Consider the following 56,578-nt stretch of genomic DNA (forward strand, 5'->3'; position numbering starts at 1 on the left):
ACCGCACCACCGGAGGTCGCGCCCTGCCGCGGACCCACCGGCGAACGCGCCCACTGGTGGTGGTACGAACCGTTCGACCCCCAGCGCCCACCCTCGATCAACTAGGTCGAAAAAGGCTGGACGCCTGCTGATCCGGCTAGACCGCGACGAGGTCGTCCGCATGCACCGCGGGCCGGCGCATCTCGGCGGGCAGGTCCGATGTCGACCGGCCCAGCATCGTCGCCAGTTCCGCGGCGTCGTAGGCGACCACGCCGCGGGCGACCATGGTCGAATCCTGGGTTCGCAATTCGACGACGTCGCCGCCGTAGAACCGGCCCGACACCGCCGTGATACCTGCCGGCAGCAGTGAACGCCGTTGCTTGACAACCGCTTTCACCGCACCATCGTCCAGGGTCAACGCTCCGACCGCTTCGGCGGCGTAGCGCACCCAGAACCGGCGCGCCGACATCCGCTCGGCACGCGGCGCGAACACGGTACCCACCGACGCGCCGTCCAGCGCCGCGGCAGCGTCGGAGGCCGCGGCCAGCAGCACCGGCACCCCCGCGTCGGCGGCCAGCAGCGCCGAGGACAGTTTGGAGACCATGCCGCCGGTGCCCAGGTGACTACCCCGGCCCGCGGTCACCCCCTCCAGATCGTCTGGCCCGGCGACCTCGGAGATGTAGCGTGCGTTGCCTTTTCGTGGATCGCTGTCGTAGAGACCGTCCACGTCGGAGAGCAGGATCAGCGCATCGGCGCCGACGAGGTGCGCGACCAGCGCCGAAAGCCGGTCGTTGTCACCGAAGCGGATCTCGTTGGTGGCCACCGTGTCGTTCTCGTTGACGATCGCCACCGCGTGCAGCGCCCGCAGCCGGTCGAGGGTGCGCTGGGCATTGGTGTGCTGCACGCGCATCGAGATGTCGTGCGCGGTCAGCAGCACCTGCCCGACGGTGCGCTCATAACGTCCGAACGCCGCACTCCACGAGTTCACCAGCGCCACCTGCCCCACGCTGGCGGCGGCCTGCTTGGTCGCCAGATCGGTGGGCCGGCGGGTCAGCCGCAGCGGTTCGATTCCTGCGGCGATCGCTCCGGATGACACGATCACCACATCCGAGCCCGACTTCATCCGCGCTTCGATCGCGTCGGCGAGGTGTTCCAGACGGCTGCGGTCGAATTCGCCTGTCGGAGTGGTCAGTGCGGTGGTACCGATCTTGACGACCACGGAGCGCGCGGTACGGATCGCGTCCCGGTGCCGGCTCATTCGTCGTGACTTTCCCGGCGCGCCTTCCGTGCCGCCTTACGCTCGTCGGCCGACACCCGTTCGCTCTGCTCGAGGCGGATGTCGGTGCCGCGGCCCGACAGGTGAACGTCGACCCCGGCCGGAGTCTGCGGCTCCCAATCGAATGTCATGTCGCCGATCGTCACCGCGCACCCGGGCTTCGCGCCGAGCTTGAGCAGTTCGTCCTCGACGCCGAGCCGGGCCAACCGGTCACCGAGATATCCGACCGCTTCGTCGTTGTCGAAGTTCGTCTGCGCGACCCAGCGCTGCGGGCGGGTACCGCGCACGACGAAGCCGCCCTCGCCGTCGGGCTCCACGGAGAACGCCGTCTCGTCGACGGGCACGGGCCGGATGACCGGCCGGCGCGGCACCACCTCGGGTTGCGCGGCACGGTAGGCCGCCACCATGTCCCAGAGCGCGAACGTCAACGGCCGCAGCCCTTCTCGGGTGACCGTGGAGACCTCGAACACGGGCCAGCCGAACCGGCGATCGATCTCCTCGCGGACGAATTCCGCCAGTTCCCGGGCGTCGGGCACGTCGATCTTGTTGAGCACCACCGCGCGCGGACGCTCCGCGAGGTCACCGAGCGTGGTGTCGCCCTGCAGGGTCGGGGTGTAGGCCGCGATCTCGGCCTCCAGCGCCTCGATGTCGGAGACCGGGTCGCGGCCGGGTTCGAGGGTGGCGCAGTCGACGACGTGCACAAGCACCGCGCAGCGCTCGATGTGGCGCAGGAAGTCCAGGCCCAGGCCACGGCCCTCCGAGGCGCCGGGAATGAGACCGGGCACGTCGGCGACGGTGAACGTGTGATCGCCGGCCGAGACCACGCCGAGGTTCGGAGCCAGCGTCGTGAACGGGTAGTCCGCGATCTTCGGCTTGGCCGCCGAGATCGCCGACACCAACGACGACTTGCCCGCCGACGGGAAGCCGACCAGGCCCACGTCGGCGACCGTCTTCAGTTCGAGCGTGAGATCGCGGACCTCGCCCTTCTCGCCGAGCAGCGCGAAGCCTGGGGCCTTGCGCGCGCGGGAGGCCAGCGCGGCGTTGCCGAGGCCGCCGCGACCGCCGGCGGCGGCTTCGAAGCGGGTGCCCGCCCCCACCAGATCGGCCAGCAGACGGCCCTGTTCGTCGAGCACCACGGTGCCGTCGGGAACCTTGACCTCGAGATCGACGCCCGCAGCGCCGTCCCGGTTGCTGCCGGCACCCTGCTTGCCCGAGGGCGCCACCACGTGCGGGTGGAAGTGGAAGTCGAGGAGCGTGTGCACCTGCGGGTCGACGACGAAGACGATGCTGCCGCCGCGACCGCCGTTGCCGCCGTCGGGACCACCGAGAGGCTTGAACTTCTCGCGGTGCACCGAAGCGCAGCCGTTGCCGCCGTTACCCGCGCGCGCGTGGATGACGACGCGGTCGATGAACCGGGTCATCGGAATCCTCCTCTCTCAGCCGAAACCGACGTGTGGGCGCGATCGTGCGAGTGCACGGCACCGGAACGTCGATCTCGACGATGGAGAAAGAAGTCAGGCGTCGGTGCGGACGACGCGCACGACGTTGACGAACTTGCGGCCACGCTTGGTGCCGAATTCGACAGCGCCGGGGGCGGTCGCGAACAGCGTGTCGTCGCCGCCACGGCCGACGTTCACACCGGGATGGAAGTGGGTGCCGCGCTGCCGCACCAGGATCTCGCCGGCCTTGACGACCTGACCGCCGAATCGCTTCACGCCGAGCCGCTGGGCTGCGGAGTCGCGCCCGTTGCGTGAGCTGGAAGCGCCCTTCTTGTGTGCCATGTCTGTCGCTCCCGTCCCTACTTGATGCCGGTGACCTTGAGAACCGTCAGCTGCTGACGGTGCCCCTGGCGCTTGTGATAGCCGGTCTTGTTCTTGAACTTGTGGATGCGGATCTTCGGGCCCTTGGTGTGCTCGAGCACCTCACCGGTGACCGCGACCTTCTCCAACGCCTTGGCGTCGGTGGTCACGTTGGCGCCGTCGACGACCAGTGCGACGGGCAGCGACACGGTGCCGCCGGGCTCGACGTCGAGCTTCTCCACCTTGACGATGTCACCGGCGGCGACCTTGTACTGCTTGCCACCGGTCTTGACGATCGCGTACGTGGCTGTTTGCGCTGCCATCGTTGGTCATCCTCTACTTCGCGTGCGGGCGCGCATCACCCGAGGGTGTGCGTGCGGTTCTGGGTGCGGGATCTGCCGTCCCTGCCCCGGGCCCGCCGTGGGCAGGCCCTGGAGACAACTGGTCAAGGGTACGTGACCAGCGGGGAGAGGGTCAAACCGCTCAGTCCTGGCTGGGTGGACCGGCAGGTCGTGCCGCGGCCCGCCGGCGCTGGCGGACCGGAGCGGCGACGACGGGCGCAGGCTCGTCGTCCGAGTCGTCCTCGTCGGAGTCGTCCTCGTCGTCGTCCTCATCCTCGTCATCGTCGTCCTCGTCCGAGTCGTCGTCCTCGTCCGAATCGTCGTCGTCCGCGTCCTCGGAGTCGTCGATGACCTCGATGTCGTCGTCGATGTCGTCGTCCTCGTCGTCGGAGTCGAGATCGATCTCCTCAGAGTCCTCGTCGTCCTCGTCCTCGTCGTCCGAGTCGTCGTCGTCCTCCGAGTCGTCGAACTCGTCGTCGGCGTCCTCGTCGTCGTCGGCGATTCCCCGGCGCACGGTACTCGGCTCCAGCTCGACGGTCTCGTCGACGACGTCGGTCGACTCCTCGTCGTGCTCGTCGCCATCGTCCTCGTGCTTGCCGTTGGCCGCGGCCATCGCCTTGAACATCGGATGCTCGCCGGGCAGGTGCGCCGGCACCTTGGCCACCTGCACCTCCTGCTCGCGTGCGCCGCCGCGCTTGCCACGCTTGCCGCGGCGGCCACCGCCACCGCCGCCGCCGCCGTTGCTGCCCGGCTCGGACTTGCGCCCGTTGCCGGATGCGGAGTCCACCGGGTCACCGTGCAGGACGATGCCGCGGCCCCCGCAGTGCGTGCACGACGTCGAGAATGCCTCGATGAGCCCGGTGCCCAACTTCTTGCGCGTCAACTGCACCAGACCCAGCGACGTCACCTCGGAGACCTGGTGGCGGGTGCGGTCCCGGGCCAGCGCCTCGGTCAGCCGGCGCAGCACCAGGTCGCGGTTGGACTCCAGCACCATGTCGATGAAGTCGATCACCACGATGCCGCCGATGTCGCGCAGCCGCAGTTGGCGCACGATCTCCTCGGCGGCCTCGAGGTTGTTGCGGGTGACCGTCTGTTCGAGGTTGCCGCCCGAGCCGGTGAACTTGCCGGTGTTGACGTCGACGACGGTCATGGCCTCGGTGCGGTCGATCACCAGGGTGCCGCCCGACGGCAGCCACACCTTGCGGTCCAGCGCCTTGGCCAGTTGCTCGTCGATGCGGTGCACGGCGAACACATCGGGCCCGTCGGAGCCGGAGGGCTCGTATTTCGTCATCCGCGGCAGCAGTTCGGGCGCCACCGCGGTCACGTAGTCGTTGATGGTGTTCCACGCGTCGTCGCCCGACACGATGAGGCCGGAGAAGTCCTCGTTGAACAGGTCGCGGATCACCTTGACCAGCACATCGGGCTCTTCGTAGAGGGCCACCGCGGCGCCGGCCTTCTTGGCGGTGATCTCGGCGGCCTTGGCCTCGATCTCGTTCCACCGACCCTGGAGGCGCTCGACGTCGCTGCGGATGTCGTCTTCCTTGACGCCCTCGGACGCCGTGCGGATGATCACGCCCGCGTCGGAGGGAACGACCTCGCGCAGGATCTCCTTCAGGCGCTGCCGCTCGGTGTCGGGCAGCTTGCGGCTGATGCCCGTCGACGACGCGCCGGGCACGTACACCAGGTAGCGGCCCGCCAGCGACACCTGGGTGGTGAGGCGGGCGCCCTTGTGTCCGACCGGGTCCTTGCTGACCTGCACGACGACGTAGTCGCCGGGCTTGAGGGCCTGCTCGATCTTGCGCTGGGCGCCGCCGAGGCCGGCGGCCTCCCAGTTCACCTCACCGGCGTAGAGCACACCGTTGCGGCCGCGGCCGATGTCGACGAACGCGGCCTCCATCGAGGGCAGCACGTTCTGCACGATGCCGAGATAGATGTTGCCCACCAGCGAAGCCGACGCTGCCGACGTCACGAAGTGTTCGACGACCACACCGTCCTCGAGCACCGCGATCTGCGTGTAGCGGGCGCCTTCGTGCGGGGGCTCGGTGCGGACCTTGTCGCGAACCACCATGGTGCGTTCGACGGCCTCGCGCCGGGCGAGGAACTCGGCCTCGCTGAGGATCGGCGGCCGGCGACGGCCGGCGTCGCGACCGTCCCTACGGCGCTGGCGCTTGGCCTCGAGCCGGGTCGAGCCGCTGATGCCCTGGATCTCGGAGTCGCTGGAGCCCTTGTTGCCCTTGCCCGACTGCCGGGGTTCACGTTCGTGCACGACGGTGTTGGGCGGATCGTCGGGCGACGCGTCGCCGTCGTCGCCCGAGCCGGACTTGCGGCGCCGCCGCCGGCGCCGGCGGCGGTTGCCGCCCTCCCCGCCGTTGCCGTCGTCCTCGGCATTGTCCTCGTCGGACTCCTCACCGTTCTCGGAGGTCTCGCCCGCCTCGGCGGACTGGTCCTCGTCGTCGGCGTTGGCGTCGTCGCCGTTCTGCTCGCCCCGCCCGCGACCGCGGCCGCGACGGCCACGACGACGGCGCTTGGCCGACGGACGTTCGGACTGCTCCTCGTCGGAGTCCGTCTCGGTGTCGTCCTCGTCGTCGTCGGTGTCGTCATCGCTGTCGTCGCCGGCGTCGGTGTCCTGGTCGAGACGCACCGGTTGCGGCGCGACGAACAGCGGCAGATAGTCGGCGGGCTCGGCCTCTGCAGCGGCGGGTGTCTCCAGGATCAACCGCGACTCGGGCTCTACTTCCGGCGCGGCTTCGGGCTCAGGGGCCTCGGCGACGTCGGCGCCGTCAGCCGCGGGAACAGCGACCTCGGGTTCGGGGGCTGCAGCCTCGGGGGCCTCGGGGGCCTCGGCGGCCTCCGGCGCCGGTTCGGCCAGCGCCTCGCGCACCCGGTCGGCCTCTTCGCGGCCGATGGTGGAGTGCGCGCTGCGGGTGCGGCCGTCGAGTTCGACCAGCGCGTCGATGATGCGCCTGCTGGTGGTGCCGAGCACCCGCGCCAGGGAGTGGACCCTCAGCCGTTCGGGCGGTGCGGCCGCCGCCTCACCGGTCGAGCCAGCGGTCTGCTGCGCCTCTTCCGGGAGAGCGTGGGCGGGATCGTGCAGATTCTCATTGTCGGCCACGTATTCTCCTCAAGCCCCCGGGCGCGTCGTTGCTGACGCGGCCACGCGAGGGCTTTTGACTATTGCGCCCGGGCCAGTCACTCCCGAACTGTTGTTGGTCTCGCTCCGAGTGATCCCGGAGGATCGGTCTCGGTGCCGGTCTGAATGATGGCTGGACGGTCGGCGCCACACCGTGGGTAACGATGGTCGCAGTCGTCGAAGTCTTCATCCGGATGACCAACCCGGGTTGTCAGGCCGGTCACCCGGCCCCAGTATCCCACATCACTGCGGGTGGACCCGAAACGCGGCGTCAGCGGGTCGGCGCGCCGCTCAGCGGCCGGGGAACCAGAGCTCGATCTCGCGCGCTGCCGACTCGGCCGAGTCGGATCCGTGAACCAGGTTGTACTGCGTCTCCAGGCCGAGGTCACCGCGGATCGTGCCGGGGACGGCCTTCTCCACGGGATCGGTGCCACCGGCCAGCTGGCGGAACGCCGCCACCGCCCGCGGGCCCTCGAGGATGGCCGCGACCACGGGCCCGGACGTGATGAATTCCAGCAGCGACCCGAAGAACGGTTTGCCGTCGTGCTCGGCGTAGTGGGCGCGCGCCAGCTCGTCGTCGACGTTCTTCAGTTCCAGCGCGGCGACGGTCAGCCCCTTGGCTTCGATCCGGCTGATGATCTCCCCGACGAGGCGGCGCTGCACGCCGTCGGGCTTGACGAGGACGAGGGTTCGCTCAGACACGGCCGACAGCCTACAGTCGGGCGACGATCAAGCGGCGAGGGACGAGCCGCGTTGAGGAGCCCGACCACTTGGCACAGTCGGGCAACGATCAAGCGGCGAGGGACGAGCCGCGTTGAGGAGCCCGACCTCTTGGCACAGTCGGGCGACTACTCGGGATCGGGCTGCTGGCCCGGGAGAAGGCCGCGCTTCTGCCGGCGGAGCACCTCGGCGCGCAGGTACGCGATGAGCAGCCACACGACGAGGAACAGCAGACCGATGAACCCGACTCCCGGGTAGATGAGCCAGCCGGCGACCAGCAGCAGCTGCACGCCCACGTTCGCCCAGATCGCCCAGGGTCGGCGCTGCACGCCCGCCATCAGGATCAGCACCACCGCCACCCCGACCACATACGCCGTGGACGCCGCCGTCAGGCCTCCGCCGACCGAGCCGATGACCGGGAGCGCGAGCAGCACGACGATGGCTTCGAGGATCAGCGTGCCGGCCATGACACCCCGAAAGCTCTTCCACGGATCGGGCGGTGCGGCGGGCGTGCTCATGCCGGGTCCTTGCCGAACAGGGTGCGCGCGACGCCGGCGGTGACGACCGAGCCGGTGATGACGATGCCGGCACCGCTCATGCCGCCGGCGCCGTCGACGTCACCGCCCGACTCCTCCACCAGCGCGGTGGCCGTCTCGATCGCGTCGGGCAGCGTGGCCGCGGCGACAACGCGCTCGGGACCGAAGATCTCCTCCGCCTTGACCGTCAGCGCCTCGACCTCCAGCGCCCGAGGGGAGCCGTTGGTGGTCACCACGATCTGATCGAACACCGGCTCCAGCGCGGCGAGGATGCCGTCGGTGTCCTTGTCCGCCATCACCGAGACGACGCCGACCAGGAAGCGGAAGTCGAACTCGTCGGTCAACGCCGACGCCAGTGCCGCGGCGCCGGCCGGGTTGTGCGCGGCGTCGATGAACACCGTCGGCGCGTTGCGCATCCGCTCCAGCCGGCCCGGCGAGGTGACAGCCGCGAAGCCGGCCCGCACGGCGTCGACGTCGAGTTGGCGCTGCGCCCCGGCGCCGAAGAACGCCTCGACGGCGGCCAGCGCCAGCACGGCGTTGTGGGCCTGATGCTCGCCGTGCAGCGGAAGGAAGATGTCGGAGTACACCCCACCGAGGCCCTGCAGCTCGAGCATCTGCCCGCCGATCGCGACCTGGCGGCCCAGCACCGTGAACTCGGAGTCCTCACGGGCGACCGCCGCGTCGGCGCGCACCGCGGCCGCGAGCAGCACCTCCATGGCCTCGGGAGCCTGGCGGGCGATCACCGCGACGGTGTCGGTGGGCACCAGGTCGTCGGCCTGCCGGGTGATGATCCCGGCTTTCTCGCCGGCGATCTCGGCGATCGTGTCGCCGAGGTAGTCGGTGTGGTCCATGCCGATCGGGGTGATCACGGCGACGGGTGCGTTGACCACGTTCGTGGCGTCCCACCGTCCGCCGAGGCCGACCTCGACGACGGCGACGTCGATCGGTGCGTCGGCGAAGGCGGCGAACGCCATCGCTGTCACCACCTCGAACTTGCTGCAGCGCGGGCCTCCGGCGGCCTCGGACTGCCGGTCGACCAGCTCGACGAAGGGTTCGACCTCCCGGTAGGTGTTCACGTAGGTGGCCGGGCTGACGGGTCTGCCGTCGATCGAGATGCGTTCGACCGCGGACTGCAGGTGCGGGCTGGTGGTGCGGCCGGTGCGGCGGTGCAGCGCGGTCAGCAGCGCATCGACCATGCGCGCCACCGAGGTCTTGCCGTTGGTGCCGGCGATGTGGATCGACGGGTAGCCCCGCTGCGGGGAGCCCAGCAGTTCCAGCAGCGCCGCGATGCGGGCCGTGCTGGGCTCGATCTTGGTCTCCGGCCAGCGCTGGTCGAGCAGGTGCTCGACCTGCAGAAGCGCTGCGACCTCGTCGGGTGCCGGTTCGGGGGAACTCACTTGAGGGCAGCCAGCCGTGCCGTGATCCGCTCCACTTCCTCTGCGGCGAGATCGCGCCGCGCCCGGATCTTGTCGACGACCTCGGCGGGGGCCTTGGCCAGGAAGGCATCGTTGCCCAGCTTGGCCGAGGTGCCCGACAACTCCTTCTGCGCGGCGGCCAGATCCTTCTCCAGCCGGCGCCGCTCGGCCGCGACGTCCACGGTGCCCGACGTGTCGACCTCGACCAGCACGGTGCCGCCGGAGAGCCGGACCTCCACCGACGCCGAGGCCGCGAAGCCCTCGGCCGGCGGGGTGAGCCAGGCCAGCGCGGTCACCGCGGGCACGTGGGCGTCCAGGTCCGCGGCGTCGATACCCGACAGCCGCGCCGGCACCTTCTGCCGATCGGCCAGCCCCTGGTCGCTGCGGAACCGGCGCACCTCGGTGATCAGCTTCTGCATGTCGGCGATCCGTTGCGCCGCGGCCGTGTCGACGGGAATGCCGCTGGCGGTGGGCCATTCGGCGATCACCAGCGACTCCCCGCCGGTGAGCGTCTTCCAGAGCACCTCGGTGACGAACGGCATCACCGGGTGCAGCAGCTTGAGCAAGGTGTCGAGCACCAAGGCCATGACCGCAGATGTGTGAGCGGTGTGCTCCTCTTGTCCGAGTTGCACTTTGGCGAGTTCGACGTACCAGTCACAGAACTCGTCCCAGGCGAAGTGGTAAAGCGCCTCGCAGGCCCGGTTGAACTCGTAGCCGTCCAATGCCGAATCCACTTCGGCGCGAACCTCTTCGAGGCGGCCGAGGATCCACCGGTCGGCGTCGGTCAGCGCCTGCGCCGGCGGCAGCGGCGCGGGGCTGGCGCCGTTGAGCAACGCGAACCGGGTGGCGTTGAACAGTTTCGTGGCGAAGTTGCGCGAGGCGCGGGCGTGGTCCTCGCCGATCGCCAGGTCGCCGCCCGGGCTGGCGCCGCGGGCGAGGGTGAACCGCAGTGCATCGGCGCCGAACGTCTCCACCCAGTCCAGCGGATCGATGCCGTTGCCCCGCGACTTGCTCATCTTGCGGCCGAACTCGTCGCGGATCAGGCCGTGCAGGAACACATTCCGGAACGGGACCTGCGGCCCACGGGCTCCGTTGCCGGTGATCGCGGCGTCGTCGGCGACGAAGGTGCCGAACATCATCATCCGGGCCACCCAGAAGAACAGGATGTCGTAACCGGTCACCAGCACGGTGGTCGGATAGAACTTCTCCAACTCGGGGGTGTGGTCGGGCCAGCCCATCGTGGAGAACGGCCACAGCGCCGAGCTGAACCACGTGTCGAGGACGTCGCTGTCCTGTTCCCAACCCTCCGGCGGCGTCTCGTCGGGCCCGACGCAGACGGTCTGACCGTCGGGGCCGTGCCAGATCGGGATGCGGTGGCCCCACCACAGCTGCCGGGAGATGCACCAGTCGTGCATGTTGTCGACCCAGGCGAACCACCGCGGCTCCAGGCTGGCCGGATGGATGACGGTGTCGCCGTTGCGGACCGCGTCGCCGGCGGCCTTGGCCAGCGACTCGACCTTCACCCACCACTGCAGACTCAGCCGCGGCTCGATCGGTTCGCCACTGCGCTCTGAGTGCCCGACGCTGTGCAGATAGGGACGCTTCTCGGCGACGATGCGGCCCTGCTCGGCCAGCGCCTCACGCACCGCGACGCGGGCTTCGAAACGGTCCATGCCGTCGAAACGCGTTCCCGTGTCGGCGATCCGGCCCTTGGTGTCGAGCATCGACGGCATCGGCAGCTGGTGACGCAGCCCGATCTCGAAGTCGTTCGGGTCGTGCGCCGGGGTGACTTTGACTGCGCCCGTGCCGAATTCGGGGTCGACGTGGTGGTCGGCGACCACGATGATCTGACGGTCCAGGAACGGGTGGGGCAGTGTCGTGCCCACGAGGTCGCGGTAGCGGTCGTCGTCGGGGTGCACGGCGATCGCGGTGTCGCCCAGCATCGTCTCCAGACGCGTGGTGGCCACCACCAGGTGCGGCTCGTCGTCGGACATCGACCCGTACCGGAACGAGACCAGTTCGCCTTCGATGTCTTCGTACTTGACCTCCAGGTCGGAGATCGCGGTCTCGAGCACCGGGGACCAGTTCACCAGTCGCTCGGCCTGATAGATCAGCCCGGCGTCGAACAGCCGCTTGAAGATGGTGCGGACCGCACGCGAGAGCCCCTCGTCCATCGTGAACCGGTCGCGGCTCCAGTCGACGCCGTCACCGAGGCGGCGCATCTGGCCGCCGATGGTGCCGCCGGATTCGCGCTTCCAGTCCCACACCTTCTCGACGAACAACTCGCGGCCGAAGTCCTCTTTGGTCTTGCCGTCGACGGCGAGCTGCTTCTCCACCACCGTCTGGGTGGCGATACCCGCGTGGTCCATACCGGGCAGCCACAGCACCTCGTAGCCCTGCATCCGCTTGCGGCGGGTCAGCGCGTCCATCAGCGTGTGGTCCAGCGCGTGACCCATGTGCAGGCTGCCGGTCACGTTCGGCGGGGGCAGCACGATCGAGTAGGGCGGCTTCCCGCTGGCCGGGTCGGCGGTGAAATAGCCGGCCTTCACCCAGCCTTCGTAGAGATCACTCTCGACCGCCCCGGGGTCCCACGACTTGGGCAGGGCATCGAGCCCGGAGGGTCCGGTGGGGGCGAGCGGCTGGGAGGTCACCGAGCCATTCTAGGAAGACGCTGCGAGCTACTTCTTCCCGCCCAGAAGCCCGCCGAGGATGTCACCCAGCCCGCCGGCCTTATCGCCGCCCAACACGGAGCCCAGGATGCTCCCGAGCGGGTTGTTGCCACCGGGTGCGGTGCCCCCACCGAGGATGCTGCCCAGGACGTCGCCGATGCCGCCGCTGCCGGTCTGCCCGGGGACCTGCTGGGCCTGACCACCGGTGAGCCTCTTGCCGATGTAGGCGAGCACGATCGGCGCCAGGATCGGCAGCAGTTTCTGAATCAGGTCGCTGTTGCCGGCTCCGCCGCCGGACAGCGCGGAGGCCACCTGTCCGGTGTCGTTGCCGCCGAAGATCTTCGCGACCGCGCGGGAGCCGTCGGCTTCGTCGACCTGATCGACGCTGACTCCCCCGTCGAGCAGGCCGCTGCTGGCATGCGAACTGGCCGCCGAGGCGATGCTGTCGGCGGCGCCGGGGTCTTCGGCGTTGTGCCGCAGGCCGCCGACGAGGACCGGAACCAGCGTCTTGACGGCGCTGTCGACCTCGCTCTCGTCGACACCCAGTCTGCCGGCGATCTGCTGGACCGGGATCTGGCTGTACAGGTCATCGAGGCTGCTCATGAGCGTCACAGTAGACCCGGCCCGGGCCAATCGACCCGCGTTCGGTCAGGCCAGTTTGGTGACGTCCAGCGAGACCCCGGCGGCCGGGAAGCGGGCCAGCAGCGCATCGCCCATCGCGGCCGCGGGTGTCAGCACGCCGTGCAGGTCGGGCAGCGCGTCGCGGTCGAGGGCCAGCGCCAGGCCGCTCTCCCCCAGCAGGACCGAGGTGGCCTTGTATCCGGGGTCGCCCTTCTGCGACATCCGGGCGACGTAGCGCGCCCCGGTCGTCGTCGTGGTGTACGTCTCGACGGTGTAGTGCCCGTTCTCGCGGGTCTGCTCACTCGGACCGGTGCCCGGCTTGGGCAGGATCCGCTCGAGGGCCCCGCGGGGCACCCGGTTGAGGAACCGGCCGCCGAGCTCGACGGCCGCCACGTTGCCGCCGGTGGCCATCGCCGCGGCCACCGGCGCGAGCACCGACTTGCCCAGGCTCATCTGCTCGGCGTAGCAGAACCGCCGGCCGTAGGCGTAGTCCAGCAGCGCGTTGCTGCGCCGGACGATGCGCGAGTTCGGGATCGCCATCGCGAACGCGCCCACCCAGTAGCCGTCGAGTTCCGGGGCGATCTCGCGCCCGCGGCGCCAACGGGCGTCGGACTGGCCGCCGAGTTCGGGCTCGGCGCCCCGGTCCGGGGACAGCGTGTAGGGATCGTTGAGCAGCCGGCGCGCCTCGGGATCGGTGGCCGCCTCCCTCGCCAGCTCGGTCATCGAGGCGATGGTGCCGCCCGACATCCCGCCGGCGAAGCTGCGCACGACGTAGTTGGTGTCGCCCAGCGCGCCGGCGCCGTCCCGTTCGGCCTGCCGGTACAGCGCGAACACCGTCATGTCCGACGGGATGGAGTCGAATCCGCAGGCGTGCACGATGCGGGCCCCGGTGTCGACGGCCTGCTTGTGGTGCAGGTCGATCGCCTTGCGGACGAACAGCGGCTCACCGGTCAGGTCGGCGTAGTCGGTGCCGGCGGCGGCGCAGGCCGCGACCAGCGGAAGCCCGTACCGCAGGTACGGCCCGACGGTCGTGATGACGACTCGGGTGCTGGCCGCCATGGCGGCCAGCGACGAGGGTTCGGAGGCGTCCGCGGTGATCAGGTCCCAGGACTGTGCGGCAGCGGGCAGAGTCTCGCGCACCGCGAGCAACCGCTCCGTGGACCGGCCTGCCAGGGCGATCCGCGCGTCCCCTGCCGCGGTGGCGAGGTACTGGGCGGTCAGCGCGCCGACGAACCCGGTTGCGCCGTACAGGACGATGTCGTACTCGCGATCGCTCATGAAATCCGACGCTACCCGAGCGTCTCCGGCGCCTCGATGTCCTGCCCGAGCACGTGGCGGGCCAGGAACGCGGTCACCACCTGGTACCAGATCTTGGCGTGCGACGGGCTGAGCACCCAGTGGTTCTCCGTCGGGAAGTAGAGGAAGCGGTGTTCGGTGCTGCCGTCTGCGGCGGCGGGCAGCGCCGAGGCGCTGAGCAGTTCGTACCACAGCCGCAGCGCCTCGCCGATCGGCACGCGATAGTCCTTGTCGCCGTGGATCACCAGCATCGGGGTGGCGATCTCGGCGACGAAGCGGTGCGGCGAGTTGGCCGCCGTCATCTCCGGTGTCATCTCCCTGGCCCACCAGTAGCCGCCGTCGGTGGTGGATCCGAACTGGTCGAGCGCCCACAGGCTGGCGTGGGTGACGATCGCGGCGAAGCGGTCGGTGTGCCCGGCAATCCAGTTGGCCATGTAGCCGCCGAATGAGCCGCCCATCGCCGCGGTGCGGGTCTCGTCGATCCGCGGGTGTGCACACGCCGCGTCGGTCGCCGCCATCAGATCGGTGTACGGCGCGAATCCCCATGCGCCCCAGCCACGTTGGATGAACTCCTGGCCGTAGCCGGTGGACAGAGCAGGGTCGGGCAACAGCACCGCGTACCCGTGCGCGACCATCAGCCATGGATTCCAGCGCCAGTGCCAGGCGTTCCAGCTCGCCAGCGGGCCACCGTGGATCCACAGCAGCAGGGGCGCGCGGTGCTCCCCGTGGGGCAGCGCCAGCCAAGATCGCACCGGCACCCCGTCGTCGGCGACGGCGGTCAGTTCGGTCAGCGTTCCGGGCAGCTCGGGCAGCGGCACGCAGGGCAGCACCGTCACCGCGCCGTCGGCGTCGATCCGCACCGGGTGCGCCGGAGTGCGGTAGGAGCTACGCAGCGCGAACAGGGTTCCGTCGGCACCGGGATGTACGTCGGAGTAGGTGAAGTCGTCGTCGACGAGGGTGCCCACGTGAGACGACGCCGGGTCGACGAGGAAGATCGGACCGCGACCGGACTGGTCGGCCGTCACGATCAGCGACGCGCCGTCGGGCGTCCACGTCACCGAGGTCGGCCAGCGGTCCCAGTCACCGGTCAGTTCGATCGGTGATTCGCCGAACCGCGCCAGCCACACGGTGATTCGCGGCGCCTGCGTCGGGGTGGAGAACGTCTCACGGGTGAAGGCCACCGCTGTGCCGTCCGGCGAGATCGCCGGGGAGTCGAGATCGGCGCCGGGATCGTCGACGATGGTCGTCCGCTGTCCCGTCGCGACGTCGACCCGGACCAGGGTGGAGCGCACGGCGGCCCCCGGCGCCGGCACCTGCCACGTCGTCACCACGAACGTTCCATCGGGACTGACGTCGAGGTGGGCGTCGCGCAGCGCCCCACCGGGATCCGGGGTGAGATCGCGGGGCCCGTCGACGGTGAACAGGTGCGTCTGAGCGGGACCGAGGTCGTGGTCCCAGTGGCGCACCGGGTATCCCGTGTGCAGCACGGCGGAGATCTTGCCCTGCTTGCGGATCTCGCGCAGCCGCCGGTCCTCGTCGATCCCAGTGGCCGACGGCAGCAGTGACGAGGCGACGACTGTGACCGTGCCGGCGCGCGCCGGCACGACCCCGACGACGCCGCCGGGGAACGCGGCGACCTCGACGGCTTCTCCCCCGGCGCCGGGCAGCAGCCACAGCGACGGCGGCGGGTCGTCGTCACCGCCGGGCCGGGCCGCGCGGAACAGCAGATCGCCGTCCGCGGTGAACGCCGGTGACGATTCCCCCTTGGCGCCGTGGGTGATCCGGCGTGCCGGCGCCTGGCCGGCAGGGTCGAGTTCCCAGAGCGCGCTGACGAATTCGGCGCGCTTGTCGTCGAGTTCGGAGACCGTGGTGACCACCCGCGACCCGTCGGGCGCGACGGCCAGCCCCGACACCCGCGGCAGCGCCAGGAAGCTGTCGAGATCGGCGAAGGGCGTGTCGGGTGACGGGTCGGGGGCCATGCCCACTTCGTAACACAGCCACCCGTTATGGTCAGCCCATGCCAGCGCAGATCATCGTCGTCGGCGCCGGCATCGCGGGTCTGGCGGCCGCCGTGGCGCTGCGCGCTGCCGACCGCGAGGTGACCGTTCTGGAGCAGCGCACCGACCTGAGCTCGGGCATGGGGATCAGCATCTGGCCGAACGCGCTGGCCGCTCTGGACGAGATCGGCCTGGGTGACGCGGTGCGGGAGGCGGGCGGCAGGGTGACCGCAGGCGCGATCCGCTGGCGCAGCGGCAGGTGGCTGCGGCGGCCGTCGCCGCAGCGCATCGTGACCGCGTTGGGCGAACCGTTGGTGGTGGTGCGCCGCTCGGTGTTGACCGACATCCTGCGCGGCGCGCTCCCGCCGGGCGCCGTGCAGACCGGGTCGACGGCGGCGGCGGTGACCATCGGTCAGTCGTCGGTGCGGGTCGCCCTCTCAGACGGCGTGGTGCGTGAGGCCGACGCGGTGATCGGGGCCGACGGCGTCAACTCCCTCGTCGCGTCCATCCTCAACGGTCCGCTGACGAGCCGCTATGTCGGCTACACGGCGTGGCGCGGGGTGGCCGAGCACCGGCTCGATCCCGAGTTGGCCGGCGAGACGTTCGGTGCCGGGGTGGAGGTCGGCCACGTGCCGCTGGGACCCGACCACACCTACTGGTTCGCGACCGAGCGGGCACCGGAGGGCGGCCGCTCACCCGGTGGGGAGCACAACTACCTCACCGGCAAGCTCGCGGACTGGGCGGACCCGATCCCCCAGCTGATCGCCGCGACGGCGCCGGAGAACCTGATCCGCAATGATCTCTACGACCGGGCCCAGCCCGAGCACTGGTCGCGCGGGCCGGCGGTGATCGTGGGCGATGCCGCTCATCCGATGCGCCCGCATCTGGGGCAGGGCGGCTGTCAGGGGATCGAGGACGCCGCGATCCTGGCGCGGTGCGTCGCGCTGGCACCTGATGCCGCGACTGCGTTCACCCGCTTCGCCGCCTTCCGCCGGCGGCGGGTGCGCACCCTGGTGCTGGAGTCGGCGACGATCGGCCGGATCGTCAATCTGCGCCCGGCCGTGCTCAGCGGTGCGGCCAGCCGGGCCAGCGCGCTGATCCCGGAACGTGTGGTGACCCGTCACCTCGCGTCGATCGCGGCGAGGTCGGCGTTCGTGCTGCCGGACGGCTGAGGCGGGGCTCAGCGCGCGGCGCGGGGCGTGAAGATCGCGGTGCACATCTTGCGCAGGTCGACGAAGCCGCCGAACGCCGAGGTCGGTAGATTGGCGCATCCCTTGGCGGTGGCCGGAACGACGCCTGGAGCGGTCGCGGCCGGCGTCGGGCTGCCCCACACCTGCGCGGCGCTCATGCCCGCGGCACCGCACTTGGGCCAGGCCTTGAGGCCTTGGGTCTGCAGAACGTTCTCGGCGACGCGGATCTGCTCGGCGCGCGAGGCCGTCGCCGGGCTGCCTTTGCCACCGTTCGACGACCAGGTGGCCTGCTTGAACTGCAAGCCGCCGTAATGGCCATTGCCGGTGTTGATCGACCAGTTGCCGCCCGACTCGCACTGGGCGATGGCGTCCCAGTTCACCGAGTCGGCGTGGGCGGTCGCGGTGGAGCCGTCCATCGCCATCGGCACGACGGCGAGCGCTCCGGCGATCCCGGCGGCCATCAGGCCCTTGCTGATCATCTTCTGAACGTTCATCTCTGCGGTCCTTCCCCGACCGTTGTGACCCAAGGCCCGCATGTGACGGTGACGCTGTCTCACGCTGCGGCTGTCCGGTCTGTCGGGTGACGAACATCACCTGTTACGGAAGCGATGAAAGTTTTAGTCGTTACTTATCTGGTGTAAGAGGCCTCTGAGAACAACGAGGCGGTGCCGGCATGATGCCGGCACCGCCTCGAATGCAGGTATGGGGTGGTCAGCCGCGGCGACCGCACACCGGCCAGGCACCGATGCCCTGCGACTGCAGCACGTTCTCGGCCACGCGGATCTGCTCCTCGCGGCTGGCGTTGTGCGGCGAGCCCGTGCCGCCGTTGGCGGTCCAGGTGCTCTGCGTGAACTGCAGGCCCCCGTAGTAGCCGTTGCCGGTGTTGATCGCCCAGTTGCCGCCCGACTCGCACGCTGCGACGGCATCCCAGTTGACGCTGTCCGCATTCGCGGTGCCAGCCCCCAGGATCATCGGTGCCACAGTGAGCGCCCCGGCGATGGTGGCCAGCCCAAACGTTGTGCGGATGTTCTTCAACTTCATTCCTTTCGCCTAGCGCGCGCCGATGTCGCCGTGCGAAGACACGGCAGTGCTGCCTGCAAGCAGGCGGGATTTGTCGGGTCGCACCGTCTCGGTCGGGTGCGACTGGGGAGATCGGAGACGACCTCACCGGGATCGACCCGGTGGCCGGCGGAGGCTGATGCGCCTCCCGTGGCCCCACACACACGCTGGTTCGTGGTTTTGAGTTATTTGCTCCATAAGAAGCTGTTTGGGACCGTACAAACCTGGTTAGGCAAAGTCATCTTGATGTCGGCGTGATCGCGGGTAGATCACGGAACGATCACAACGCGAATTGGCCCGTGTCTGCGCAGGTCATTCGGGGGTTTCCCGGGATCGACGGCCGCCGCCGACCCGCTGAATTTGGTGAGCCAAATCACGATCATTTTGTGAGCTGGGCCACGGGCGGAACCCGGCGCGCACCGACATCGCTGCGCCGAAAGCCCTTTTCGGGGCCTCTCTCGGACTTCTCGGGACTTCATCAGCGCACCGACTTCGCTGGGCCGGATTCGAGTGATCCGCTTGGGAGACAGTCGAAATCCGCTGCGAGTGAACCATTATGGAGATCCCTGACTGTTTCTTCCTGCATCGTATGGCCCGAATCGCGTTGCGGGAGAACATGTTACGAATCCAAGCGGCGGGCGGCGGCCGACAGACAGCCCGAGTGACAATGTTCCGCCACAGTCATAGGTCAGAGTGACGAATAGAAGCACCTGGTACAGCGCGCGGAAAAGTGTTATTCACCTGGCCTTTCGGCGTGGATGAACATCAGAGACATTGCGGCGCAGACGCTTCCACCCCGACGGGCGGCCCGCGAGATCCGCAGCCGCGTACCGGCCGGTGCGACAATTCACGGTCGTGTCGATCACCGGAGGGTGTCGAAATTCAGTGCCGGCAATTCGTAGAATTCGAGACTTATTCCGCACGCAATTACTTCGAATTTGCTAGTGCAATCGCGGCGGGACGATCGCCGCCAGATCCGCCTCGGTGTTGACGTTGGTCAGCGCCACCTGCTCGGGCATGACGATCCGCTGGGTGTCGACCGCGTCGACGAGTGCGCGCATGCTGCGCGCACCGGCGGAGACCAGCTGGTCGACCACCGGACACAGCGCGGTGCGGTAGATGCCGGCCAGATAGTGGTCCCGGCCGTCCCACGGCAAGACGATGTCGGTTCCGAGCCGCTCCGCCGGCCCGGCCAGCATGTCGATGACGTCGGTGGTCAGTTCGGGCATGTCGACCGCGCACACGAAGGCGTGAGAGAAACCGGCGTCGGCGGCCGCGCGAAGTCCGCGTCCGGTGGCCAGCAGCGGCCCCACGCCGCGCACCTCGTCGCGCAGCACCGTGGCCCGCAGTTCGGGCAGCGCCTGACCGGGTGCGGCGATCACGAACACCGGCTCGCAGCGGGTCCGCACGATCGACACCACCCGCTCGACCAGCGTGGTCGGCCCGTCCGGGCCGTCGAACGGCAAGGTGGCCTTGTCCCGGCCCATGCGCCGGGAGGCGCCCCCGGCGAGGATGACAGCGGCCAGCGGCAGCGAAGACGTCACAGCCGTGACGTTAGTGCAGCGCGCGCCGTCCGAGCCGGAGAAACGTCAGTCGACCGACCAGGTGTCCTTGCCACGCAGCAGCGCCTGCAGCGCGGCGGTGTCGTGCGGCCTGGCCTCGCGGGCCGCGGTGATCTGCTGACGCGCCGCGTCGTCGTAGGTCGGCTTGCTCACCTGACGGAAGATTCCCATGACCATGTGGTCGAGGTTCTGCTCCGAGAGCCGCGACAGCGCGAACGCGTAGGCGGGATCCTGTAGGTGCGCGTCGTGCACGACGATCTGGTCGGCCGGCACGTCGGCGGTCTTCGCGACCTCCAGCCCGTAACCCGACTTGACCACGCAGTACTCGGCGTCCGCGCCGAACGTGATCGGCTCCCCATGGCGCAGGTTGATCAGTCGCTCCTCGGCGCCCTCCTTGCGCAGCGCGTCGAACGATCCGTCGTTGAAGATCGGGCAGTCCTGCATGATCTCGACCAGTGCGGCGCCGCGGTGCTCGGCGGCACCGCGCAGCACCTCCGACAGGCCCTTGCGGTCGGAATCGAGTGCACGCCCGACGAACGTCGCCTCGGCGCCCAGGGCCAGCGACACCGGGTTGAAGGGGTAGTCCAGTGAGCCCATCGGCGTCGACTTGGTGACCTTGCCGACCTCGGAGGTCGGCGAGTACTGCCCCTTGGTGAGGCCGTAGATGCGGTTGTTGAACAGCAGGATCGTCAGGTTGACGTTGCGGCGCAGCGCGTGAATCAGGTGGTTGCCGCCGATCGACAGCGCGTCGCCGTCACCGGTGACCACCCAGACCGACAGGTCCTCGCGGGCCAGCGCGAGTCCGGTGGCGATGGTCGGGGCGCGACCGTGGATGGAGTGGAAACCGTAGGTCTCCAGGTAGTACGGGAACCGGCTCGAGCAGCCGATGCCGCTGACGAACGCGATGTTCTCCCGCCGCAGTCCCAGCTCGGGCAGGAAATTGCGGATCGTGTTGAGGATGACGTAGTCACCGCACCCCGGGCACCAGCGCACTTCCTGGTCGCTGGTGAAGTCCTTGGCCTTCTGGGGCTCGTCGGTGGTCGGCACCAGGCTGGTCTTGGTCAGCGGCGTCAGCCCGAGGTCGTTGCCTATCACGTCCGTCATGCGTTCACTCCAGTCTCGACGGTGGCCGCAGCCAGCCGCGCGAACTTGGCTTTCTCGTTTTCCTTGTCGCCGAGCGTCCCGTCCAGCGCGGCGTCGATGATGCCCTCGACCTCGTCGGCCAGGAACGCCATCCCCTCCACCTTCGTCACCGACTGCACGTCGACGAGGTAGCGCCCGCGCAGCAGCAGCGCCAGCTGCCCGAGGTTCATCTCCGGCACGACGACCGTCGAGTACCCGGCGAGCACGTCACCGAGGTTGGCCGGGAAGGGATTCAGGTGGCGCAGCTGGGCGTGGGCGACCTTGATGCCCTTGCGCCGGGCGCGCCGGCAGGCCTCACCGATCGGGCCGTAGCTGCTGCCCCAGCCCAGCATCAGCAGGTCCGCCTCGCCGCTGGGGTCGTCGACCTCGAGATCGGCGACGTCGATGCCCGCGATCTTCTCCTGCCGCAGCCGCACCATCAGGTCGTGGTTCTTGGGCTCGTAGGAGATGTTGCCGGAGCCGTTGGCCGACTCGAGTCCGCCGATGCGGTGCGCGAGCCCCGGGGTGCCGGGCACCGCGAACTGGCGGGCCAGCGTCTCGGGGTCACGGGCGTAGGGCTGGAACGGTTCGCCTTCCTTGGCGAAGGTGTGCTCGATGGGCGGGTACGCGGACGTGTCGGTGATGTCGGGGATGCGCCACGGCTCCGAGCCGTTGGCGATCGCGCCGTCGGACAGGATCATCACCGGCGTGTGGTAGTTGATCGCGATCCGCACCGCCTCCACCGCGACGTCGAAGCAGTCCGACGGGGAGCGGGGGGCCAGCACGGCCACCGGTGATTCGCCGTTGCGACCGAACATCGCCTGCAGCAGGTCGGCCTGCTCGGTCTTGGTGGGCAGACCGGTCGACGGGCCGCCGCGCTGGACGTCGATGACGATCAGCGGCAGCTCGGTCATCACGGCCAGGCCGATGGCCTCCGACTTCAGCGAGATGCCCGGTCCCGACGTGCTGGTGACGCCGATGGCGCCGCCGTAGGACGCGCCGATCGCGGCGCCGATGCCGGCGATCTCGTCCTCGGCCTGGAAGGTCATCACGTTGAAGTTCTTGTGTTTGGACAGCTCGTGGAGGATGTCCGACGCCGGGGTGATCGGGTAGGTGCCGAGCACGACCTGCAGGTCAGCCAGCTGACCGGCGGTCACGATGCCGTAGGCGAGTGCGGTGTTGCCCGAGATCTGGCGGTATTCACCGCTCTTGAGCTTGGCCGGCGCCACCTCGTAGGTGGTGCCGAACGCCTCGGTGGTCTCGCCGTAGTTCCAGCCGGCCTTGAGCGCCAGCACGTTGGCCTCGGCGACATCGGGCTTGCGCGCGAACTTCTCGCGGATGAACGCCTCGCTGTGCTCCAGTTCGCGGCCGTACATCCACGACAGAAGCCCGAGGGCGAACATGTTCTTCGCGCGCTGGCCGTCCTTCTTGCTGGCCCCGATCGACTCGACCGCACCGAGGGTCAGCGTGGTCATCGCGACGGCCTGCACGACGTAGTCGGACAACTCGTCGGACTCCAGCGGGTTGGCGTCGTACCCCACCTTGGCGAGGTTGCGCTTGGTGAACTCGTCGGAGTTGGCGATGATCAGCCCGCCGCGGGGCAGATCGGAGACGTTGGCCTTCAGCGCGGCGGGGTTCATCGCGACGAGCACGTCGGGGCGGTCGCCCGCGGTGAGGATGTCGTAATCGGCGATCTGGATCTGGAACGACGAGACGCCCGGCAGGGTGCCCTGGGGCGCGCGGATCTCGGCGGGGTAATTCGGTTGCGTCGCAAGGTCGTTGCCGAACAGCGCGGCCTCGGAGGTGAACCGGTCGCCGGTGAGCTGCATGCCGTCGCCGGAGTCGCCGGCGAAACGGATGACGACCTTTTCGAGCTTCTGCCGAGGGGCGGCGCCGGTAGCGGCGTCACTGCCGTTTTGACCCACGACCCTGCCTTTCACGTCTGGTTGAGCGGCTCCGGTGCGTCGCGAGACAAGGCTGCGAGGTCACGGCGCTCCAACCGAGTTGTCTGCCAACTCGATTTTCCTGTCACTAGCAGTACCGATTATTGCACTTCTCTTAGGTTGCCCTGCACGCGAGGCGCTGGCAACCACCAAGTAAAGATCCGCGAACAGCCCAGTTCAAGCGCGTGCCGGCGCGCGGCATGAGACATCTTTGTGGTTTTCGTCACGTTTTCCGCGCCGCGATTTTCTAAGACTCTGGTTACCGGTCAGTAGCTGACAGCTAGCACTGAGTTCCGCCTCAGCCGGCGCCGCGGGAGCCGCTCAGCCGAGAGACACCGACTTGACCCGGCGGCGCTTCTCGAGCTCTTTGGCGACGAGCTCGCTGGCCTGCTCGGCGGCCCGGCGGGGAACATCACCCATGGCGCGGTGGGCCGCGTAGCACGCGGTGAACATGTCCCCGGCGCCTGTGGTCTGCACGTCGAGCACCCGCCACGCCGCGGGAACGCGATCGACGTCGCCGTCGGTGTAGATGTCACAGCCCTCGGAGCCGTACGTCACCACGATCTCGGGCACCCCGAGCCGCTCGGCCGCTGCGGCGTCGAAGGGGCCGTCGGCCACCACCACCGCTTCGTCTTCGGCCAGCTTCAGGACATCGAGGTGAGTGAGCAGGTCGGGCGGGAAGTGACGGTCCTCGAGTAGCGGTCCCAGGCGATCGGCCCGCACCAGCCCCTGCCCGTCGTAGACGACGCGGTGTCCACGGGCGGACAGCAGCGCCAGCGTCTCGGCCGGGAAGTCGGTGCGCAGCAGCGGTGCGAGGTGCACCCAGGTGGTGTCGGGGTCCGCGGCCGCGATCTCGGCCGCACCCCAGACCGGGCCGATCGCGTCGACCGACATGTGGCGGTGGTCGACGTCGTCGTAGTCGAGACGGAATGCGCTCGTGCGGTCCGCGGGCAGGACCCGGACGAGATCACCGAACCGGTCGAGCAGCGCGTCGAAGAGCTCGTGGTCCTGTTCGGCGCCGAGGGCGACGATCCGGCCGGGACAACCGGAGGCTTGCAGCGCCACCCCGGCGAACGACGCGCAGCCGCCCGGGCTCTTGGCCGCGCCGTTGATGACGTCGATCGCCAAATTGCCCAGCACGGTCACACCGTTGACGAGTTCTCGCGGCACCGATCGATCTCCCGGGTCTTCATCGGCGCGTTCTCGACACCGTGGGGCGAAATGGTATCCGGGATTACCCGCTTTCTCCGATTCCTGCGCGTCAGACAGGGAGGTTGTAGGGCGTCACGACCTGGATGGGTGCGGGCCGGACGGGCTCGGCGGGCAGCGCGCCGTGCCACTGCAGGAGGGACCGGATCGCCGATCTGGCATCGGCGCGCAGGTCGTTGTGCAGCACGACCGAGATGCGGCCGTCGCGGAGCAGCCGCCGGTTGTCGGCGTCCAGGTCGTGGGCGACGAAAACGTGACATCTCCGGCCCAGCCGCTCGAACGCCGCCACGGTCGCGGTGTTGCCGCCACCCGGCGAGTAGACCGCCCCGATGCCCGGATTGCGCTCGAGCGCCTCCAGGACGAGCCGTTCGTTCGCCGCGTCGATGCCGTCACTGTCGCTCACCTCGACGATCGCCCGGCCCGATCCGCGCAGACCGCTCCTGAATCCGACCTCACGCTCGCCCTCACCGCGGAACACCGTGCGGCTCAATGTGATCAGCACGTCGGAGGGGGCATCGCCGAGCCACTGGTTCACCAGGTAGGCGGCGGTCACGCCGGCTCCGTGGTTGTCGATCCCGACGTAGGCGCAGCGTGCGCTCGACGGGACGTCGGTCGCGTAGGTCACCACCGGGACTCCCCCTGCGACCAGGCGGTCCACCGCCTCGGCGACCTCGGGTTCGTCCTGCGCCTTGAGCACGACGCCGTGACTACCGCGGATCCTGCTCAGCGCATCGACCATCTCGGGCACCGAGCCCGACTCCCACAGATGGAAGCGGGCCCGCACCATGGCGGGCGCGAACGCCGGGAGCTCGGCCTCGACGGCCGCCCGGAACGCGTCGGAGAACCGTTGCGGCGTCTGCATCACCACGTCGACGAGGTAGCGGCGGCCGTTGAGCCGCAGTTGTGTGCGCTGTTTGTCGAGGTCGGCGATCGCCTGGTTGACCTCGGCGATGGTGGTCTCCCGCACTCCGGGGCGGTTGTTGAGCACCCGGTCCACCGTGGCCTCGCTGAGCCCGCTCTGCTGGGCGATCTCGCGGACCTTGTAGCGGTGCGCCATCTGCCACCCCTTTCGCCGCGTCTCGCTGAGGTTTTTTTGATGGATTTCTGCCGTTGATTGCGACTCTGATCACAGCAAGACTAACGGCCATGGCGACACCACTGCACACAGCGTCGGCGCCGTGGCTCGGCGAGTCCGACTTCGACCTGCGGGACTTCCGCGCCGAGGTCGAACGCGACACCGCCCTCGCCGACTATCCGCACGCGGTCGAGGTGCGCGGCAACGTGCTCGTGTACTCGGCGCCGGGCATGGCCCGCGTGCCCGACCGGCGCGCCCTGCAGGCCGAGTTGATCCGCGCGCTCGCGGACGGGCCGGGCGTCGTGGTGTTCACCGAGGCGTTCGACGCCGGCATCACCGACCGGGCCAGTGAGGCGTTCTTCGCGATCATCGAGGCGCAGCGGGCCGCGGGCCAGGCTGCCGGGGATCACTTCGGCAAGCCCGGCGCCAACGACCGCATCTGGAACGCCGCGCAGAAGCTGGCGCTGCACGATCCCCGGGTCTTCGCCGAGTACTACGCCAACGACGCCCTCGCCCTCGTGTGCCAGGCCTGGCTGGGCCCGCGCTACCAGGTCACCTCGCAGGTCAACGTCGTCAACCCCGGCGGCACGGCGCAGGTGCCGCACCGCGACTACCACCTCGGCTTCGTTCCCGAGGAGCACCTGCTCGGTTACCCCGCCCACATCCATCGCACGTCGCCGACGCTGACGCTGCAGGGCGCGGTCGCGCACTGCGATATGCCGGTCGAGAGCGGGCCCACGATGCTGCTGCCGCATTCGCAACGCTTCGCCGGGGGCTATATCGCCTTCAATCGGCCCGAGTTCATCGACTACTTCGCTCGGCATCACGTTCAGCTGCCGCTGTGCAAGGGCGACGCGGTGTTCTTCAGCCCGGCGCTCTATCACGGTGCGGGATCGAACATCTCGTCGGGAGAGTCGGCGATCAAGCGGATCGCGAACCTGATGCAGATCAGTTCGCCCTTCGGACGGGCCATGGAGGCGATGGACCGCACCGCGATGGTGCGCGCGGTCTATCCCGCCCTGCGGGCGATGCGCGCCGCCGGCCGGTCCCCACAGGAGTTGGAGAACGTCGTGGTGGCCACCGCGGAGGGCTATGCGTTTCCCACCAACCTCGACAGCGATCAGCCGATCGGCAGCCTGGCACCGGCCAGTCAGGTCGACATCGTGCTGGGCGCGCTGGCCGACGGCCTGACCGACGAAGAACTCGACGTCGCACTGCGCGACCGAAACGAACGGAGAAACCCATGACCACCCTCGGCCTGATCGGACTCGGCCGCATCGGCGCGTTCCATGCCGACACGCTGACGAACCTGCCGGACGTGTCCGGCCTGGTCGTCACCGACGAACGGCCCGACGTCGTCGCTGCTGTCGCCGCGAAATACGGTGCCACGCCGGCAGACTCGGTGGACCACCTGCTCTCGTCGGGCGTCGACGGCATCGTCGTCGCGGCAGCCACACCGGCCCACGCCGAGCTGGCGCTGGCCGCCGTCGAGCGGGGTCTGCCGACCTTCTGCGAGAAGCCGATCGCGTCCACCGCCGCCGAGAGTGCGCGCGTCGCCGAGATCATCGCGCGTTCCGGCGTCCCGGTGCAGGTCGGCTATCAGCGCCGCTTCGACGCGGCGTTCGCCGGCGTCAAGGAGGCTGTCGACAGCGGATCACTGGGTGCGCTGCACACCGTGCGCAGCACGACGATGGATCCGGCTCCCCCGCCGATGGACTACATCAAGGGGTCCGGCGGGATCTTCCGCGACTGCGCCGTGCACGATTTCGACGTGATCCGCTGGGTGACCGGGCAGGAGGTCGTCGAGGTGTACGCCACCGGCAGCGTCCAGGGCGACCCGCTGTTCACCGAGTACGGCGACGTCGACACCGCCGCGATCGTGGTGCGCTTCGACGGCGGGGCGCTCGGCGTGGTCTCCGCGGCGCGCTACAACGGACGCGGTTACGACTGCCGGCTCGAGGTGCACGGCTTCGACGACACCATCGTCGCGGGCTGGGACCAGGGCGCGCCGGTGCGCAATGCCGATCCGGCCACGGACTTTCCGACCGGTCAGCCGCACCACTTCTTCATGGACCGCTTCACCGAGGCATTCCGCACGGAGCTCGGGGAATTCGTCAAGGTCGTCCAGGGCGGCCCGGTTCGGGGTGCGACGGTCGCCGACGCGGTCGAGGTCGCCTGGATCGCCGAAGCCGCCACCGAGTCCCTGCGCCGAGGTGCGCCGGTGCGCATCAAGGAGGTCCAGCAGTGAAGATTGCAGGAGCGCCGATCTCGTGGGGCGTGTGCGAGGTACCCGGCTGGGGTCACCAGCTCACGCCGGAGCGCGTGCTGTCCGAGATGCGCCAGGCCGGCCTGACCGCCACCGAACTCGGCCCCGAAGGGTTCCTGCCCTCGGACACCTCCGAGTTGGTGGCGACGCTCGACGGGCACGGGTTGAGTTGTGTCGGCGGATTCGTGCCGGTGGTGTTGTTCGACGAGAATCACGACCCGGTCGAGGATCTCGCCGGCCCGCTGGAATCATTGGTCGCGGCCGGCGCCGGCGTGGTGGTGCTGGCCGCTGCCACCGGCGCCGACGGGTATGACGCGCGCCCGGCCCTGTCCGAGAAGCAGTGGGAGACACTGCTGTCGAATCTCGATCGGCTCGCCGACGTCGTCGCCCAGCGTGGTCTGGTCGCCGTGCTGCACCCCCATGTCGGCACGATGGTGGAGAACAGGGCCGAGGTGGATCGGGTGCTCGCGGGTTCGCGCATCCCGCTGTGCCTGGACACCGGCCACCTGTTGATCGGCGGCACCGATCCGCTCCAACTGGCCCGCGAGGTGCCCGACCGGATCAGGCACACGCACCTCAAGGACGTCGACGCGGCGCTGGCCGCCAGGGTGCAGGCCGGTGAGCTCACCTACACCGAGGCCGTCGCGGCCGGCATGTACGTGCCGCTGGGCGCAGGTGACGTCGACATCGCCGGCATCGTGAAGGCGTTGGAGGAAAGCGGTTTCGACGGCTGGTATGTGATGGAGCAGGACACCATTCTCGACGGCGAACCCGGCGGCGAAGGACCACTGGCCGATGTGCTCGCCAGTGTGGCCTTCCTGACGGGTGCCGCGTCGGGCGTGTCCGCGTGACCCTGCGGATCGGCATCCTCGGGGCGTCGCGGATCGCCGAGAAGGCGATCGTCGACCCTGCCGAGGAGCTCGGACATCGTCTGGTCGCCGTGGCCGCACGGGACCCGTTGCGCGCTCAGGCATTCGCCGACAAGTACGGTGTGGAGCGGGTGCTGGCGTCCTATCAGGACGTGATCAGCGACCCGGGGGTCGACGTCATCTACAACCCGCTGGCGAACGCGCTGCACGCTCCGTGGAACCTGGCCGCCGTGGAGGCGGGCAAGCCCGTGCTCACCGAAAAGCCCTATGCCCGCGATCGTGCCGAGGCGGCTCGCGTCGCGGCGGCCGCCGAGGCGTCCGGCGTCACGGTCATGGAGGGCTTCCACTACCTGTTCCATCCCGCGATGCGGCGTGTGCTCGAGCTGACGGGCGAGGGAACCCTGGGCGAGCTCCGCCGCGTCGAGGTCAGAATGGGGATGCCCGAGCCGCAGCCCGACGATCCGCGATGGTCGCTGGACCTGGCCGGCGGCGCATTGATGGACCTGGGCTGCTACGCCCTGCACATCATGCGCCGGTTCGGATCCCCCCGGGTGGTGTCAGCGACTGCGGTAGAGCGCACCCCCGGCGTCGACGAGCGCCTGGACGCCGAATTCGTCTATCCCTCGGGCGCAACGGGATTGACGACGAACTCGATGGTCGAGCAAGAACACTCGTTCACGCTGCGCGTCGTCGGCACGCACGGGGAGGTTGCCGTGCCCAACTTCATCAACCCGCCCGCCGACGATGGCCTGACCATCACCATCGGGGACACCACGACCGTGGAGCATGTCGGGAAGAGGCCGTCCTACACCTATCAGCTCGAGGCCTTCGCCGCGCACGTCGAACACGGCGCCGCGCTGCCGCTGGACTCCGCGGACGCAGTGGCGAACATGGCGCTCATCGACGAGACCTACTGCGCGGCAGGTTTGAATCCGCGGTGAGAAAGACGAGTAGTCGACTACGCAGGCGGTGACGAGAACCGTGTAGTGGAGTGTTCCTGAGCAGCGTGTCCGCGCTGGACGAAGGGGGCCTCGTCATGGTTCAGCTGAGCGCGGCCGATGGCCGCCGAGAGTCGTCCGGGGCGGGGGGTCCGTCAGGGTCCGGCAAGGCGCCGACGATCGACTTCATCGCAAACCCGGGCCACCGCGATGCGATCACCGAGAGCGGCACGGAGATCCGCGTGCACGGCGTCGGCGACCACGCCAACTTCAGCGCACTGGGCAGGCCCGGGTACGAGAACCGGCGCAAGAGTCAAGTGGTCATCTGCGAACCGCCGCAGCTGCCCAGTCATCATCTGCTGCTGATCGCCTGGAGCCGGGCCAACAGGCACCTCACCCGCACGCTGTGGTGGTACCTGCTGTTCCCGTTCACCTTGATCAACCTCGCCGGCTACATGGCGCCGCGACGCAGGCGCCAGTCGCTGATCCTGCAGGCGTGCATCTCGATGGTCAGCGTCATCTTGACCGTCAGCCTCGCCGCATGGCTCATCGTCATCGTCGAGACGGTGTGGCTCCCCTTCGTCGGACCGGTCGAAGACGTGGATGCCCGGCTGGTGGTCTGTATGTCGGGACCGTTGGCCGTGGCCGCCGTGATCGTCAAAAGACTGCGTCGCAACGATGTCACCAGCGGATGCGGGGCGGTCTGTTCGTCGGTGCATCTCGTGGCGCTGGCCGCGCTCGCCGTCGTCTGTTACTGGCGGCCCGCGCAGTGGACGTCGTGGTTCTCCGACCCGTTCGACCCCATGACCTGCTTGCTGATCGGCAGCTCAGGGCTGGTTCTCGCGATCGCCCTGGCTCTGTCGGGCGTCGCGGTCCATGCGCAGGTGACGGCGAGCGACATGTGGGCCAAACGCGACGCGTCCGCGCTCGCCGGGGCCGCTCTGCTGTTGCTGTTGGCGACAGCGGTGCTGCACACCGCGGCATCGCTGATCCGACTCGTCATCGAGTGGATGGCCCGACTGCTCAATGACATCCGGGACGGAGTGACGAACTCCGACCACCCCGTGTCGGCCGTCGCTCAAGCCGGCGCGCAGCGGGTGGAGCGGGGCCGCCGCGAGCTGCCGCACCTGCTGCTGCCGCACCTCGACGGCCTCAGCCGGATCGACCTTCTCCTCGGGTTCTTCGGGGTGCTGGTGGTGATCCTCGGGGTGGGCGTGCTCGGCGCGACGGCCGTCAACCTCTGGCTGCGCGCACCCGGTTCGGGCTCGGCGGCGCCCCGGGACCCCGACAGGCGATCGATGTCGAAGTGGCACAGCATCCTCCGTCACGCACCGGCGTGCCTGAGTTTCGTGATGCTGGCCACCGCGACGTTGACGCTCGCTGCGTGGGTCGGCCTGGCGATGCTTCTGCGCCACACCGACAATGCCGCGATCTTGGCTTGCCGCAACATCATTCTCGTCGTCGGCATCGCCGTCATCGGGTTCCTGATCATCCGGCGACCCGAACGCGCTGCCGAATCGCTCAAGGTCATCTTCGAGATGGTGGCCGACATCGCGGGGTTCTGGCAGCCGCGTTCGGTGCCGCTGGCGGGAGCGTCCTACCGCCTCATCTTGATGGACGGCATCGACGAGGCGATCCGGCATGCGGGCGTCCACCCGGTCGCGCTGGTCGGGCACAGCCAGGGATCGGTGATCTGCGCCTGGTACATGGCAACTCGGCGTGCGCCGCAGTCTCGAATCACGCTCTACACGTGTGGCTGTCCGCTGTGGTCGCTGTACGCCGCGTTCTTTCCGGCGTACTTCGGGCGCGATTTCTTCGCCAACGTCGCACGGAACTCGGCGGGCCGGCGGTGGTTCAACTACTGGCGACTGACCGACCCGATCGCGACCGCACTTCCGTTCGCGCACGACGACGACGTCACCGAACTGCGTTCGGCTCCGCTGTTCGGCCACGGCGAGTACTGGCGTGAGCCGCAGTTACGCGCCGATATCGACGCGGCGCTGCACGGTGCCGACGACCTGGCCGCTCAGGCGTGATCAACCTGGTCCGCGGGGGCCGCACGTCGTTCGTGCCACCGCAGCCGCAGCAACAACAGACCGCGGTGTGCCCGCCATCCCGCCGACAGCGGGTCACGCCAGGCCGGTACCTCGGCCTGCGATTCGAGATCCCTGTCCATATGCACCATTGTGCCGTGCGGGACTGGTGTCGGCCCGCCGACAGCCGAAGCGACACCATGTCGAGACCGTGAACGTTGGTGGGCGCGGTGACGCCCGCGAGACGACCTCAGCCCTTGGCGCTGCGCAGCTCGTGCGACAGTGCCTCGAGTTCGTCACCGCCGGCCATCTGCTGCGTCAGGTGCTCGAGCGTGATGTCGTCGTAGGCGCAGTCCAGCTTCTGCCTGCCACGGTTGAGCAGGACGAAATGGTCGCCGACGAGGTGCGCGTGGTGCGGGTTGTGGGTGATGAACACCACGCCGAAACCGGCTTCCTTGGCCGCGGTGATGTATTTGAGCACCACGCCCGATTGCTTGACGCCCAGCGCGGCGGTGGGCTCGTCGAGGATCAGGACGCGCGCCCCGAAGAACACCGCCCGCGCGATGGCCACACACTGGCGCTGGCCGCCCGACAGCGAGCCGATCGGCGCGTCGACGTCGGGCAGTTCGATGCCCATCTTCGACAGCTCCGTCAGAGTGGTGGCCCGCATGGCGTTGGCGTCCAGCGAGAACGGGAACGACTTCTTGCGCAGCTCCTGGCCGAGGAAGAAGTTGCGCCACACCGGCATCAGCGGCACCACGGCCAGGTTCTGGTACACCGTGGCGATGCCTTTGGCCAGTGCGTCGGCGGGCGAACCGAACCTCATCGGCTCACCGTCGACGAGCAGCTCCCCCTCCGTCTGCTGATGCAGCCCGGAGATGATCTTGATCAGCGTGGACTTCCCGGCACCGTTGTCGCCGAGGATGCCGGTCACCTCACCGGCGTGCACCCGCAGGCAGATGCCCTTGAGCGCGGTGATGTTGCCGTAGGACTTGCCGACATCCTTGAGCTCGACCAGCGGAACCTTGCCGCCGGACGGTGCGTCGCTGCTGGGCTTTTCCATGGAGATGGTCATCAGATCACTTCTTTGCGGCGTAGTTGCGGAAGGCGTTGTTGGCGATCACCGCGAACAGCAGCATCGCGCCGAGGAAGAACTTGAACCAGTCGGGATCCCAGCCGGCGTAGACGATGCCCTGATTGGTCATGCCGAAGATGAACGCACCGATGGCGGCCCCGATCGCGGTGCCGTAACCACCGGTCAACAGGCATCCACCGATGACGGCGGCGATGATGTAGAAGAACTCGTTGCCGATGCCCTGCCCGGACTGCACGGTGTTGAACGCGAACAGCAGGTGCATGCCGACGAACCAGGCGCAGAACCCGACGAACATGAACAGCCCGATCTTGACCTTGGTGACCGGAACACCCACGGCGCGTGCGCTGTCGGCGTCACCGCCGACGGCGAAGATCCAGTTTCCGATCCTGGTCTTGAACAGCACCCACGTGGCGATCGCGGTGAACACCAGCCACCACACCACCGTGATGCGGATGCTGACGCCGAACAGGGTGAACGACGACGCGAACACCTTCTGCGCGGAATCCCAGCCCTGCATGTCGCTGACGCTCTGAGTGGCGACCTGGCCCGAAACCAGTTTGGTGACAGCGAGATTGATGCCGGCGAGCATGAAGAACGTGCTCAGCGTGATCAGGAAGCTGGGAATCTTCGTCCTCATCACCAGGAAACCGTTGAAGAAGCCGACCGCCAACGCCAGGATCAACGCCAGGAGCGCGCCCACCCACAGGTTGAGATGCAGGTTGTAGGCCAGCATCGACGCCGCCAGCGAGCTGAACGTCACCGCCACACCGGCAGACAGGTCGAACTCGCCGCCGATCATCAGCACGGCCACACCGCACGCCATGATGCCGATGGTCGAGCTGGCGTAGAGCACCGTGGCCAGCGACCCTGCCTCACGGAACGGGGCCGCCACGACCAGGAAGAAGACAAAGATCCCGATCGCACCGATCGCTGCACCCATCTCCGGCCGGATCAGCAGCCGCTGCAGTCGATTCCGTTCCTTCACCCGCTCGTCGCGCACCACCTTGTGCTCAGCGACGTCGAGGTCTGCCTGTGTTGTCATGTCAGTCTCCCCCAGTGCTATCGGGTGCCGCCCTTGGCCAGTTCGGCCACGGCGTCGATGTTGGACTTGTCGATGAACGACGGTCCGGTCAGCGTGGCCTGGCCTCCGCCGATCAGGTTCTTGTTGTTCAGGTACAGCCACAGCGCGTCGACGGCGAGATAGCCCTGCAGGTAGGGCTGCTGGTCGACGGCCCACTGGACGTCACCGCCCTTGATGGCGTCGACGAGTGCGGCGTTGGTGTCGAAGGTGACGATATTGGCGTTGCTGCCCGCGTTCTTCTTCGACTGGACCGCGGTCAGGGCGATCGGCGCGCCGAGCGCGACGATCGTGTCGACCGACGGATCCTGCTGCAGCTTGGCGGTGATCGTCGATTCGACCGACGGCATGTCCTTGCTGTTGACGTTCAGCAGTTCGGTCTGGCCCTTGAAGCCCTGCGTCACGCCGGCGCACCGGGACTCGAGCGCGACCTGGCCCTGCTCCTGGATGACGCAGACGACCTTCTTGGCGCCGTCGGCGTTGAGCTTCTCCCCCGCCGAGACACCGGCCAGCTTCTCGTCCTGGCCGAAGTACTCCTGCACGCCCATCGACTTCCAGTTGTCGAACCCGGAGTTGAAGGCGACCACCGGAATGCCCTTGTCGGTCGCAGCTTTCACCGCGGGTGCCATCGCGTCGGGCTTGGCCAGCGTGAGCGCGATGCCGTCGACGCCGCTGTCGAGCGCGCTCTGCACCAGGTTGGCCTGGTTGGGCGCCTCGGGGTCGTTGGAGTAGCGGAGTTCGATGTTGTCCTTCTTGGCCGCCGTCTCGGCGCCCTTGCGGATCAGGTCCCAGAACGAGTCACCCGGCACCTCATGGGTGATCATCGCGATCGTCATCCGCGGCGTGTCGACGGTGCCACCGCCACCGCCGCCGTCACCCGAGCCCGCGGGCTTGCCGCCGGTCGACGAGCACGACACGATCCCCACCGCCAGAACGCCCGCCCCGGCGAGTGCCGCAAGCCGCTTGAACGTCATCACATCTCCTTGTCCTCGAGATCCCGCGCCGCCCTCACCGAACCCTGAGGGGCTGTGCCGGGCGACACGCCTCAGAAGTGATGTAATACGGCTCACAACGGAAAGTCAAGACTTTGTCCTGACATTAGGACTGCAAGTCATATCCCGTTACGATCACCGCAGATCACGCGAGTGCGCCTCATCGCGTCGACGATCCGCTTCTCTCTGGATGGGGAACTGACATGAGCTTTCAGCTGGCCGTGTGCTCGGAGATGGTGTTCCGCGACCTGCCGATCGTCGACCGCGTGAGGCGGATCCACGACCTCGGATTCGCGGCCGAGATCTGGAGCTGGCACGACAAAGACCTCGACGCGCTGGCGGCGACGGGCGCGGTGTTCACATCGATGACCGGATATCTGCACGGCGATCTCATCGACCCGGACAGCTGCGACGAAGTGGTCCGCACCGCGGAACTCAGCATCAAAGCCGCTGCGACACTCGGTGTTTCACGCCTCAATGTGCATACCTCCGAACTGGTGGACGGGCAGGCGGCCAGGCCGCGACAGCGGCCGACCGGTCAGATGTGGCTGACGGCCGCCCGCACGCTCGAGCGCCTCGGCGAGCTGGGCGCCGCGGCCGGCGTGACGTTCGTCGTGGAGAATCTCAACACGATCGTCGACCACCCGGGCGTCCCGCTGGCGCGCGCCAAGGACACGCTCGCACTCGTCGAAGGCGTCGGGCACCCCAACGTGAGGATGATGCTGGACCTCTACCACGCGCAGATCGGCGAAGGGAACCTCATCGAGTTGCTGCGCCGCTGCGGGCCCTCGATCGGCGAGATCCAGGTGGCCGATGTGCCGGGCCGGCAGGAGCCGGGCACGGGCGAGATCAACTATCCCGTTATTGCTGACGCGCTGCGCGACATGGGCTACACCGGGACGATCGGCATGGAGGCCTGGGCGGCCGTCGCAGGCACCGCGGGCAGCGAGGCCGCGCTGAAGGCCTTTCGCGCCGCGTTCTCCTGACGCCCGCACCCGCCGAAATTGCATTCCGGCAGAGGGGACCTCAGCGGTCGACGAGCGTGGTGTCGAAGTAGTACCGCGACGCGCGATAGCAATGGTTGCCGAATTCGACCGCTGCACCGGAGTCGTCGAACGCGGTGCGCGCCATCGTGAGCAACGGTGCGTTCGGCTTCTCGTCGAGCAACTGCGCCTCCGCCCGCGTGGCGCCGCGAGCGCCGATGCGCTGGCGCGCCAACCGGATGTGCACTCCCCGCGCGCGCAACGACTGATAGAGCCCGCTGCTCTCGAGTTCCTCGGCGCCGGGGGCGATCTCGACGGGCAGGTAGTTCGTCATCACCGCGAGCGGTTCGCCGTTGGCGCACCGCAATCGGCGAATCGACACCACCTCGCGATCCAGCGCCAGATTGAGCTCGCGTGCGACCTCTTCCTCGGGCGGGCCGACCTGGTAGTCGAGCAGCGCGGTGGTCGGTTCCTGCCCCGCGCGGGCGAGGTCGTCGAACAGGCTGGTCAGTTCGACGCGGCGATGCACCGGGTTCTGCACCACCTGCGTGCCGACGCCGCGTTTGCGCACCAGCAGACCCTTGTCGACGAGTTCCTGGATGGCGCGCCGGGTGGTCGGCCGCGACAGCGAGAGTCGTTTGGCCAGCGCCAGTTCGTTTTCGAAGCGGTCACCCGGGGCGAGCTCACCGTCCCTGATGGCGGCCTCGATGGCCTGCGCGAGCTGATAGTAGAGGGGGACAGGACTGGACCTGTCGAGCTCCACGGTCAGAGGCACGGCGGCTCCGATCTCGAGTTTGCCCTGGGCTTGCCAGAGGAAGCGTAGCACCCGATTGACAACAAGATAGAATGTCAGGACAAAGTATTGACATGATGGTGTGGCGGGAGGCACAGTCATAACAGCCACCCACACCTATCCGTCGGAGTGACTTGTGATGACCAATCAGCCATATGACGTGCTCGCCATCGGGCGCAGCGGCGTCGACGTGTATCCGCTCCAGGTCGGCGTGGGCCTCGAAGACGTCGAATCCTTCGGCAAGTTTCTCGGGGGCAGCGCCGCCAACGTCGCCGTCGCCGCGGCCCGGCTGGGCAACCGCACGGCCCTGATCTCGGGAGCCGGCGACGACCCGTTCGGCCGGTTCGTCCGCAACGAACTCGCCCGCCTGGGGGTGGACAACCGGTTCGTCTCCACCCACGGTGAGTTCCCGACGCCCGTGACGTTCTGCGAAATCTTCCCCCCTGACGACTTTCCGCTGTACTTCTACCGCAAGCCCAGCGCACCTGACCTGCAGATCCGCCCCGACGAGATCGACGCCGACGAGGTGCGCTCGTCGCGCCTGTTCTGGGCCACGGTCACCGGATTGTCCGAAGAGCCAAGCCGCAGTGCACATTTCGCGGCCTGGGAAGCACGCGAACGTCGACCCCTCACCGTGCTGGATCTCGACTACCGGCCGATGTTCTGGGACTCCCCCGCCGCCGCCACCGAACAGGTGCGCAAGGCGCTGGCCCACGTCACCGTCGCCGTCGGCAACCGGGAGGAGTGCGAGATCGCCGTCGGCGAGTCGAACCCGCACAAGGCAGCAGACGCGCTGCTCGACCTCGGCGTCGAACTGGCCATCGTCAAGCAGGGTCCGCGGGGCGTACTCGGGAAGAGCCGCCGGTCGTCGGTGACCGTCGCACCCAACGAGGTCGACGTCGTCAACGGCCTCGGCGCCGGCGATGCGTTCGGCGGCAGCCTGTGCCACGGACTGCTCCACGGCTGGTCGCTCGAGAAGACCCTGCGCTACGCCAACGCCGCGGGCGCCATCGTCGCCGGGCGGCTGGAATGCTCGACCGCCATGCCGACGGCCACCGAGGTCGCCGAACTGGCCGAACAAACCGCAGAGGAAGCCGTCAATGTCTGAAACTGCCCTCTGCCAGGACTATTCGGCCATCACCGATCTGCGGGCCACCGATCCCGGCGCCGTCGCCCGGGCGTGGCAGAGCCGTACCCCCCGGCCGACGACGCGCGGCAACGGCCGTCTGATGATCGTCGCCGCCGACCATCCCGCGCGCGGCGCACTGGCCGTCGGCTCGCGTCCGACCGCGATGAACAGCCGCACCGATCTGCTCGACCGGCTGCGCGCAGCGCTGGCCGATCCGGGGGTGGACGGGGTGCTGGCCACCGCCGACATCCTCGATGACCTGGTGCTGCTCGGCGCGCTCGAGGACAAGGTCGTGTTCAGCTCGTTCAACCGCGGCGGTCTGGCGGGCTCGTCGTTCGAGCTCGACGACCGGATGACCGGTGCCACGGCCGCGTCCACCGCGGCGGCCAACATGAACGGCGGAAAGATGCTGTGCCGCATCGATCTCGACGACCCGGGTACTGTCGCCACGCTGGCATCGTGCGCCCAGGCCGTCGACGAGCTCGCCGCGCACGGGCTGATCGCCATGCTGGAGCCGTTCATGTCGTCGCGGGTCAACGGCAAGGTCCGCAACGACCTGTCGCCGGATGCGGTGATCAAGTCGGTGCACATCGGTCAGGGCCTGGGCTCCACGTCGGCCTACACGTGGATGAAGCTGCCGGTGGTCGACGAGATGGACCGGGTGATGGACTCCACCACCATGCCCACCCTCCTGCTGGGGGGCGACCCGACCGACCCCGACGAGGCGTTCGCGAGCTGGGAGAAGGCGCTCGCCCTGCCGTCGGTGCGCGGGCTGATCGTCGGCCGCACCCTGCTATACCCGCCCGACGACGACGTCAGCTCGGCCGTCGCGACCGCGGTGGCGATGGTCCGATGAACTCGAAGCTCTACATCCCCGCCAACAGCGCCGCCCCGCCGTTCACGGTCGCGATCACCCCCGAAGACGCGGGCTGGGCCGAATCCTCCCTGCACGTGCTCGATCTCGGTGACGGCAGAGAGGTGTCGCTGGCCACCGAGGGCACCGAGGTGATGATCCTGCCACTCGCGGGTGCCGCGACCGTCGAGTGCGCCGGTGAGACGTTCGCACTGTCGCCGCGGGTCTCGGTGTTCGACGGACCCGCCGACATGGTCTACCTCGGCATCGGTCAGGAGTACACGCTCTCGGGCCGCGGCCGGATCGCGATCTGCGGCGCCCGGGCATCGGCGTCGTTCCCGAACCGGCGGGTGGCCGCGGCCGACGTGCCGGTCGAGCTGCGCGGCGCCGGCAACTGCAGCCGCGAGGTGCACAACTTCGGCACCGCGACGACGTTCGAGGCGGATTCGCTGATCGCGTGCGAGGTGCTCACCCCCGGCGGCAACTGGTCGAGCTATCCCGCCCACAAGCACGACGAGAACACCGACGTGGAGACCCAGCTCGAAGAGATCTACTACTTCGAGATCGACGACAGCCCCGCCGGCACACCGGGATTCGGTTATCACCGGGTCTACGGAACACCCGAGCGCCCCATCGAGGTGCTCGAGGAGGTGCGAACCGGCGACGTCGTGCTGGTGCCGCACGGCTATCACGGCCCGTCCATCGCCGCGCCGGGGCACCACATGTACTACCTCAACGTGATGGCCGGCTCGGGACCCACCCGCGCCTGGATGATCTGTGACGACCCCGCCCACACCTGGCTGCGCGGCAGCTGGGAGCACCAGCAGATCGACCCGCGCCTTCCCTTCACCCCGTCCTCGCCGTCAACCACAACTCGAACGCCGGCTTCGCCGGCTGGATAGGAGACTGACACAGTGGTTTCCACCGCGCCGAAGTCGACCGAGAAGCTCGCCGACACCGAACCGACGGTGCGCCTCACCGTCGCCCAGGCGACCGTCCGCTTCCTGGCCAACCAGTACGTCGAGCGGGACGGGCGGCGGCATAAGTTCTTCGCCGGGTGCCTGGGCATCTTCGGGCACGGCAACGTGGCCGGCGTCGGCCAGGCCCTGCTGCAGGATGAGGTCGAAGCTCACGAGGCCGGCGTGGAGCCGGGGCTCAAGTACGTGCTCGGCCGCAACGAGCAGGCGATGGTGCACACGGCGGTGGCCTACGCCCGCCAGCAGGACCGGCTGCAGGCCTGGGCGGTGACCGCCAGCATCGGTCCCGGCTCGTCCAACATGCTCACCGGCGCGGCCCTGGCCACGATCAACCGGCTACCGGTGCTGCTGCTGCCGTCCGACACGTTCGCGACCCGGGTGAGTTCGCCGGTGCTGCAGGAACTGGAGTTGCCCTCGAGCGGCGACGTGACGGTCAACGACGCGTTCAAGCCGCTGTCCCGGTATTTCGACAGGGTGTGGCGTCCCGAGCAGCTGCCCGCCGCGCTGCTGGGTGCGATGCGTGTGCTGACCGACCCCGCCGAGACGGGCGCGGCGACGGTGTCGCTGCCGCAGGATGTCCAGGCGCAGGCCCACGACTGGCCGGAATCGCTGTTCGCCGAACGCACCTGGCACGTCGCCCGGCCGCCGGCCGAGCGGTCGGTGATCGCTCGTGCCGCCGAGGTGGTGCGCTCGGCGCGCAAGCCGCTGATCGTGGCCGGCGGCGGCGTGATCTACTCCGGCGCCGACGACGCGCTGGCGCGATTCGCGGTGCAGACCGGAATCCCGGTGTGCGAGAGCCAGGCCGGCAAGGGGTCGCTCCTGCACGAGCATCCGCAGTCGGTCGGTGCGGTCGGATCCACCGGCACGACGGCCGCCAACGCGCTGGCCGGCGAGGCCGACGTGATCATCGGCATCGGCACCCGCTACAGCGACTTCACGTCGGCATCGCGGACCGCCTTCAACAACCCGGACGTGCGGTTCGTCAACATCAACGTCACGTCGCTGGACGCGGTCAAGCAGGGCGGCATCAGCGTCGTCGCCGACGCCCGCGAAGCCCTCGAGGCGCTCGCCGCGGCGGTCGGCGACTACACGGTCAGCGACGAATACCGCTCCCGCACAGCCGAACTGATGGCCGAGTGGAACGACACGGTCTCAGAGGTGTACCGCACCGACGACGGCGCCGCACTGAACCAGAATCAGGTGATCGGCCTGGTGAACACCCTGTCCGACCCGCGAGACGTGGTGGTGTGCGCGGCCGGATCGATGCCCGGGGATCTGCACAAGCTGTGGCGGATGCGTGACCGCAAGGGCTATCACGTCGAGTACGGCTACTCCTGCATGGGCTACGAGATCGCCGGCGGTATCGGGGTGCGGATGGCTGCGCCGGACCGCGACGTGTTCGTCATGGTCGGCGACGGCTCCTATCTGATGATGGCCACGGAGATCGTGACCGCCGTGCAGGAGGGCGTCAAGATCATTCCGGTGCTGGTGCAGAACCACGGGTTCGCCTCGATCGGCGGGCTGTCGGAGTCGTTGGGCTCTCAGCGATTCGGCACCGCCTACCGCTATCGCAGCGAGGACGGCCGGCTCGACGGCGACACCTTGCCGGTCGACCTGGCTGCCAATGCGGCGAGCCTGGGCGCCGAGGTCATCAAAGTGACGACGGCCGCCGAGTTCGCCGATGCGGTCAAGGTCGCCAAGGCCGCCGACCGCATCACGGTGATCTACGTCGAGACCGATCCGCTGATCTACGCCCCCGACAGCCACTCCTGGTGGGACGTCCCGGTCAGCGAGGTGTCCTCGCTGGAATCGACGCAGCAGGCCTACCAGCGGTACGCGGACTGGAAGAAGGTCCAGCGCCCGTTGATCAGGCCGTCGGAGTGACGGGCATGTCCGACCTCAGAGTCGCCGTGCTCGGTGTCGGAGTGATGGGTGCCGACCACGTCGCCCGCATCACGTCCCGGATCTCCGGGGCGCGGGTGACGGTCGTCAACGACTTCGTCGCGGAGAAGGCCGAGCAGATCGCGTCCGAGATCGACGGCTGCCGTGCGGTGTCCGACCCGTTGGACGCGATCGCCGACGCCGACGTGGATGCCGTGGTACTGGCCACCCCGGGCAGCACCCACGAGAAGCAGCTACTGGCCTGCCTGGAGCACGGCAAGCCGGTGATGTGCGAAAAGCCCTTGACCACCGATGTCTTTACGTCGTTGGAGATCGTCAGGCGGGAGGCCGAGCTGCAGCGCCCGCTGATCCAGGTCGGTTTCATGCGGCGGTTCGACGAGGAGTACATCGCGCTCAAGGCGCTGCTCGACGGTGGCGAGCTGGGCACTCCGCTGGTGATGCACTGTGTGCATCGCAACCCGAGCGTGCCCAGCTACTTCGACAGCTCGTTGATCGTCAAGGACTCGCTGGTGCACGAGGTCGATGTGACCCGGTTTCTGTTCGGCGAGGAGATCGCCAGCGTGCAGATCGTCCGGCCGGCCTCGAATCCCGGTGCGCCCGAGGGTGTCATCGATCCTCAGATCGCAATCCTGAAGACGGTGAGCGGCCGGCACGTCGACGTCGAGTTGTTCGTCACCACCGGCGTGGCCTACGAGGTGCGCACCGAGGTGGTCGGCGAACGCGGCAGCGCGATGATCGGTCTTGACGTCGGGCTGATCCGCAAGTCCGCGCCCGGAAAGTGGGGCGGCCGGATCACCCCCGGATTCCGTGAACGGTTCGGCCGCGCCTACGACACCGAGATCCAGCGGTGGGTCGACGCGGTGCAAAGCGGGCACACCACGGGGACATACATCGACGGCCCCACCGCCTGGGACGGCTACGCGGCGGCCGCGGTGTGCGCCGCGGGCGTCGAATCCCTCGACACCGGTCTGCCCGTCGACGTGCAGCTCGCAGACCTCAAGCCCTGAGACAGAAGGAACAAACGACATGACCAACACGATTGCCCATTGGGTCAATGACGAGGTTTTTGCTGGTTCTAGTGGCGCGACGGCGCCGGTGACGAATCCGGCGACGGGGGTGGTGACCGGGCAGGTCGCGTTGGCCAGCGTGGAGGACGCCCGCCACGTGATCGACGCCGCCGCCGCAGCGTTCCCCGCCTGGCGGGACACCTCGCTGGCCAAACGCACCCAGATCCTGTTCCGGTTCCGCGAACTCCTCAACGAGCGCAAAGGTGAGCTGGCCGAGATCATCACCGCCGAACACGGCAAAGTCGTCTCCGACGCCCTGGGCGAAGTGTCCCGCGGTCAGGAAGTCGTCGAGTTCGCCTGCGGCATCCCCCACCTGCTCAAAGGCGGCTACACCGAGAACGCCTCCACCAAAGTCGACGTCTACTCCCTGCGCCAACCCCTGGGCCCGGTCGCCATCATCTCCCCGTTCAACTTCCCCGCCATGGTCCCGATGTGGTTCTTCCCCATCGCCATCGCCACCGGCAACACCGTCGTCCTCAAACCCAGCGAGAAAGACCCCTCCGCGTCGCTGTGGCTCGCCGCGCTGTGGAAAGAAGCCGGGCTGCCCGCCGGGGTGTTCAACGTCCTGCACGGCGACAAAACCGCCGTCGACGAACTGCTCACCAACCCCACCATCAAATCGGTGTCGTTCGTCGGATCCACCCCCATCGCGCAGTACGTCTACACCACCGGCACCGCCGCCGGCAAACGCGTCCAAGCCCTCGGCGGGGCCAAGAACCACGCCGTGATCCTGCCCGACGCCGACCTCGACCTGGCCGCCGACGCCATGGTCAACGCCGGCTTCGGCAGCGCCGGAGAACGCTGCATGGCCATCTCCGCCGCCGTCGCGGTCGGCCCCATCGCCGATGACCTCGTCGCCAAAATCGCCGAACGCGCCGCCACCATCACCNGAACGCTGCATGGCCATCTCCGCCGCCGTCGCGGTCGGCCCCATCGCCGATGACCTCGTCGCCAAAATCGCCGAACGCGCCGCCACCATCACCACCGGCGACGGCACCCGCAACGCCGACATGGGACCCCTGGTCACCGCCGCGCACCGCGACAAAGTCGCGGGCTACATCGACGCCGGCGAAACCGCCGGCGCCAAAGTCGTCCTCGACGGCCGCCAGGTCACCCCCGCCGGCGAACCCGGCGGATTCTGGCTCGGCCCCACCCTGCTCGACCAGGTCACCCCCGACATGAGCGTCTACACCGACGANGACCCCTGGTCACCGCCGCGCACCGCGACAAAGTCGCGGGCTACATCGACGCCGGGGAAACCGCCGGCGCCAAAGTCGTCCTCGACGGCCGCCAGGTCACCCCCGCCGGCGAACCCGGCGGATTCTGGCTCGGCCCCACCCTGCTCGACCAGGTCACCCCCGACATGAGCGTCTACACCGACGAAATCTTCGGACCCGTCCTCTCCGTCCTGCGCGTCGACACCTACGACCAAGCCCTCGAGCTGATCAACACCAACCCCTACGGCAACGGCACCGCCATCTTCACCAACGACGGCGGTGCGGCCCGCCGCTTCCAAAACGAAGTCGAAGTCGGCATGGTCGGCATCAACGTCCCCATCCCCGTACCCATGGCCTACTACAGCTTCGGCGGCTGGAAAGCCTCNTGATCAACACCAACCCCTACGGCAACGGCACCGCCATCTTCACCAACGACGGCGGTGCGGCCCGCCGCTTCCAAAACGAAGTCGAAGTCGGCATGGTCGGCATCAACGTCCCCATCCCCGTCCCCATGGCCTACTACAGCTTCGGCGGCTGGAAAGCCTCCCTCTTCGGCGACAGCCACGCCCACGGCCTCGACGGCATCCACTTCTACACCCGCCAAAAAGCCATCACCGCCCGCTGGCTCGACCCCAGCCACGGCGGCCTCAACCTCGGCTTCCCCCNCCCCGTACCCATGGCCTACTACAGCTTCGGCGGCTGGAAAGCCTCCCTCTTCGGCGACAGCCACGCCCACGGCCTCGACGGCATCCACTTCTACACCCGCCAAAAAGCCATCACCGCCCGCTGGCTCGACCCCAGCCACGGCGGCCTCAACCTCGGCTTCCCCCAGAACGGCTGACCCGTCGCGTCGATGGGAGGACCCACACTCGTCGCCACGGCATGGACCAGCGCCGGGGACACCTCGCCGATGCGGAGCCCGGCCACCAGCCCGGTGCCGATCGCCGAGCGCATCGACGCCATCGCTGCGGCCGGTTACGCCGGCATGGGCCTCATCGCCGATGACATTGCCGCCGTGCGTGATTCGATCGGCCTCGCGGCACTGCGCGACATGATCGCCGACGCGGGCCTGACCCATGTCGAGATCGAATTGATCGAACGATGGTGGGTTCCGCGCGGCGACGCGGGCAACACCTACGCCGTCCGGGATCTGCTGCTCGATGCCGCCGAGGTGCTCCAGCCGACGTTCATCAAAATCGGTTCGCAGGCCGGTCCGGCGTTCACCGACCTGGACCATCTCGTCGCGCCACTGCGCGAACTGGCCGAGCAGGCTCGGCAGCGGGGTACGCGCCTGGCCATCGAGACGATGCCGTTCTCCGGCCTCGCCACGGTCCCGATGGGCGCCCAATTGGCGCACATGACAGGGCATTCCGGGGTCGGTCTGCTCGTCGATGCCTGGCACGTGTTCCGGGCAGGCACCCCGCTGACCGAGCTCGACGCCGCCCTGCCCGGGGAGATGGTCTTCGGCGTGGAACTCGACGACGCCGCAGCCGAGGTGATCGGCACGCTGTTCGAGGACACCGTCAACCGTCGAAAGCTCTGCGGCGAGGGCACGTTCGACCTTTCCGGGCTGATCGACCTGCTGCGCGGCAAGGGCTTCGACGGACCGTGGGGCGTGGAGATCCTATCCGAGTCCTTTCGTGTCCTGCCGGTGCCCGAGGCCCTTGCGCTGGCGGCCGAGACGACGCGCGCTGTCCTCTGACACTCGGCATATCGCCGTGGTCGACCAGGTAGCTGCATTCCCGGGGGCTGGAGGTTTCGATGACAGAGAGGTGCACGCGGCACCCTTCCGATGCCGCTAGTGGATGAACACGCTGTCGACGAGCACATAGGCCGCCACGGCGAAGACAAGGTAGGCGAACCACCGCTGGAGCCGCTGAGTGTCGAGCTTGGTGCCGTAATGGCCTGCGATCAGCGACCCGATGATGGCGGTGCCGACGAATGCCCCGGTGATCGACCAATCGATGCCGGCCCCACCCAGATGCGAGATCAATCCGGAGGCGGAGTTCACAACGATGATCAGCAACGAGGTGCCGATGGCGATCGGTATCTCCACGCCGAGCATCAGCACCAGTGCCGGAACGATCAGGAAACCGCCGCCGACGCCGAACAAGCCCGTCAGCAGGCCGACGAGGAATCCCGCGGGGATCGATCGCGGGGCGCAGCGGCGCCAGTTGATCCCGGCGCCTTCCACCCTGCAGGCGGTTCCCTTGTCCCCCTTGTCCTGCAGCATCCGAATCCCCGCCACGACCATCACCAGCGCGAAGCCGGTCAGCAGCACCGGTTGCGGAAGATGCCGGCCGATCGCGGTGCCGAGGAAGGTCGCCGGGATGCCTGCCGCGGCGAAGATCGCGGCAAGCCGCCACTGCACCTGGTGTGCAATCACTTTCGGGGCAGCACCGACAGCGGACGCGATGCCGATCACAATGAGGGAGATCGGAATCGCCTGGCCGATATCGAGGCCCAGAACATAGACCAGTGCCGGCACGGCGAGAATGGATCCGCCACCGCCGAGCAGGCCCAGCATCACGCCGATCACGGCGCCCAGCGCGAGGGCGATCCCGATGGTCATCGTTCGCCCTCCACGAGCACGTCCGGGGTCGTGATCACTCCGTCGGCGAAGACGGGGACAGTGCGTCGATGGCGGCGTGTAGCCTGACCGCGGCGTCGTCGGCGACCTCACGCAGACCGGGTTGGTCCGCGACCTGGACCATGATCTGAGGGTCCATTGCGTCGACGATCACCACACCGTCTCGCTTCGGGTCCGAGCGCACCACGACGTTGCAGGGCAACAACAGACCGATCTGACGGTCCACACCGACCGCCCGGTGGGCCAGCGCAGGATTGCACGCGCCGAGGATCAGGTAGTCCTCCATCTCCTCGTCCAGCTTCGCCTTCAGCGTGGCCTTGACGTCGATCTCGGTGAGCACTCCGAAACCCTGCTGGGCGAGCGCCTTCCGGGTCATGTCCACAGCCTCCTCGAAGGAGGCACGCAGTGTGGTCGATATCGCCAGTGTCATTGGCGAATTCCTCTCCAGGTTGTTGGATCTGAGGTCAGCCTGAGCGTGTTCGCCGATCACGATGAGAGAACAGGTTGACCCATGTGCCCATATAGTCCGCCGGGAAGTTGATCTCACCCTGCGTCGTCTCGGCGGTGAACGACGGCGCCGCGTCACCGATTCGCGGCATGCCGACGACGGAAGCGGCGAGCGCACCGGTCGTCATGTCTGTTTCCTTTTCTGTTGATCGTCGCCGGGGAAACCCAGCTCGCACGTACATCTCTGGGCTGGAGCTATCGAGCGCATCACGTCATCGACGTGTTCACCGCAACCGGCCCAGCCGGTCTTTCCACACCGGGGGCACTTCTGGGGGTAGCACACGGGATCTCCCTGTCAGCTCTCGGCGGCGATCTTCGCGCGCACGTCGGCCATGTCGAGCGCCTTGACCCTGGTGATCAGGTCCTCCAGCGCCGCAGTCGGCATCGCGCCCGGTTGGCGGTAGACAAGCACGCCGTCGCGGAAGGCCATGATCGTCGGGATCGCCTGAATCTGCAGCGCTGCAGCGATTTCCGGCTCGGCCTCGGTGTCGACCTTGGCGTGGATGACGTCGGGGTGTGACGTCGCCGAGCGGTCGAAGACCGGAGCGAAGGCGCGACACGGCCCGCACCACGACGCCCAGAAGTCGACCACGACAACGGAGTTGTCGGCGATCGTGGATTCGAAGTTCGATGTTGACAGATTGACTGTTGACATTGCGGTGTCCTTTCTCTGTGCCGCAGTTGAACTGTCAGGCAAGGCCCTTGAGCATCAGGTTCCAGTACATGAACGGGAGACCGTATTTCTTGAGGTACCAGTACGTCCGATGCGGCTTGGTCGGGTCGAGCACCGGGAACGACGGCTCGAGGTTGAGGTCGTAGTCGAACTCCGCGAGCAGCATGGCGTGCGACGAGGTGACGATGGGACATGACGAGTACCCGTCGTACGACGCGCGAAGCGGTTGGTCGGTCAGTAACGCGTCGATGTTGTCGACGACAACGGGAGCCTGCTTGCGGATCGCTGCGCCGGTCTTCGAGTTCGGCGACGAGCCGGCGTCCCCGAGGCTGAACACATTCAGGTAACGCACATGCTGCAGGGTGTGTTTGTCGATCTCGACATAACCGGCCGCGTCGCCGGTGGACAGCGGACTGGACTTGATCCAGTCCGGAGCCGACTGGCGGGGCACCGCGTGCAGCACGTCGTAGGGCAGCATCGTGTCGGTTCCGCCGGCACCGACGCTGGTGATGCCGACTTTGTGCGACGCCGCGTCGACGGAGGTCACCTCGGAATTGGTATGCAACGTGATGCCGTAGTCGGCGATGACCTTGTCGAGACTGTCGGCGATGGCCGGAATGCCGAACGGCCGTGCACCCGGCATCACGAGATGGACGTCGATATCCTTCAGCACACGTTGCTTTCTCCAGTAATCCGACGCGAGGTATGCGATCTTCTGCGGAGCCCCGGCACACTTGATCGCACCGGACGGCACCGTGAAAACCGCGGTACCGGATCGAAGGTTGCGGATGTACTCCCAGGTGCGTGGCGCGAGGTCGAACCTGTAGTTCGACGACACGCCGTCACGCCCCAGGGCGTCCTCCAGCCCCTCGGTGCTCTTCCAGTCGAGTTGGATCCCGGGACACACGACCAGCACGTCGTAGGCGTAAGCGGTCCCGTCGGCGCACGTGACGATGTTGTTGTCGGGATCAAAAGCGCTGGCGCTGTTTCTGATCCACGCCGCGCCTTTCGGGATGACCGAGGCTTCGGGCCGCTCTGTCGACGAGGCTTTCGCCTGCCCGCCGCCGACGAGAGTCCACAGCGGCTGGTAGTAGTGCGCGAGTGACGGCTCGATGACTGCGACGTCGGAGTAGCCCCTGCGCAGCAGCCGGGCCGCGACGGTGATGCCGGCGGTGCCGCCACCGACGATCAGGATCTGATGCTTGGCCTTGATGGTCATCTACGTGTCTCCTGTAATCGGGTCAGGCGTTCTGGGTGGCTTCTGCCCAGGCGCCATAGCCGCCCAGGATGTCGCTGACATCGGTGAAGCCGTGTTGGCGCAGCAGGCTGGCCGCGACCGAGGACCGGTAGCCTCCGGCGCAGTACACGACGGTCGGCCTGGCGGGGTCGAGTTCGCCCAGCCGGGCGGGCAACTGGCCCACGGGGATCGGGATCGCGTTCGGGATGGCGCCGGCCTCGACCTCGCCGGGATTGCGGACGTCGACGATCTGCAGAGCGGCGATCTGCGCCGCACGCTCGTCAAACGCCTTGGCCGTCAGTCGCGATGCCACCTGGACGTCATCGCGATTCTCGAACATCACCTCGAACGGCTTGTCGAGGTAGCCGATGACCCGATCGAAGCCGATGCGGGCGAGCCGGTTCTTGCCTTCCAGCTCCTGACCGGGCTCGGTGAACAGCACGATGTCGACGTCGGAGGGCAGGACTGAGCCGGCGAACTCGGCGTAGCGGCCTTCCAGACCGATGTTGACAGCGCGGCGTAGGTGCCCCAGGGCGAACTCCTCGGGCGTGCGGCCGTCGACCAGCACGGCGCCGCGGTCGATAGCCGCGAGCACCTCTGGATAGGTCATCGCGGTCGGCATCTTGGTCTCATCGAGCAGTTCGCGGTCCTTGCGGTTGAGGATCGCGTCGTAGACGAAGTAGCCCGGTGCCGGTGGCTGACCCTCGGTGACCAGATTCATGAACGTGGCCTTGTCCGGGGCGCGCAGCGCGTAGTTGGTGGCCTTCTGGTCGCCCATCGTGGACCACAACTCGGTGGACAGGTTCTTGCCGCACGCCGAGCCCGCACCGTGCGCGGGGTACACCCGGGTCGCGTCGGGCAGGGTCATCAGCTTGTTGTGCAGTGAGTCATAGAGTTTGTCGGCCAGTTCCTCACGGGTGAACCCGATCGAGGCCAGCAGGTCGGGCCGGCCGACGTCGCCGATGAACAGCGCGTCGCCCGTCAGCACGCCGTAGGGCACCTTGTCGCCAGGGTGCTCGTAGACCACGATGCTCAGCGACTCCGGGGTGTGTCCGGGGGTATGGCGGAACTCCAGCGTGACCTCGCCCAGCGAGTAGATCTCGCCGTCGGCGACACCCATCGACTCGAATTCGGTCTCGGCGACGGAGGAGAAGACGATCTTCGCGCCCGTGGCCTTGGCCAACTCGAGGTGACCGGAGAGGAAGTCCGCGTGAAAGTGCGTCTCTATCACCAACTCGATGGTCAGACCCAATTCCTTGGCGTCGGCCAGATACTCGGACACATCGCGCTGCGGATCGACAACCGCTGCGCGCCCGGTGGTTTCGTCAGCGATCAGATACGACGCATGCGACAGACAATCCAAGTAGTACTGGATGAACTTCATGTCCTCAATCCCTTCATTCGGTGCGATAACGCCATCCTGGCATATACCCCTATGGGTATGTCAACTACCCTGGAGGGTATCTGATTCCCGCTTGACAATACCCCATGGGGTATGCCTACCATCTCAACCAAAGATACCCCCGGCGGTATCTGTGCCCTAGAGGCTTTCGTCACCGCCGGCCAGCTGGAAGGACCCTCATCGCCATGACGACCACCGCAACGATCGATTCGCAGAACCTCAGCGAGCGCCTGGGTTCGGCCGCGCCACCGCGGGTGCTGGACGTGCGAACACCCGGTGAGTTCGAGACCGCGCACATCGCCGGGGCCTACAACGTGCCGCTGGACCTGCTGCGCGAGCACCGCGACGAGATCATCAAGCATCTCGACGACGAGGTCGTGCTCGTGTGTCGCTCCGGGCAGCGCGCCGCGCAGGCCGAGGAGTCGCTTCGCAACGCCGGCCTGGCCAACGTGCACATCCTCGACGGCGGGATCGTGGCGTGGGAGTCAGCCGGTTTCGCGGTCAACCGCGGCACTCCACGCTGGGACCTCGAGCGCCAGGTGCGATTGGTCGCCGGCTCGATCGTGCTGACCAGCATCCTGGGCAGCGTTGCCGCGCCCAAGCTCAAGTGGCTCGCGGCCGGCGTCGGCGGCGGGCTCACCTACGCCGCGCTGTCGAACACCTGCGCTATGGGCATGCTGCTGTCGAAGCTGCCCTACAACCGCGGCGCCACCTGTGACGCTCCGACGGTAGTCGCCCAGCTCATCGGGTCGCCCGCCGATCAGAAGGTCGGGTGACCACCATGATCGCGTTGACCGTCGGCCTGGCTGTCTTCGTCGGCATTGCCTTGGGCCTCCTCGGCGGAGGCGGTTCGATCATGACCGTCCCGTTGCTCGCCTACGTCGCCGGCATGGACGCCAAACAGGCGATCGCCACCTCGCTGCTCGTGGTCGGCGTGACCAGCGCAGTCGGCGCCGTCTCCCACGCCCGCGCCGGCCGGGTGCAATGGCGCACCGGCCTGATCTTCGGGGCGGCGGGCATGGCCGGCGCCTACGCCGGCGGTCTGCTGGCCCGCTTCATCCCGGGCACGGTGCTGCTCATCGGCTTCGCCGTCATGATGATCGCCACCGCCATCGCGATGCTCCGCGGCCGCAAGAATGTCCACGCCGCCGACGGCGCACACCGGATGCCGATACCGAAGATCATCGCCGAGGGCCTCGTCGTCGGCCTGGTCACCGGCCTCGTCGGCGCCGGCGGCGGATTCCTGGTGGTGCCCGCACTGGCCCTGCTCGGCGGGCTGCCCATGCCGGTCGCGGTCGGCACCTCGCTGATCGTCATCGCGATGAAGTCGTTCGCCGGCCTGGCCGGTTACCTGTCCAGCGTGCACATCGACTGGGGTGTGGCCCTTGCCGTCACCGCCGCCGCCGTGGTCGGCGCTCTCATCGGCGCACGCCTGACCGCGATGGTCGACCCCGACGCGTTGCGGAAAGCCTTCGGATGGTTCGTCCTGGGAATGTCCTCGGTCATCCTGGCGCAGGAAATCCACCTCGCCGTCGGTATCGCCGCTGCTGCGCTGACAGCCGTTGCCCTGGCGATGTACCTCGCCTGCAACCGAACTGAATTCTGTCCGCTACGCCACCTGGTGGCGAACCGCCACGCCAGCGCGGCAGCATGAGCACCGGGAAATACCCCCGCGGGTACCATGGCTGTAACGCGTGAAAGGAGAGACGCTCATGGTTGGTGACGAAGACAGCATCGCCGCGGTGCTCAACAGGCTTCGCAGGGCACAGGGACAACTCGCCGGGGTCATCTCGATGATCGAGCAGGGGCGGGACTGCAAGGACGTGGTCACTCAACTGGCCGCGGTGTCCAGGGCCCTCGACAAGGCGGGTTTCAAGATCGTGGCCACCGGCTTGCGGGAATGCATCACGGGTGAAGGCGCCGACGGCGCGAAGCCCATGACGGAGGCCGAGCTCGAGAAGCTGTTCCTCGCGCTGGCCTGACATCGACCCCACAGAGTGCTACCACGCGGACCGGCGCGGACTCCGCCAGCGGTCCGGCCGAATATCGGCTTTCTTACGGCAGTTGCCACGTGGAGTCCGCGACCGCCTGATCGGGTAAACCCGACACCATGAGGTATCGGCTGCTGCTCGCTCTGGCCCTTCTCGTCAGCGGGTGCAGCGGTCAGGACGTGGACCAGGCGACCCCGTCCACCACACCATCGGCACCGGTCAGCACGCCGACCACGACAGGGCTCATTCCGCCGGGTGCCCCGACCGAGGGCACCCGTCCGCCCACCGACAGCCTGCCGCCCGCCGCCGAACCCCAGTCGGCGCCCGCGCCGCCCCAACCGCCGCCAGGTCGGCTGATCCCGGTCGGGTCCGCCCCCGAGGGCGTTGTCGTCGACGCCGTGAGCCGCACGGTGGCAGTCGCCACCCGGAAACCGAACCAGCTGGTCCTGATCAACGCCGACACCGGTGAGATCACCGGACGCACTCCCCTTCCGGGCGTGGCCCGGCACCTGCAGCTCGCCAAACCCGGCGGCCCCGTTCTGGTCCCGGTGGAGAGCGCGAACGCGCTGGTCCGCGTCGAGCTACCCGGCGGCCGCGCGGAGTCGCAGATCATCACCGGCACCGTGCCGCACGACGCGTCCGAGGCGCCCAACGGAACGGTGTTCGTCGCCAACGAGCTCGGTGGCACCGTCACCGTGCTGCGCGGCGACGACATCGTGAAGGTCTTCACCGACAGCGTCCAGCCCGCCGGCATGGCGCCGGTGGGCGACCGGATGGGGATGCTGGACGTTCGCAAGAACGACCTGACGGTGTACGACGCCGAGAACCTGACCATCGTCGGATCCACGCCCGCCGGAGACGGACCGACCCATCTGGTGGCCGACAAGCACGGCCGCTACATCGCCGCGGACACCCGAGGCGACGCGGTCCGCGTGTTCGACACGCAACCCCGCCAGATCGCCGAGATCGCCCAGCCCGGCGGTCCGTACGGCATCACCTACGACCCGACGCGGGATCGGCTGTGGGTGGCGTCGTCGGGCACCAACGAGGTGACTGGCTACGACATGGCCGAGCCGACACCGCGCGAGGTCAAACGCATTGCCACGGTGCAGAATCCGTACACGATTGGCGTCGACGCGACGACGGGTCGACTGTTCGTCGCCGGCGTGACCGCCGGGGTCGTGCAGATCATCGACCCCGGCTGAGCGACTCAGGGCGTCGTTGCGCCTCGATCGACTCGATGTCGGCGAGCAGTTCCTCCCGGCTGTCGTAGACCCCGCTCCACACCACCGGTTCCCCGCCGTAGGACGCCACCACATATCGAGCGGCCCCGATCACGCCGATCGAGGTGCCCACGACGACGCGAGCGTCTTCTCTAGTCCGTCGATAACCCCAGGTGTCGGACGAATCGCCGGCTTCCAAGACGATCCAGCCGCGTGCACCCAGCGCCTCACCCAGTAACGCGTCGCTGAAGACCTCGTCGTCTTCGTCGTCCTCGTCGTCCTCGTCGTCCAGCCAAGGGTCGTCCCACGACCCGTCGTCCCAGTCATCGATCTCGACCGGTGCCACGCGCGCGGGCGGCGCGGGCGCCCGCGAGTGCGCCGGGGCGATCGGGCGCGCGGGCTGGGCGCGACGTCGTCGCCACGCCTTGCCCCTGCTCTTCTTCGTCCTGCTCTTGCTGTTCGGCATGGACGAGACGTTAGAAGCGCTCACCGACAACAACGCTCCGCCTACAGGATGTAGAGCATCTCCTGGTACGTCGGCAGCGGCCACAGGTCGTCGGCCACCACGCCCTCGAGCGCGTCGGCGGCGGCACGCACCGCGTCCATCGCCGGCAACAGCACCTTCTGCGCATGCGTGGCCTCGTCGAGCGCGGACTCGGCAGAGTGGTCCGCAAGCCCCGCCTTCAGCGACCCCAGCGCGGCGGTCAACTCCGCGATCGGCGCTGAAACCGCCTCCAGGAGCGTGGTATCCGCGGCCACGCCGGCGGCCTTGAGTGTGGCCACGTTCTGCGCGAGCTCGGTCTGGTACCGCACCGCGGCGGGCAGGATCACCGTCGTCCCGAGTTCGAGGGCCAGCTTCGCCTCGACACCGATCGTCAGCGCGTACTGCTCGAGACGAACCTCGTAGCGGCTGTGCAACTCTCGCGCGTTGAACACCCCGTAGCGCTCGAACACCTCGACCGCCTCGGGCTTGATCAGCTCGGGAATCGCGTCGAGCGTCGTCTTGAGGTTCGGCAGGCCCCGCTCGGCGGCCTCGATCTGCCAGTTCTCCGAGTAACCGTCGCCGTTGAACACCACCGCGCCGTGATCGGTGATGATCTCGGTCAGCAGCTTCTGCACGGCCTGGTCGAAGTCCTCGCCGTCGCCGACGGCCTTCTCCAGCACCGTCGCCATGTAATCCAGCGAGTCGGCCATGATCGTGTTGAGGATGATCATCGGCACGTTGATGGTCTGACCTGATCCGGGCGCCCGGAACTCGAACCTGTTGCCCGTGAACGCGAACGGGCTGGTGCGGTTCCGGTCGCCGGGATCGGTGGGCAGCTCGGGCAGCGTGTCGACGCCGATGATCATGGACCCCTTGCCCTTCGACGACGTCGCCGCCCCCTTGGCGATCTGCTCGAACACATCGGCCAGTTGCGCGCCCAGGAAGATCGAGATGATCGCCGGCGGAGCCTCGTTGGCGCCGAGCCGGTGATCGTTGGTCGCCGAGGCCACCGACACCCGCAGCAAACCCGCGAACTTGTGCACGGCGCGGATCACCGCGGCGCAGAACACCAGGAACTGGGCGTTCTCGTGCGGGGTGTCGCCCGGCACCAGCAGGCTGCCGAACTGGGCGTTGCCCATCGAGAAGTTGACGTGCTTGCCCGAGCCGTTGACCCCGGCAAAAGGCTTCTCGTGGAAGAGGCATTCCATGCCGTGTTTCTTGGCGACGTTGCGGAAGATCGTCATCAACAGCTGTTGGTGGTCGGCGGCGATGTTGGCCCGCTCGAACATCGGCGCGATCTCGAACTGGCCGGGAGCGACCTCGTTGTGCCGGGTCTTGGCGGGGATGCCGAGCTTGAACAGCTCACGCTCGGTGTCCATCATGAAGCCCAGCACCCGCTCGGGCACCGAGCCGAAGTAGTGGTCGTCGAACTCCTGGCCCTTCGGCGGCTTGGCTCCGAACAGGGTGCGGCCCGCGTTGATCAGGTCGGGCCGGGCGAGGAAGAAGTGCCGGTCGACCAGGAAGTACTCCTGTTCCGGACCGCAGAAGGACACGATGTTGTCGAAGTCCTTGTGCCCGAACAGCTTCAGGATGCGCTCGGCTTGCGTCCCCATCGCCTGCTGGCTGCGCAGCAGCGGGGTCTTGTAGTCCAGGGCCTCCCCGGTCATCGACACGAACACTGTCGGGATGCACAGCGTGTTGCCGTTCGGGTTCTCCAGGATGTAGGCGGGGCTGGTGACGTCCCAGCCGGTGTAACCGCGCGCCTCGAAGGTGCTGCGCAGACCGCCGGACGGGAAGCTCGACGCGTCCGGCTCGCCCTGGATCAACGTCTTGCCCGCGAACTCGGCCAGCGTCTGCCCGTCGGAGACCGGCTCGAGGAAGCTGTCGTGCTTCTCGGCGGTCAGCCCGGTCATCGGGTAGAAGACGTGCGCGTAGTGCGTCGCACCCTTCGACAGGGCCCAGTCCTTCATCGCCGAGGCGACCGAGTCGGCGACCGCCGGGTCGAGCTTGGCGCCCTTCTCGATGGTGGCGACCACGGACTTGTACACCGACTTGGGGAGCCGCAGCTGCATCTCCGCCTTGGTGAACACGTTCGACCCGAACACCTCGCCGGGCGCCTCGGCCGGGTCGAAGCTGATCGCCGGCGGGACATACGCTTCGACATTGTTGATCGCCTGCAGGCGTACCGAGTTACCGCTCAATGGACTTCCTTATCCGCTGCGTCGTCCGCCTCTGTTTCACGGACGATTGACCGGCCAACAGTAGGAACACTCGATGCCGATCCTGTTACGCGCGCGTCAACGTCAGAATGCGGAGATGACGGACGGGGCGTCGTGGCCGTCCCGCGGTGAACAGACCACAATGGGACAGATGTCCGAGCGAAAGCGATTTCCGTGGGCCGGGTGACGGCGCGCCGACGGGTGCACCACGTGACGGCCGAGAGCACGGCCGCGCGCCCCGAGACCCTGGTCGTCGAGGAACCGCTCGAGATCCGCGTCGACGGCCGTGCGATCACGGTCACGATGCGCACCCCGGGTTCCGACGTCGAGCTGGCGCAGGGCTTCCTGCTCACCGAGGGCGTCGTGACGCGACGCGAGGACATCGCTTCGGTGCGGTACTGCCGCGGCGCCGACGACACCGGGGTCAACAGCTACAACGTGCTCGACGTGACGCTGACGCCCGGCGTTGCGGCACCGGAGGTCGACCCGACGCGGAACTTCTACACCACGTCGTCGTGCGGGGTGTGCGGCAAGGCGTCGCTGGAAGCCGTCCGGCTCGTCAGCAAGCACGCTCCCGGCGACGACCCGTCGAGTATCACCGCGGAGACACTCTCGGCGATGCCGGACGCGCTGCGCAGCCGGCAGAAGGTCTTCGCCGCCACCGGCGGCCTGCACGGCGCCGCCCTGTTCGACACCGACGGGGTGCCGCTGGTCGTGCGCGAGGACATCGGTCGGCACAACGCCGTCGACAAGGTCATCGGATGGGCGCTGGAGCAGCATCGGATACCGCTGGGCGGCACGGTGCTGCTGGTGAGCGGGCGGGCGTCGTTCGAACTGACCCAGAAGGCCGTGATGGCCGGCATCCCGATCCTGGCGGCGGTGTCGGCGCCGTCCTCACTGGCCGTGGATCTGGCCGCCCAGTCGGGCGTGACGCTGGTCGCCTTCCTGCGCGGCGACTCGATGAACGTCTACACGCGACCGGACCGCGTCAAGAGCTGACACCGAAAGTGCACTGGCGGTCGTCAGTCTGCTGGCGGTTTCAAGGGGTCGATGCAACACCCCGTGTGATTGAGGAGTGTTGCGATGGGTCGCGTGCCGTTGCGGTCGCGGATGCCGGCGT

Annotated in this window: 50 protein-coding genes and 4 pseudogenes; 22 read left to right on the forward strand and 32 right to left on the reverse strand. The window is 68.3% G+C overall.

Going from position 1 to position 56,578, the window contains the following annotated elements:
- Nucleotides 1-136: 136 nt before the first annotated feature.
- From proB to MCHUDSM44219_RS27310, 12 genes are all read right to left on the reverse strand, one after another.
- Nucleotides 137-1,237 (reverse strand): glutamate 5-kinase, encoded by a 1,101-nt coding sequence (gene proB, locus MCHUDSM44219_RS27255; RefSeq protein ID WP_048421408.1) that lies wholly within the window; start codon nt 1,235-1,237, stop codon nt 137-139.
- Nucleotides 1,234-2,676 (reverse strand): GTPase ObgE, encoded by a 1,443-nt coding sequence (gene obgE, locus MCHUDSM44219_RS27260; RefSeq protein ID WP_048421409.1) that lies wholly within the window; start codon nt 2,674-2,676, stop codon nt 1,234-1,236. The genes proB and obgE overlap by 4 nt, the downstream gene beginning before the upstream one ends.
- 93 nt (nt 2,677-2,769) lie before the next feature.
- A complete protein-coding gene (gene rpmA, locus MCHUDSM44219_RS27265; protein ID WP_048421410.1) occupies nt 2,770-3,036 on the reverse strand; it encodes a 50S ribosomal protein L27 in 267 nt (88 codons plus the stop codon).
- 17 nt (nt 3,037-3,053) lie between these two features.
- On the reverse strand, nt 3,054-3,377 hold the full coding sequence (gene rplU, locus MCHUDSM44219_RS27270; RefSeq protein WP_048421411.1) for a 50S ribosomal protein L21: 324 nt from the start codon (nt 3,375-3,377) through the stop codon (nt 3,054-3,056).
- Between the two features lie 160 nt (nt 3,378-3,537).
- Entirely contained in the window at nt 3,538-6,507 is a 2,970-nt protein-coding gene (gene rne, locus MCHUDSM44219_RS27275) for a ribonuclease E (RefSeq protein ID WP_048421412.1), read from the reverse strand.
- 309 nt (nt 6,508-6,816) lie between these two features.
- Nucleotides 6,817-7,227, reverse strand: a complete 411-nt coding sequence (gene ndk / locus MCHUDSM44219_RS27280) for a nucleoside-diphosphate kinase (RefSeq protein WP_048421413.1) — start codon at nt 7,225-7,227, stop codon at nt 6,817-6,819.
- Nucleotides 7,228-7,373: 146 nt separating this feature from the next.
- Entirely contained in the window at nt 7,374-7,763 is a 390-nt protein-coding gene (locus tag MCHUDSM44219_RS27285) for a DUF4233 domain-containing protein (RefSeq protein WP_048421414.1), read from the reverse strand.
- The gene (gene folC, locus MCHUDSM44219_RS27290; protein ID WP_048421415.1) at nt 7,760-9,178 is read right to left on the reverse strand and encodes a bifunctional tetrahydrofolate synthase/dihydrofolate synthase; all 1,419 of its coding nucleotides are present in this window, start codon (nt 9,176-9,178) and stop codon (nt 7,760-7,762) included. Before folC ends, MCHUDSM44219_RS27285 begins: the two co-directional genes overlap by 4 nt.
- On the reverse strand, nt 9,175-11,847 hold the full coding sequence (locus MCHUDSM44219_RS27295) for a valine--tRNA ligase (protein WP_048421416.1): 2,673 nt from the start codon (nt 11,845-11,847) through the stop codon (nt 9,175-9,177). Before MCHUDSM44219_RS27295 ends, folC begins: the two co-directional genes overlap by 4 nt.
- A 27-nt stretch (nt 11,848-11,874) precedes the next feature.
- Nucleotides 11,875-12,468: a DUF937 domain-containing protein gene (locus tag MCHUDSM44219_RS27300; RefSeq protein ID WP_048421417.1), complete on the reverse strand. Its 594-nt coding sequence runs from the start codon at nt 12,466-12,468 to the stop codon at nt 11,875-11,877.
- Nucleotides 12,469-12,513: 45 nt separating this feature from the next.
- Complete coding sequence (locus MCHUDSM44219_RS27305; protein WP_048421418.1) at nt 12,514-13,764, reverse strand: saccharopine dehydrogenase family protein; 1,251 nt, start codon at nt 13,762-13,764, stop codon at nt 12,514-12,516.
- A gap of 11 nt (nt 13,765-13,775) precedes the next feature.
- Nucleotides 13,776-15,761, reverse strand: coding sequence for an alpha/beta hydrolase family protein (locus MCHUDSM44219_RS27310; protein WP_048421419.1), 1,986 nt, complete (start codon nt 15,759-15,761; stop codon nt 13,776-13,778).
- A gap of 38 nt (nt 15,762-15,799) precedes the next feature.
- Here MCHUDSM44219_RS27310 and MCHUDSM44219_RS27315 point away from each other — a divergent pair, with 38 nt between their 5' ends.
- The gene (locus MCHUDSM44219_RS27315; RefSeq protein ID WP_048421420.1) at nt 15,800-16,951 is read left to right on the forward strand and encodes an FAD-dependent monooxygenase; all 1,152 of its coding nucleotides are present in this window, start codon (nt 15,800-15,802) and stop codon (nt 16,949-16,951) included.
- Between the two features lie 8 nt (nt 16,952-16,959).
- On the opposite strand, the gene MCHUDSM44219_RS27320 is transcribed toward MCHUDSM44219_RS27315, so the two are convergent.
- The 7 genes from MCHUDSM44219_RS27320 to MCHUDSM44219_RS27350 all read right to left on the reverse strand — a co-directional run bounded on the left by MCHUDSM44219_RS27320 (nt 16,960) and on the right by MCHUDSM44219_RS27350 (nt 24,921).
- Nucleotides 16,960-17,463 (reverse strand): transglycosylase family protein, encoded by a 504-nt coding sequence (locus MCHUDSM44219_RS27320; RefSeq protein WP_048421421.1) that lies wholly within the window; start codon nt 17,461-17,463, stop codon nt 16,960-16,962.
- Between the two features lie 217 nt (nt 17,464-17,680).
- Nucleotides 17,681-18,004 carry a transglycosylase family protein gene (locus MCHUDSM44219_RS27325; RefSeq protein WP_048421450.1) on the reverse strand — a complete coding sequence of 108 codons (324 nt, stop codon included), beginning with the start codon at nt 18,002-18,004 and terminating at the stop codon, nt 17,681-17,683.
- A 965-nt stretch (nt 18,005-18,969) separates the two neighbouring features.
- Nucleotides 18,970-19,572: a molybdenum cofactor guanylyltransferase gene (mobA, locus tag MCHUDSM44219_RS27330; RefSeq protein ID WP_082162425.1), complete on the reverse strand. Its 603-nt coding sequence runs from the start codon at nt 19,570-19,572 to the stop codon at nt 18,970-18,972.
- Between the two features lie 45 nt (nt 19,573-19,617).
- The gene (locus tag MCHUDSM44219_RS27335) at nt 19,618-20,694 is read right to left on the reverse strand and encodes a 2-oxoacid:ferredoxin oxidoreductase subunit beta (RefSeq protein ID WP_048421422.1); all 1,077 of its coding nucleotides are present in this window, start codon (nt 20,692-20,694) and stop codon (nt 19,618-19,620) included.
- Nucleotides 20,691-22,637 (reverse strand): 2-oxoacid:acceptor oxidoreductase subunit alpha, encoded by a 1,947-nt coding sequence (locus MCHUDSM44219_RS27340; RefSeq protein ID WP_048421452.1) that lies wholly within the window; start codon nt 22,635-22,637, stop codon nt 20,691-20,693. Before MCHUDSM44219_RS27340 ends, MCHUDSM44219_RS27335 begins: the two co-directional genes overlap by 4 nt.
- Nucleotides 22,638-22,976: 339 nt before the next feature.
- Nucleotides 22,977-23,801 carry a PfkB family carbohydrate kinase gene (locus MCHUDSM44219_RS27345; protein ID WP_048421453.1) on the reverse strand — a complete coding sequence of 275 codons (825 nt, stop codon included), beginning with the start codon at nt 23,799-23,801 and terminating at the stop codon, nt 22,977-22,979.
- A gap of 115 nt (nt 23,802-23,916) precedes the next feature.
- Nucleotides 23,917-24,921 carry a LacI family DNA-binding transcriptional regulator gene (locus tag MCHUDSM44219_RS27350; protein WP_048421423.1) on the reverse strand — a complete coding sequence of 335 codons (1,005 nt, stop codon included), beginning with the start codon at nt 24,919-24,921 and terminating at the stop codon, nt 23,917-23,919.
- Nucleotides 24,922-25,010: 89 nt separating this feature from the next.
- On the opposite strand from MCHUDSM44219_RS27350, the gene MCHUDSM44219_RS27355 reads away from it, so the two are divergent.
- The 5 genes from MCHUDSM44219_RS27355 to MCHUDSM44219_RS27375 all read left to right on the forward strand — a co-directional run bounded on the left by MCHUDSM44219_RS27355 (nt 25,011) and on the right by MCHUDSM44219_RS27375 (nt 31,048).
- Nucleotides 25,011-26,186, forward strand: coding sequence for a phytanoyl-CoA dioxygenase family protein (locus tag MCHUDSM44219_RS27355; RefSeq protein ID WP_048421424.1), 1,176 nt, complete (start codon nt 25,011-25,013; stop codon nt 26,184-26,186).
- The gene (locus MCHUDSM44219_RS27360) at nt 26,183-27,187 is read left to right on the forward strand and encodes a Gfo/Idh/MocA family protein (RefSeq protein ID WP_048421425.1); all 1,005 of its coding nucleotides are present in this window, start codon (nt 26,183-26,185) and stop codon (nt 27,185-27,187) included. Before MCHUDSM44219_RS27355 ends, MCHUDSM44219_RS27360 begins: the two co-directional genes overlap by 4 nt.
- Nucleotides 27,184-28,056, forward strand: a complete 873-nt coding sequence (locus MCHUDSM44219_RS27365) for a sugar phosphate isomerase/epimerase family protein (protein ID WP_048421426.1) — start codon at nt 27,184-27,186, stop codon at nt 28,054-28,056. The genes MCHUDSM44219_RS27360 and MCHUDSM44219_RS27365 overlap by 4 nt, the downstream gene beginning before the upstream one ends.
- Nucleotides 28,053-29,015: a Gfo/Idh/MocA family protein gene (locus MCHUDSM44219_RS27370; protein ID WP_048421427.1), complete on the forward strand. Its 963-nt coding sequence runs from the start codon at nt 28,053-28,055 to the stop codon at nt 29,013-29,015. The genes MCHUDSM44219_RS27365 and MCHUDSM44219_RS27370 overlap by 4 nt, the downstream gene beginning before the upstream one ends.
- 95 nt (nt 29,016-29,110) lie before the next feature.
- Entirely contained in the window at nt 29,111-31,048 is a 1,938-nt protein-coding gene (locus MCHUDSM44219_RS27375; protein WP_131722363.1) for an alpha/beta hydrolase family protein, read from the forward strand.
- Here MCHUDSM44219_RS27375 and MCHUDSM44219_RS30100 read toward each other — a convergent pair.
- The 4 genes from MCHUDSM44219_RS30100 to MCHUDSM44219_RS27390 all read right to left on the reverse strand — a co-directional run bounded on the left by MCHUDSM44219_RS30100 (nt 31,039) and on the right by MCHUDSM44219_RS27390 (nt 34,193).
- Nucleotides 31,039-31,188: a hypothetical protein gene (locus MCHUDSM44219_RS30100; RefSeq protein ID WP_157868789.1), complete on the reverse strand. Its 150-nt coding sequence runs from the start codon at nt 31,186-31,188 to the stop codon at nt 31,039-31,041. The genes MCHUDSM44219_RS27375 and MCHUDSM44219_RS30100 overlap by 10 nt on opposite strands.
- Nucleotides 31,189-31,295: 107 nt before the next feature.
- Nucleotides 31,296-32,120 carry an ATP-binding cassette domain-containing protein gene (locus MCHUDSM44219_RS27380; protein WP_048421429.1) on the reverse strand — a complete coding sequence of 275 codons (825 nt, stop codon included), beginning with the start codon at nt 32,118-32,120 and terminating at the stop codon, nt 31,296-31,298.
- 4 nt (nt 32,121-32,124) lie between these two features.
- On the reverse strand, nt 32,125-33,183 hold the full coding sequence (locus MCHUDSM44219_RS27385; RefSeq protein WP_048421430.1) for an ABC transporter permease: 1,059 nt from the start codon (nt 33,181-33,183) through the stop codon (nt 32,125-32,127).
- Nucleotides 33,184-33,200: 17 nt separating this feature from the next.
- A complete protein-coding gene (locus tag MCHUDSM44219_RS27390; protein WP_048421431.1) occupies nt 33,201-34,193 on the reverse strand; it encodes a substrate-binding domain-containing protein in 993 nt (330 codons plus the stop codon).
- Nucleotides 34,194-34,414: 221 nt separating this feature from the next.
- On the opposite strand from MCHUDSM44219_RS27390, the gene MCHUDSM44219_RS27395 reads away from it, so the two are divergent.
- Nucleotides 34,415-35,197 (forward strand): TIM barrel protein, encoded by a 783-nt coding sequence (locus MCHUDSM44219_RS27395; protein ID WP_048421432.1) that lies wholly within the window; start codon nt 34,415-34,417, stop codon nt 35,195-35,197.
- Nucleotides 35,198-35,237: 40 nt separating this feature from the next.
- Here MCHUDSM44219_RS27395 and MCHUDSM44219_RS27400 read toward each other — a convergent pair whose 3' ends face one another.
- Nucleotides 35,238-35,969 (reverse strand): GntR family transcriptional regulator, encoded by a 732-nt coding sequence (locus tag MCHUDSM44219_RS27400; RefSeq protein ID WP_048421454.1) that lies wholly within the window; start codon nt 35,967-35,969, stop codon nt 35,238-35,240.
- A 157-nt stretch (nt 35,970-36,126) separates the two neighbouring features.
- Between MCHUDSM44219_RS27400 and iolC the strand changes: the two genes are divergently transcribed.
- From iolC to MCHUDSM44219_RS27445, 10 genes and pseudogenes are all read left to right on the forward strand, one after another.
- Nucleotides 36,127-37,095, forward strand: coding sequence for a 5-dehydro-2-deoxygluconokinase (gene iolC, locus MCHUDSM44219_RS27405; protein WP_048421433.1), 969 nt, complete (start codon nt 36,127-36,129; stop codon nt 37,093-37,095).
- Nucleotides 37,088-37,972 (forward strand): Cgl0159 family (beta/alpha)8-fold protein, encoded by an 885-nt coding sequence (locus MCHUDSM44219_RS27410; protein ID WP_048421434.1) that lies wholly within the window; start codon nt 37,088-37,090, stop codon nt 37,970-37,972. Before iolC ends, MCHUDSM44219_RS27410 begins: the two co-directional genes overlap by 8 nt.
- Entirely contained in the window at nt 37,969-38,871 is a 903-nt protein-coding gene (gene iolB, locus MCHUDSM44219_RS27415) for a 5-deoxy-glucuronate isomerase (protein WP_048421435.1), read from the forward strand. The genes MCHUDSM44219_RS27410 and iolB overlap by 4 nt, the downstream gene beginning before the upstream one ends.
- A gap of 12 nt (nt 38,872-38,883) precedes the next feature.
- Nucleotides 38,884-40,830: a 3D-(3,5/4)-trihydroxycyclohexane-1,2-dione acylhydrolase (decyclizing) gene (gene iolD / locus MCHUDSM44219_RS27420; RefSeq protein ID WP_048421436.1), complete on the forward strand. Its 1,947-nt coding sequence runs from the start codon at nt 38,884-38,886 to the stop codon at nt 40,828-40,830.
- Between the two features lie 5 nt (nt 40,831-40,835).
- On the forward strand, nt 40,836-41,855 hold the full coding sequence (locus MCHUDSM44219_RS27425; RefSeq protein WP_048421455.1) for a Gfo/Idh/MocA family protein: 1,020 nt from the start codon (nt 40,836-40,838) through the stop codon (nt 41,853-41,855).
- A 19-nt stretch (nt 41,856-41,874) separates the two neighbouring features.
- The coding region (locus MCHUDSM44219_RS27430; RefSeq protein WP_169788134.1) for an aldehyde dehydrogenase family protein at nt 41,875-42,804 on the forward strand (930 nt) is incomplete at its 3' end.
- Nucleotide 42,805: 1 nt separating this feature from the next.
- A pseudogene (locus MCHUDSM44219_RS31485) lies at nt 42,806-43,113 on the forward strand (aldehyde dehydrogenase family protein); the annotation flags it as partial.
- A 1-nt stretch (nt 43,114) separates the two neighbouring features.
- Nucleotides 43,115-43,517 (forward strand): annotated as a pseudogene (locus MCHUDSM44219_RS30560) (aldehyde dehydrogenase family protein); the annotation flags it as partial.
- 1 nt (nt 43,518) lies between these two features.
- Nucleotides 43,519-43,797: pseudogene (locus tag MCHUDSM44219_RS29665) on the forward strand (aldehyde dehydrogenase family protein); the annotation flags it as partial.
- Nucleotides 43,798-43,985: 188 nt separating this feature from the next.
- Nucleotides 43,986-44,834 carry a sugar phosphate isomerase/epimerase family protein gene (locus MCHUDSM44219_RS27445; RefSeq protein WP_048421439.1) on the forward strand — a complete coding sequence of 283 codons (849 nt, stop codon included), beginning with the start codon at nt 43,986-43,988 and terminating at the stop codon, nt 44,832-44,834.
- 96 nt (nt 44,835-44,930) lie between these two features.
- Here the strand turns inward: MCHUDSM44219_RS27445 and MCHUDSM44219_RS27450 are convergent, their stop codons facing one another.
- The 6 genes and pseudogenes from MCHUDSM44219_RS27450 to MCHUDSM44219_RS27470 form a co-directional block, all read right to left on the reverse strand.
- A complete protein-coding gene (locus MCHUDSM44219_RS27450; RefSeq protein ID WP_048421440.1) occupies nt 44,931-45,704 on the reverse strand; it encodes a sulfite exporter TauE/SafE family protein in 774 nt (257 codons plus the stop codon).
- A gap of 34 nt (nt 45,705-45,738) precedes the next feature.
- A complete protein-coding gene (locus MCHUDSM44219_RS27455) occupies nt 45,739-46,152 on the reverse strand; it encodes a DUF302 domain-containing protein (RefSeq protein ID WP_048421441.1) in 414 nt (137 codons plus the stop codon).
- Between the two features lie 61 nt (nt 46,153-46,213).
- A pseudogene (locus MCHUDSM44219_RS29295) lies at nt 46,214-46,321 on the reverse strand (peroxiredoxin); the annotation flags it as partial.
- A gap of 203 nt (nt 46,322-46,524) precedes the next feature.
- Nucleotides 46,525-46,884 carry a thioredoxin gene (gene trxA, locus MCHUDSM44219_RS27460; protein ID WP_048421442.1) on the reverse strand — a complete coding sequence of 120 codons (360 nt, stop codon included), beginning with the start codon at nt 46,882-46,884 and terminating at the stop codon, nt 46,525-46,527.
- Between the two features lie 34 nt (nt 46,885-46,918).
- Nucleotides 46,919-48,121: an NAD(P)/FAD-dependent oxidoreductase gene (locus MCHUDSM44219_RS27465; protein ID WP_048421443.1), complete on the reverse strand. Its 1,203-nt coding sequence runs from the start codon at nt 48,119-48,121 to the stop codon at nt 46,919-46,921.
- A 22-nt stretch (nt 48,122-48,143) separates the two neighbouring features.
- The gene (locus MCHUDSM44219_RS27470) at nt 48,144-49,523 is read right to left on the reverse strand and encodes an MBL fold metallo-hydrolase (protein WP_048421444.1); all 1,380 of its coding nucleotides are present in this window, start codon (nt 49,521-49,523) and stop codon (nt 48,144-48,146) included.
- A gap of 203 nt (nt 49,524-49,726) precedes the next feature.
- Between MCHUDSM44219_RS27470 and MCHUDSM44219_RS27475 the strand changes: the two genes are divergently transcribed.
- From MCHUDSM44219_RS27475 to MCHUDSM44219_RS27490, 4 genes are all read left to right on the forward strand, one after another.
- Nucleotides 49,727-50,317: a rhodanese-like domain-containing protein gene (locus tag MCHUDSM44219_RS27475; protein WP_048421445.1), complete on the forward strand. Its 591-nt coding sequence runs from the start codon at nt 49,727-49,729 to the stop codon at nt 50,315-50,317.
- Between the two features lie 5 nt (nt 50,318-50,322).
- On the forward strand, nt 50,323-51,195 hold the full coding sequence (locus MCHUDSM44219_RS27480) for a sulfite exporter TauE/SafE family protein (protein ID WP_048421456.1): 873 nt from the start codon (nt 50,323-50,325) through the stop codon (nt 51,193-51,195).
- Between the two features lie 58 nt (nt 51,196-51,253).
- On the forward strand, nt 51,254-51,523 hold the full coding sequence (locus MCHUDSM44219_RS27485) for a metal-sensitive transcriptional regulator (protein WP_048421446.1): 270 nt from the start codon (nt 51,254-51,256) through the stop codon (nt 51,521-51,523).
- A 128-nt stretch (nt 51,524-51,651) separates the two neighbouring features.
- Nucleotides 51,652-52,737: a YncE family protein gene (locus MCHUDSM44219_RS27490; protein ID WP_109778016.1), complete on the forward strand. Its 1,086-nt coding sequence runs from the start codon at nt 51,652-51,654 to the stop codon at nt 52,735-52,737.
- Here the strand turns inward: MCHUDSM44219_RS27490 and MCHUDSM44219_RS27495 are convergent.
- A complete protein-coding gene (locus tag MCHUDSM44219_RS27495; RefSeq protein WP_048421447.1) occupies nt 52,721-53,221 on the reverse strand; it encodes a hypothetical protein in 501 nt (166 codons plus the stop codon). The two genes, MCHUDSM44219_RS27490 and MCHUDSM44219_RS27495, sit on opposite strands and share 17 nt — an antisense overlap.
- 41 nt (nt 53,222-53,262) lie before the next feature.
- A complete protein-coding gene (locus MCHUDSM44219_RS27500) occupies nt 53,263-55,440 on the reverse strand; it encodes a glutamine synthetase III family protein (protein ID WP_048421448.1) in 2,178 nt (725 codons plus the stop codon).
- Between the two features lie 192 nt (nt 55,441-55,632).
- On the opposite strand from MCHUDSM44219_RS27500, the gene fdhD reads away from it, so the two are divergent.
- Nucleotides 55,633-56,457, forward strand: coding sequence for a formate dehydrogenase accessory sulfurtransferase FdhD (gene fdhD, locus MCHUDSM44219_RS27505; protein WP_048421449.1), 825 nt, complete (start codon nt 55,633-55,635; stop codon nt 56,455-56,457).
- Nucleotides 56,458-56,578 lie beyond the last annotated feature (121 nt).

It is taken from the genome of Mycolicibacterium chubuense, from assembly GCF_001044255.1.
GTDB classification, from domain to species: Bacteria; Actinomycetota; Actinomycetes; order Mycobacteriales; family Mycobacteriaceae; genus Mycobacterium; species Mycobacterium chubuense.

Coding starts and splice junctions, on each gene's coding strand:
- proB (WP_048421408.1), bottom strand. CDS start 1,237: ATGAGCCGGCACCGGGACGCGATCCGTACCGCGCGCTCCGTGGTCGTC.
- obgE (WP_048421409.1), bottom strand. CDS start 2,676: ATGACCCGGTTCATCGACCGCGTCGTCATCCACGCGCGCGCGGGTAAC.
- rpmA (WP_048421410.1), bottom strand. CDS start 3,036: ATGGCACACAAGAAGGGCGCTTCCAGCTCACGCAACGGGCGCGACTCC.
- rplU (WP_048421411.1), bottom strand. CDS start 3,377: ATGGCAGCGCAAACAGCCACGTACGCGATCGTCAAGACCGGTGGCAAG.
- MCHUDSM44219_RS27285 (WP_048421414.1), bottom strand. CDS start 7,763: ATGAGCACGCCCGCCGCACCGCCCGATCCGTGGAAGAGCTTTCGGGGT.
- MCHUDSM44219_RS27300 (WP_048421417.1), bottom strand. CDS start 12,468: ATGAGCAGCCTCGATGACCTGTACAGCCAGATCCCGGTCCAGCAGATC.
- MCHUDSM44219_RS27305 (WP_048421418.1), bottom strand. CDS start 13,764: ATGAGCGATCGCGAGTACGACATCGTCCTGTACGGCGCAACCGGGTTC.
- MCHUDSM44219_RS27310 (WP_048421419.1), bottom strand. CDS start 15,761: ATGGCCCCCGACCCGTCACCCGACACGCCCTTCGCCGATCTCGACAGC.
- MCHUDSM44219_RS27315 (WP_048421420.1), top strand. CDS start 15,800: ATGCCAGCGCAGATCATCGTCGTCGGCGCCGGCATCGCGGGTCTGGCG.
- MCHUDSM44219_RS27320 (WP_048421421.1), bottom strand. CDS start 17,463: ATGAACGTTCAGAAGATGATCAGCAAGGGCCTGATGGCCGCCGGGATC.
- MCHUDSM44219_RS27335 (WP_048421422.1), bottom strand. CDS start 20,694: ATGACGGACGTGATAGGCAACGACCTCGGGCTGACGCCGCTGACCAAG.
- MCHUDSM44219_RS27350 (WP_048421423.1), bottom strand. CDS start 24,921: ATGGCGCACCGCTACAAGGTCCGCGAGATCGCCCAGCAGAGCGGGCTC.
- MCHUDSM44219_RS27355 (WP_048421424.1), top strand. CDS start 25,011: ATGGCGACACCACTGCACACAGCGTCGGCGCCGTGGCTCGGCGAGTCC.
- MCHUDSM44219_RS27360 (WP_048421425.1), top strand. CDS start 26,183: ATGACCACCCTCGGCCTGATCGGACTCGGCCGCATCGGCGCGTTCCAT.
- MCHUDSM44219_RS27375 (WP_131722363.1), top strand. CDS start 29,111: ATGGTTCAGCTGAGCGCGGCCGATGGCCGCCGAGAGTCGTCCGGGGCG.
- MCHUDSM44219_RS30100 (WP_157868789.1), bottom strand. CDS start 31,188: ATGGACAGGGATCTCGAATCGCAGGCCGAGGTACCGGCCTGGCGTGAC.
- MCHUDSM44219_RS27380 (WP_048421429.1), bottom strand. CDS start 32,120: ATGACCATCTCCATGGAAAAGCCCAGCAGCGACGCACCGTCCGGCGGC.
- MCHUDSM44219_RS27385 (WP_048421430.1), bottom strand. CDS start 33,183: ATGACAACACAGGCAGACCTCGACGTCGCTGAGCACAAGGTGGTGCGC.
- MCHUDSM44219_RS27390 (WP_048421431.1), bottom strand. CDS start 34,193: ATGACGTTCAAGCGGCTTGCGGCACTCGCCGGGGCGGGCGTTCTGGCG.
- MCHUDSM44219_RS27395 (WP_048421432.1), top strand. CDS start 34,415: ATGAGCTTTCAGCTGGCCGTGTGCTCGGAGATGGTGTTCCGCGACCTG.
- iolC (WP_048421433.1), top strand. CDS start 36,127: ATGACCAATCAGCCATATGACGTGCTCGCCATCGGGCGCAGCGGCGTC.
- MCHUDSM44219_RS27410 (WP_048421434.1), top strand. CDS start 37,088: ATGTCTGAAACTGCCCTCTGCCAGGACTATTCGGCCATCACCGATCTG.
- iolB (WP_048421435.1), top strand. CDS start 37,969: ATGAACTCGAAGCTCTACATCCCCGCCAACAGCGCCGCCCCGCCGTTC.
- MCHUDSM44219_RS27425 (WP_048421455.1), top strand. CDS start 40,836: ATGTCCGACCTCAGAGTCGCCGTGCTCGGTGTCGGAGTGATGGGTGCC.
- MCHUDSM44219_RS27445 (WP_048421439.1), top strand. CDS start 43,986: ATGGGAGGACCCACACTCGTCGCCACGGCATGGACCAGCGCCGGGGAC.
- MCHUDSM44219_RS27450 (WP_048421440.1), bottom strand. CDS start 45,704: ATGACCATCGGGATCGCCCTCGCGCTGGGCGCCGTGATCGGCGTGATG.
- MCHUDSM44219_RS27455 (WP_048421441.1), bottom strand. CDS start 46,152: ATGACACTGGCGATATCGACCACACTGCGTGCCTCCTTCGAGGAGGCT.
- trxA (WP_048421442.1), bottom strand. CDS start 46,884: ATGTCAACAGTCAATCTGTCAACATCGAACTTCGAATCCACGATCGCC.
- MCHUDSM44219_RS27465 (WP_048421443.1), bottom strand. CDS start 48,121: ATGACCATCAAGGCCAAGCATCAGATCCTGATCGTCGGTGGCGGCACC.
- MCHUDSM44219_RS27470 (WP_048421444.1), bottom strand. CDS start 49,523: ATGAAGTTCATCCAGTACTACTTGGATTGTCTGTCGCATGCGTCGTAT.
- MCHUDSM44219_RS27475 (WP_048421445.1), top strand. CDS start 49,727: ATGACGACCACCGCAACGATCGATTCGCAGAACCTCAGCGAGCGCCTG.
- MCHUDSM44219_RS27480 (WP_048421456.1), top strand. CDS start 50,323: ATGATCGCGTTGACCGTCGGCCTGGCTGTCTTCGTCGGCATTGCCTTG.
- MCHUDSM44219_RS27485 (WP_048421446.1), top strand. CDS start 51,254: ATGGTTGGTGACGAAGACAGCATCGCCGCGGTGCTCAACAGGCTTCGC.
- MCHUDSM44219_RS27490 (WP_109778016.1), top strand. CDS start 51,652: ATGAGGTATCGGCTGCTGCTCGCTCTGGCCCTTCTCGTCAGCGGGTGC.
- MCHUDSM44219_RS27495 (WP_048421447.1), bottom strand. CDS start 53,221: ATGCCGAACAGCAAGAGCAGGACGAAGAAGAGCAGGGGCAAGGCGTGG.